Source organism: Komagataeibacter rhaeticus (assembly GCF_003207855.1).
Taxonomy (GTDB): domain Bacteria; phylum Pseudomonadota; class Alphaproteobacteria; order Acetobacterales; family Acetobacteraceae; genus Komagataeibacter; species Komagataeibacter rhaeticus.
Map to the genome: position 1 here is coordinate 1 of NZ_NKTZ01000009.1, position 57,671 is coordinate 57,671.

48 protein-coding genes and 3 tRNA genes (1 of these 51 running past the window's edge) are annotated in these 57,671 nt (G+C 65.3%); 19 read left to right on the forward strand and 32 right to left on the reverse strand.

The window, feature by feature from the left end; all coding sequences use genetic code 11:
- From CFR78_RS09965 to hpnK, 5 genes are all read left to right on the forward strand, one after another.
- On the forward strand, positions 1-190 hold a 190-nt coding region (locus tag CFR78_RS09965; protein ID WP_146221274.1), incomplete at its 5' end, for a hypothetical protein.
- Positions 187-849 carry an ABC transporter substrate-binding protein gene (locus tag CFR78_RS09970; RefSeq protein ID WP_034929614.1) on the forward strand — a complete coding sequence of 221 codons (663 nt, stop codon included), beginning with the start codon at positions 187-189 and terminating at the stop codon, positions 847-849. The genes CFR78_RS09965 and CFR78_RS09970, both read left to right, overlap by 4 nt.
- Before the next feature lie 63 nt (positions 850-912).
- Complete coding sequence (gene hpnI / locus CFR78_RS09975) at positions 913-2,091, forward strand: bacteriohopanetetrol glucosamine biosynthesis glycosyltransferase HpnI (RefSeq protein ID WP_007397672.1); 1,179 nt, start codon at positions 913-915, stop codon at positions 2,089-2,091.
- 107 nt (positions 2,092-2,198) lie between these two features.
- Positions 2,199-3,623: a hopanoid biosynthesis associated radical SAM protein HpnJ gene (gene hpnJ, locus CFR78_RS09980; protein WP_034929611.1), complete on the forward strand. Its 1,425-nt coding sequence runs from the start codon at positions 2,199-2,201 to the stop codon at positions 3,621-3,623.
- Between the two features lie 78 nt (positions 3,624-3,701).
- A complete protein-coding gene (gene hpnK / locus CFR78_RS09985; protein ID WP_110581111.1) occupies positions 3,702-4,556 on the forward strand; it encodes a hopanoid biosynthesis-associated protein HpnK in 855 nt (284 codons plus the stop codon).
- A gap of 25 nt (positions 4,557-4,581) precedes the next feature.
- Here hpnK and trxA read toward each other — a convergent pair whose 3' ends face one another.
- The 5 genes from trxA to tsaE all read right to left on the reverse strand — a co-directional run bounded on the left by trxA (position 4,582) and on the right by tsaE (position 12,877).
- A complete protein-coding gene (trxA, locus tag CFR78_RS09990; protein WP_034929608.1) occupies positions 4,582-4,911 on the reverse strand; it encodes a thioredoxin in 330 nt (109 codons plus the stop codon).
- 73 nt (positions 4,912-4,984) lie between these two features.
- Positions 4,985-8,569, reverse strand: coding sequence for a double-strand break repair helicase AddA (gene addA, locus CFR78_RS09995; RefSeq protein WP_034929605.1), 3,585 nt, complete (start codon positions 8,567-8,569; stop codon positions 4,985-4,987).
- A complete protein-coding gene (gene addB, locus CFR78_RS10000; protein ID WP_051672046.1) occupies positions 8,566-11,616 on the reverse strand; it encodes a double-strand break repair protein AddB in 3,051 nt (1,016 codons plus the stop codon). The genes addA and addB overlap by 4 nt, the downstream gene beginning before the upstream one ends.
- The gene (locus CFR78_RS10005; RefSeq protein ID WP_039998658.1) at positions 11,613-12,374 is read right to left on the reverse strand and encodes a nucleotidyltransferase family protein; all 762 of its coding nucleotides are present in this window, start codon (positions 12,372-12,374) and stop codon (positions 11,613-11,615) included. The genes addB and CFR78_RS10005 overlap by 4 nt, the downstream gene beginning before the upstream one ends.
- Complete coding sequence (gene tsaE, locus CFR78_RS10010; protein WP_007397665.1) at positions 12,371-12,877, reverse strand: tRNA (adenosine(37)-N6)-threonylcarbamoyltransferase complex ATPase subunit type 1 TsaE; 507 nt, start codon at positions 12,875-12,877, stop codon at positions 12,371-12,373. The genes CFR78_RS10005 and tsaE overlap by 4 nt, the downstream gene beginning before the upstream one ends.
- A 158-nt stretch (positions 12,878-13,035) precedes the next feature.
- Here tsaE and CFR78_RS10015 point away from each other — a divergent pair, with 158 nt between their 5' ends.
- Together CFR78_RS10015 and CFR78_RS10020 are read left to right on the forward strand one after the other, a co-directional pair.
- Entirely contained in the window at positions 13,036-14,061 is a 1,026-nt protein-coding gene (locus CFR78_RS10015) for an NAD(P)/FAD-dependent oxidoreductase (RefSeq protein WP_034929599.1), read from the forward strand.
- Positions 14,062-14,157: 96 nt separating this feature from the next.
- Positions 14,158-15,423, forward strand: coding sequence for a D-amino acid dehydrogenase (locus CFR78_RS10020; protein WP_034929651.1), 1,266 nt, complete (start codon positions 14,158-14,160; stop codon positions 15,421-15,423).
- Positions 15,424-15,537: 114 nt separating this feature from the next.
- Here the strand turns inward: CFR78_RS10020 and CFR78_RS10025 are convergent, their stop codons facing one another.
- The 3 genes from CFR78_RS10025 to CFR78_RS10035 all read right to left on the reverse strand — a co-directional run bounded on the left by CFR78_RS10025 (position 15,538) and on the right by CFR78_RS10035 (position 19,053).
- Positions 15,538-15,807 carry a hypothetical protein gene (locus tag CFR78_RS10025; protein ID WP_034929648.1) on the reverse strand — a complete coding sequence of 90 codons (270 nt, stop codon included), beginning with the start codon at positions 15,805-15,807 and terminating at the stop codon, positions 15,538-15,540.
- Between the two features lie 223 nt (positions 15,808-16,030).
- Positions 16,031-17,854, reverse strand: a complete 1,824-nt coding sequence (typA, locus tag CFR78_RS10030) for a translational GTPase TypA (protein ID WP_007397659.1) — start codon at positions 17,852-17,854, stop codon at positions 16,031-16,033.
- A 188-nt stretch (positions 17,855-18,042) separates the two neighbouring features.
- The gene (locus CFR78_RS10035; protein ID WP_034929645.1) at positions 18,043-19,053 is read right to left on the reverse strand and encodes an adenosine kinase; all 1,011 of its coding nucleotides are present in this window, start codon (positions 19,051-19,053) and stop codon (positions 18,043-18,045) included.
- A gap of 415 nt (positions 19,054-19,468) precedes the next feature.
- On the opposite strand from CFR78_RS10035, the gene CFR78_RS10040 reads away from it, so the two are divergent.
- On the forward strand, positions 19,469-19,966 hold the full coding sequence (locus CFR78_RS10040; RefSeq protein WP_007397656.1) for a bactofilin family protein: 498 nt from the start codon (positions 19,469-19,471) through the stop codon (positions 19,964-19,966).
- Between the two features lie 104 nt (positions 19,967-20,070).
- Here the strand turns inward: CFR78_RS10040 and CFR78_RS10045 are convergent, their stop codons facing one another.
- Positions 20,071-20,691 carry a GcrA family cell cycle regulator gene (locus CFR78_RS10045; RefSeq protein ID WP_034929593.1) on the reverse strand — a complete coding sequence of 207 codons (621 nt, stop codon included), beginning with the start codon at positions 20,689-20,691 and terminating at the stop codon, positions 20,071-20,073.
- Between the two features lie 141 nt (positions 20,692-20,832).
- A complete protein-coding gene (gene rnd / locus CFR78_RS10050; protein WP_007397655.1) occupies positions 20,833-22,020 on the reverse strand; it encodes a ribonuclease D in 1,188 nt (395 codons plus the stop codon).
- Positions 22,021-22,158: 138 nt separating this feature from the next.
- Here rnd and queF point away from each other — a divergent pair, with 138 nt between their 5' ends.
- Complete coding sequence (gene queF, locus CFR78_RS10055) at positions 22,159-22,638, forward strand: preQ(1) synthase (RefSeq protein WP_034929642.1); 480 nt, start codon at positions 22,159-22,161, stop codon at positions 22,636-22,638.
- A 206-nt stretch (positions 22,639-22,844) separates the two neighbouring features.
- Here queF and atpC read toward each other — a convergent pair whose 3' ends face one another.
- From atpC to CFR78_RS10090, 7 genes are all read right to left on the reverse strand, one after another.
- Positions 22,845-23,270: an ATP synthase F1 subunit epsilon gene (gene atpC / locus CFR78_RS10060; protein ID WP_007397651.1), complete on the reverse strand. Its 426-nt coding sequence runs from the start codon at positions 23,268-23,270 to the stop codon at positions 22,845-22,847.
- Positions 23,271-23,302: 32 nt separating this feature from the next.
- Entirely contained in the window at positions 23,303-24,778 is a 1,476-nt protein-coding gene (atpD, locus tag CFR78_RS10065; protein WP_034929589.1) for a F0F1 ATP synthase subunit beta, read from the reverse strand.
- 32 nt (positions 24,779-24,810) lie between these two features.
- Entirely contained in the window at positions 24,811-25,692 is an 882-nt protein-coding gene (locus CFR78_RS10070; RefSeq protein WP_007397649.1) for a F0F1 ATP synthase subunit gamma, read from the reverse strand.
- A 16-nt stretch (positions 25,693-25,708) separates the two neighbouring features.
- The gene (atpA, locus tag CFR78_RS10075) at positions 25,709-27,247 is read right to left on the reverse strand and encodes a F0F1 ATP synthase subunit alpha (RefSeq protein ID WP_034929587.1); all 1,539 of its coding nucleotides are present in this window, start codon (positions 27,245-27,247) and stop codon (positions 25,709-25,711) included.
- Positions 27,247-27,843, reverse strand: coding sequence for a F0F1 ATP synthase subunit delta (locus tag CFR78_RS10080; protein ID WP_034929585.1), 597 nt, complete (start codon positions 27,841-27,843; stop codon positions 27,247-27,249). Before CFR78_RS10080 ends, atpA begins: the two co-directional genes overlap by 1 nt.
- 305 nt (positions 27,844-28,148) lie before the next feature.
- Positions 28,149-29,573, reverse strand: coding sequence for an MFS transporter (locus tag CFR78_RS10085; protein WP_034929583.1), 1,425 nt, complete (start codon positions 29,571-29,573; stop codon positions 28,149-28,151).
- A gap of 99 nt (positions 29,574-29,672) precedes the next feature.
- A tRNA-Gly gene (locus tag CFR78_RS10090) sits at positions 29,673-29,746 on the reverse strand.
- 225 nt (positions 29,747-29,971) lie between these two features.
- On the opposite strand from CFR78_RS10090, the gene CFR78_RS10095 reads away from it, so the two are divergent.
- From CFR78_RS10095 to nusG, 3 genes are all read left to right on the forward strand, one after another.
- Positions 29,972-30,048: transfer RNA gene (locus CFR78_RS10095), tRNA-Trp, on the forward strand.
- 134 nt (positions 30,049-30,182) lie between these two features.
- A complete protein-coding gene (gene secE / locus CFR78_RS10100; protein WP_007397644.1) occupies positions 30,183-30,377 on the forward strand; it encodes a preprotein translocase subunit SecE in 195 nt (64 codons plus the stop codon).
- A gap of 8 nt (positions 30,378-30,385) precedes the next feature.
- Positions 30,386-30,916 carry a transcription termination/antitermination protein NusG gene (gene nusG / locus CFR78_RS10105; protein WP_007397643.1) on the forward strand — a complete coding sequence of 177 codons (531 nt, stop codon included), beginning with the start codon at positions 30,386-30,388 and terminating at the stop codon, positions 30,914-30,916.
- A gap of 176 nt (positions 30,917-31,092) precedes the next feature.
- Here the strand turns inward: nusG and CFR78_RS10110 are convergent, their stop codons facing one another.
- The 3 genes from CFR78_RS10110 to CFR78_RS10120 are packed head-to-tail and all read right to left on the reverse strand — an operon-like array spanning position 31,093 to position 34,892.
- Complete coding sequence (locus tag CFR78_RS10110) at positions 31,093-31,740, reverse strand: PqiC family protein (RefSeq protein WP_034929581.1); 648 nt, start codon at positions 31,738-31,740, stop codon at positions 31,093-31,095.
- A 3-nt stretch (positions 31,741-31,743) separates the two neighbouring features.
- Positions 31,744-33,408, reverse strand: coding sequence for a PqiB family protein (locus tag CFR78_RS10115; RefSeq protein WP_110581108.1), 1,665 nt, complete (start codon positions 33,406-33,408; stop codon positions 31,744-31,746).
- The gene (locus CFR78_RS10120; protein WP_034929579.1) at positions 33,405-34,892 is read right to left on the reverse strand and encodes a paraquat-inducible protein A; all 1,488 of its coding nucleotides are present in this window, start codon (positions 34,890-34,892) and stop codon (positions 33,405-33,407) included. The genes CFR78_RS10115 and CFR78_RS10120 overlap by 4 nt, the downstream gene beginning before the upstream one ends.
- Positions 34,893-34,987: 95 nt before the next feature.
- Between CFR78_RS10120 and CFR78_RS10125 the strand changes: the two genes are divergently transcribed.
- Positions 34,988-35,062 (forward strand) — tRNA-Thr (locus CFR78_RS10125).
- A gap of 107 nt (positions 35,063-35,169) precedes the next feature.
- Here the strand turns inward: CFR78_RS10125 and CFR78_RS10130 are convergent.
- The 6 genes from CFR78_RS10130 to CFR78_RS10155 all read right to left on the reverse strand — a co-directional run bounded on the left by CFR78_RS10130 (position 35,170) and on the right by CFR78_RS10155 (position 43,528).
- The gene (locus CFR78_RS10130) at positions 35,170-36,519 is read right to left on the reverse strand and encodes a GntT/GntP/DsdX family permease (RefSeq protein WP_007397639.1); all 1,350 of its coding nucleotides are present in this window, start codon (positions 36,517-36,519) and stop codon (positions 35,170-35,172) included.
- A gap of 18 nt (positions 36,520-36,537) precedes the next feature.
- Complete coding sequence (locus tag CFR78_RS10135) at positions 36,538-37,980, reverse strand: TolC family protein (RefSeq protein ID WP_034929576.1); 1,443 nt, start codon at positions 37,978-37,980, stop codon at positions 36,538-36,540.
- Positions 37,980-39,107, reverse strand: coding sequence for an ABC transporter permease (locus tag CFR78_RS10140; protein ID WP_034929570.1), 1,128 nt, complete (start codon positions 39,105-39,107; stop codon positions 37,980-37,982). Before CFR78_RS10140 ends, CFR78_RS10135 begins: the two co-directional genes overlap by 1 nt.
- A gap of 4 nt (positions 39,108-39,111) precedes the next feature.
- Positions 39,112-41,889: a ribosome-associated ATPase/putative transporter RbbA gene (gene rbbA, locus CFR78_RS10145; protein ID WP_034929567.1), complete on the reverse strand. Its 2,778-nt coding sequence runs from the start codon at positions 41,887-41,889 to the stop codon at positions 39,112-39,114.
- Positions 41,886-42,872: an HlyD family secretion protein gene (locus tag CFR78_RS10150; RefSeq protein WP_007397634.1), complete on the reverse strand. Its 987-nt coding sequence runs from the start codon at positions 42,870-42,872 to the stop codon at positions 41,886-41,888. The genes rbbA and CFR78_RS10150 overlap by 4 nt, the downstream gene beginning before the upstream one ends.
- A gap of 140 nt (positions 42,873-43,012) precedes the next feature.
- On the reverse strand, positions 43,013-43,528 hold the full coding sequence (locus CFR78_RS10155; protein WP_181417521.1) for a MarR family winged helix-turn-helix transcriptional regulator: 516 nt from the start codon (positions 43,526-43,528) through the stop codon (positions 43,013-43,015).
- Between the two features lie 202 nt (positions 43,529-43,730).
- Here CFR78_RS10155 and CFR78_RS10160 point away from each other — a divergent pair, with 202 nt between their 5' ends.
- Positions 43,731-45,935, forward strand: coding sequence for an FUSC family protein (locus CFR78_RS10160; RefSeq protein WP_034929564.1), 2,205 nt, complete (start codon positions 43,731-43,733; stop codon positions 45,933-45,935).
- On the opposite strand, the gene CFR78_RS10165 is transcribed toward CFR78_RS10160, so the two are convergent.
- The 3 genes from CFR78_RS10165 to CFR78_RS10175 all read right to left on the reverse strand — a co-directional run bounded on the left by CFR78_RS10165 (position 45,916) and on the right by CFR78_RS10175 (position 47,921).
- Positions 45,916-46,518, reverse strand: coding sequence for a preprotein translocase subunit YajC (locus CFR78_RS10165; protein ID WP_034929562.1), 603 nt, complete (start codon positions 46,516-46,518; stop codon positions 45,916-45,918). The two genes, CFR78_RS10160 and CFR78_RS10165, sit on opposite strands and share 20 nt — an antisense overlap.
- Positions 46,519-46,653: 135 nt before the next feature.
- A complete protein-coding gene (locus tag CFR78_RS10170) occupies positions 46,654-47,271 on the reverse strand; it encodes a glutathione S-transferase family protein (RefSeq protein ID WP_034929559.1) in 618 nt (205 codons plus the stop codon).
- Positions 47,268-47,921: a Rieske 2Fe-2S domain-containing protein gene (locus CFR78_RS10175; RefSeq protein ID WP_034929558.1), complete on the reverse strand. Its 654-nt coding sequence runs from the start codon at positions 47,919-47,921 to the stop codon at positions 47,268-47,270. The genes CFR78_RS10170 and CFR78_RS10175 overlap by 4 nt, the downstream gene beginning before the upstream one ends.
- A gap of 129 nt (positions 47,922-48,050) precedes the next feature.
- On the opposite strand from CFR78_RS10175, the gene CFR78_RS10180 reads away from it, so the two are divergent.
- Together CFR78_RS10180 and CFR78_RS16260 are read left to right on the forward strand one after the other, a co-directional pair.
- On the forward strand, positions 48,051-48,905 hold the full coding sequence (locus CFR78_RS10180) for a vanillate O-demethylase oxygenase (RefSeq protein ID WP_034929556.1): 855 nt from the start codon (positions 48,051-48,053) through the stop codon (positions 48,903-48,905).
- A 108-nt stretch (positions 48,906-49,013) separates the two neighbouring features.
- On the forward strand, positions 49,014-49,190 hold the full coding sequence (locus tag CFR78_RS16260) for a hypothetical protein (RefSeq protein WP_007397626.1): 177 nt from the start codon (positions 49,014-49,016) through the stop codon (positions 49,188-49,190).
- A gap of 172 nt (positions 49,191-49,362) precedes the next feature.
- On the opposite strand, the gene CFR78_RS10185 is transcribed toward CFR78_RS16260, so the two are convergent.
- Positions 49,363-50,694 carry a chloride channel protein gene (locus tag CFR78_RS10185; RefSeq protein WP_240471361.1) on the reverse strand — a complete coding sequence of 444 codons (1,332 nt, stop codon included), beginning with the start codon at positions 50,692-50,694 and terminating at the stop codon, positions 49,363-49,365.
- A gap of 367 nt (positions 50,695-51,061) precedes the next feature.
- On the opposite strand from CFR78_RS10185, the gene CFR78_RS10190 reads away from it, so the two are divergent.
- Positions 51,062-51,400 carry a P-II family nitrogen regulator gene (locus CFR78_RS10190; RefSeq protein WP_034929552.1) on the forward strand — a complete coding sequence of 113 codons (339 nt, stop codon included), beginning with the start codon at positions 51,062-51,064 and terminating at the stop codon, positions 51,398-51,400.
- Entirely contained in the window at positions 51,397-52,776 is a 1,380-nt protein-coding gene (locus tag CFR78_RS10195; RefSeq protein ID WP_034929551.1) for an ammonium transporter, read from the forward strand. Before CFR78_RS10190 ends, CFR78_RS10195 begins: the two co-directional genes overlap by 4 nt.
- Positions 52,777-53,016: 240 nt before the next feature.
- Here the strand turns inward: CFR78_RS10195 and CFR78_RS10200 are convergent, their stop codons facing one another.
- Positions 53,017-55,215 carry a TonB-dependent receptor gene (locus tag CFR78_RS10200; RefSeq protein ID WP_034929550.1) on the reverse strand — a complete coding sequence of 733 codons (2,199 nt, stop codon included), beginning with the start codon at positions 55,213-55,215 and terminating at the stop codon, positions 53,017-53,019.
- A 428-nt stretch (positions 55,216-55,643) separates the two neighbouring features.
- Positions 55,644-56,342, reverse strand: a complete 699-nt coding sequence (locus tag CFR78_RS10205; RefSeq protein ID WP_007397619.1) for a TetR/AcrR family transcriptional regulator — start codon at positions 56,340-56,342, stop codon at positions 55,644-55,646.
- A 221-nt stretch (positions 56,343-56,563) separates the two neighbouring features.
- On the opposite strand from CFR78_RS10205, the gene CFR78_RS10210 reads away from it, so the two are divergent.
- On the forward strand, positions 56,564-57,671 hold the 5' portion of the coding sequence (locus CFR78_RS10210) for an efflux transporter outer membrane subunit (RefSeq protein ID WP_083824401.1). It continues 491 nt past the right edge of the window; the window shows 1,108 of its 1,599 coding nt (coding positions 1-1,108); the start codon lies at positions 56,564-56,566; its stop codon lies off the right edge, out of view.

Genomic DNA, 57,671 nt, shown 5'->3' on the forward strand with positions numbered 1-57,671 from the left:
GCTCGACCGCGTGCGCTTCCGCCCCATGACCCTGCCCGACCGCTTCATCGATCATAACACCCAGGATGCCCAGTATATCGAGGCAGGGCTGGATGCGGCGGCCATTACCAATACCGCCCTTGAGGCGCTGGGTGTCGGAATCAGCATGACGCAGCCCTTGCTAAAGACAGCAAACGGACCGAAATCATGAACATTATGAAACATGTCCTGAAAACCACGTCGCTGGTGCTGTGCGCCAGCCTGATGGCGGCACCGGTCGTCCCTGCCGTCTTCCCCATCCATGCAGCCCATGCCGCCAGCGCATCCGATGCGCAGGTGCAGGAACCGATCAAGGCGCTTTATGCAGCGCTTGACCGCATCCAGGCCAAGGGTGCCGGCTCGTTCGAGCAGCGTTCGCAGATCCTGGCCCCGGCCATCGACCATGCCTATGACATGGAAGCCGTGCTCGCCTCCTCCATCGGCCCGCGTTACGCGACCCTGCCCGATGACCAGAAGCAGGCCCTGCTGGCCACATTCCGCCAGTTCACGATCGCCCGCTATGTTTCCAGCTTCAAGCCGGGCAGTGACGCGCGCTTCACCATCGATCCCGCCGTGACCGCATCCCCCGTTGGCAATGACCGTATTGTTGTAACACGCATTGGCTCGTCCGATGACGCCAATGGCACCGAAATCAATTACGTGATGCGTTCGGGCGCCCGGGGCTGGCAGATCGTGGATGTGCTGCTCAATGCCCATATCAGCCAGGTCGCGGCCCAGCGGGCCGATTTCAGTTCGGCCCTGTCTGGCGGCAATGTGCAAAAACTGACAAATCTGCTACAGAAAAAAATCAAGACGTTCTCGGAAGAGTGATCGCACCCCTCCCTTACGCCTTTTTCTGATTCGCTCCATACGCGGGACCTTGCCGGAAAGATAATGTCTGTTTTCAACGCTCTTGTTTCACCCGCCGGACTGGCCGCGACCGTTGCGGCCGCCGGGTGCATGCAGGCAGCGCTTGGCACCGTTCTGGTCTCGCGTTTCCGCTGGCAGGAAAAGCGGGTGGACCGGCAGGTGCCCATGCCACCCGTGTCCGTGCTCAAGCCGCTGCATGGGGATGAACCCCTGCTGGAAGAGGCGCTCGAAAGCTTCTGCACGCAGGACTATCCCCAGATGCAGATCGTCTTTGGCGTCCAGTCGGAAGATGATGCGGCCATTCCCATCGTGCGCCGCCTGATGGAGCGGCATCCGGCGGTGGACATGGAACTGGTGGTCGACTCCACCTTTCACGGGGTCAACCGCAAGATCGGCAACCTGATCAACATCATGCGCAGCGTGAAGCATGATGTGCTGGTCATCTCCGATTCGGACATCCATGTGGCGCCCGACTACCTGCGCCATGTGGTGGGCGCGCTGGTCCCCGCCGATGTGGGGCTGGTCACCACGCTCTATGCGGGGCTGCCCGCTTCCCCCACGGTGCCGCGCCTGCTGGCGGCATGCCAGATCAACCACAACTTCCTGCCCGGTGTCATGCTGTCGCGCTATCTGGGGCGGCAGGACTGCCTGGGGGCGACCATGGCGCTGCGCCGCTCCATGCTTGAGGCGATAGGCGGACTGGAAGCCCTGGTGCCCCATGTTGCCGATGATGCGATGCTGGGTCGCTATGTGCGCGAGCGTGGCAAGGACATTGCCATTGCCGCGTGCATGACATGGACCACGGTGGGTGAGACCTCGATGCGCGAGGTACTGGCGCATGAACTGCGCTGGGGCCGGACGGTCAAGACGCTGGAACCGGCGGGCTATGCCGCCTCCGCCATCCAGCTGCCACTGTTCTGGGCCAGTGTCGCGGTGCTCCTGGCCCCGCATGCCGCGTGGACGTGGTTCTTCTTTGCCGGGACATGGGCATGGCGGGGCGTATGCTCCTTCATACTGGACCGGACGCTGGCGCAACGCAGCCTGCTGCCGCTGCTGCTGCTGCCACTGCGCGACTGGATATCGGCCGCGATCATGGTGGGCAGCGTGACCGGCACCCGGGTTGCTTGGCGCGGGCAGACCATGCATGTCACGCCCCATTCGGTCATGACATCACGCTCACAGCCGGCATCACCCCGTGACTGACCCCCCATGGGCAGGCTGGGCCTGCTTTGAAAAACCAACCCTGTAGTCAATAAGAACGGGTATAAGGGAACCCCGTTTCCCCGCCAGAACCCGAGGATATGCGTAGCATGATGAAAACCCTGTTTCTCCAGCCGCCTTCGTTTGACGGATTCGACGGTGGGGCCGGCTCCCGCTATCAGGCCAAGCGGGAAATCAAGTCGTTCTGGTACCCCACATGGCTGGCGCAGCCCGCCGCCATGGTGGAAGGCAGCCGCCTGATTGATGCGCCGCCCGCGCGCATGGGCATGGAACCGATCCTGGAAGACGTGCGCAACCGCGACCTCGTCATCATGCATACCTCCACCCCGTCCTTCGCCTCGGACGTGCGGGTGGCGCAGATGATCAAGGACGCCAATCCCAAGGTCAAGATCGGCATGGTGGGCGCCAAGGTTGCCGTCCAGCCCGAGGAAAGCCTGCTCAACGCCCCGCCGGTGGACTTCGTGGCGCGCAACGAGTTCGACTTCACCATCAAGGAAATGGCCGAAGGCCGCGACTGGAAGGATGTCGATGGCATCTCCTGGCGCGACGGGGACGGCAAGATCGTCCATAACCGCGACCGCGCCATGATCGAGGACATGGACAGCCTGCCGTTCGTGACCGAGGTGTACAAGCGTGACCTGAAGATCGAGGATTACTTCATCGGTTACCTGATGCACCCCTACATCTCGATCTATACCGGCCGTGGCTGCAAGTCGCGCTGCACCTTCTGCCTGTGGCCGCAGACGGTGGGTGGCCACCACTACCGCACCCGCAGCCCCGAGCATGTGGCGGCCGAGATCCGTCTGGCGAAGCAGTATTTCCCGCAGGTGAAGGAATTCTTCTTCGACGACGATACCTTCACCGATGACCTGCCGCGTGCCGAAGCGATTGCCAGGGAACTGGGCAAGCTGGGTGTGACGTGGTCGTGCAACGCCAAGGCCAATGTGCCGCGCAAGACGCTGGAAGTGCTCAAGGCCAACGGCCTGCGCCTGCTGCTGGTGGGCTACGAGAGCGGCAACCAGCAGATCCTGCACAACATCAAGAAGGGCATGCGTGTCGAGACGGCGCGCGAGTTCACCAAGAACTGCCACGAGCTGGGCATCAAGATCCACGGCACCTTCATCCTCGGCCTGCCGGGCGAGACGAAGGAAACCATTCAGGAAACCATCCGCTTCGCCACCGAGATCAACCCGCACACCCTGCAGGTCTCGCTGGCGGCACCCTATCCCGGCACGTTCCTGCACAAGCAGGCGACCGAGAATGGCTGGCTGGATGAGAAGAACGCCGAACTGATCGATGATAACGGCGTGCAGATTGCGCCCCTGCACTACCCGCATCTGTCGCACACCGAAATCTTCCAGAGCGTGGAAGAGTTCTACCGGAAGTTCTACTTCCGCGCGCCCAAGATCGCCTCGATCCTGAACGAGATGGTCCGCAGCCCGCAGATGATGAAGCGCCGCCTGCGCGAAGGGGTGGAATTCTTCCAGTTCCTGCGCGAACGTCGCGCCGCCTGATCAGGCTGCCTGCGATTGCCCCATGCCGGGACCTTCGGGTTCCGGCATTTCTTTTTTCATGCCACCCGGTTTTCCATCATGAAGCGTGTCATCATATCCGCCGATGATTTCGGCCTGTCCGAAGAAGTGAACGAGGCGATCGAGATCGCGCATCGGGACGGATTGCTGTCAACCGCGAGCCTGATGGTCTCCGGCCCCGCCGCCACCGATGCCGTGCGCCGGGCAAAAAAACTGCCGGACCTGCGGGTGGGGCTGCATCTGGTTGCGATCGAAGGGCCGGCCACCCTGCCGCCAGCCGATATTCCGCTTCTGGTGCCGCAGGACGGGCAGTTCCCCTCCGACCAGCTGAAGCTGGGCGTGGAGTATTTCTTCCGCCCCGCCGTGCGCCGGGAACTGGCCGCCGAGATCGAGGCCCAGTTCCGGGCCTTCACCGCAACCGGGCTGGCGCTGGACCACGCCAACGCGCACAAGCACATGCACCTGCACCCCACCGTGGGACGGTACATGATTGAAAGCGGGCTGCGCCACGGCCTGCGCGCGATCCGTGTGCCGCTGGAACCGCCCCAGCCGCTCTATGCGGCGGGCACCTATGCCGATATGCTGGGTGATGCCGCGCTGCGGCGCTGGACCGGCCTGCTGCGCCACCAGGCGCACAAGGCGGGGCTTGTCACCAATGACTGGTGCTTCGGGCTGGCATGGAGCGGGCATATGACGACCGAGCGCGTCTCCGCACTGGCCGCCCACCTGCCCGATGGCCTGTCGGAAATCTACTTCCACCCGGCCACGGCCAAGAACAAACTCCTGCAGCGGCTCATGCCCACATACGAGCACGAAGCCGAGCTGCGCACGCTATGCGCCCCCGGTTTCCGTTCGGGGCTTGCCCATGCGGGGGCAACCCCCACAACATGGACGGATGTGGCCCGCGCGCGCTGACGGGCCACCACCGCGCCGTAACTTATCAGCCCAGGTTGGCCTGAACCCATGCCTTGAGCTGGCTCTTGGGCACGGCACCCGACTGCTTGGCCACCGGCTTGCCATCGCGGAAGAGGATCAGCGTGGGAATGCTCTGCACGGCGTATTCGTTAGGGGCGCGCAGGTTATCGTCAATATTGACCTTGGCCACGGTCATCCTGCCCTTGAACTCCGCGCCAATTTCATCCAGCGCCGGGGCGATCATCTTGCACGGGCCGCACCATTCCGCCCAGAAATCAACCAGTACCGGCTCCTTGGAGTCCAGCACCAGGGACTTGAACTGGTCATCGCTGACAGCAATCGTATTTTCGCTCATCACTTGAAAACTCCTCTCTGGCGGTGGGGTGACCGCCCGTGTCGTGCTGACATGGCCATGCCGGGGCGTGGGGTCAAGCCTGCATGGCATCCTTCATGTCGGGTGCATACCTGTCCAGCAGCGTAGCGGGCAGGATGTCAACCCGCACGCCCTCCGTCCAGACCAGCGCGCACACGACCTGCCTGCCCGGATAGACCCCGCGCAGCAGCGCCCGGTAGGCCGCCATCTGCCGCAGGTACAGCACCGGCGTCCTGTCAATGCTTTGGGGGGGGTGGCGGTTCGTCTTGAAATCACACACGGTAACCGTACCGGCATCCACCGCCATGCGGTCCACCTGCCCCACGATCACCTGCTGGCCGACAACACCCGCAAGCGGCTGTTCCGCGCGGCTGCCGGGGGCAAACAGGGCGGCAAGCGCCGGCTGGTCCATCACCGCCAGCACCTGCGCCACCAGTTCACCCCGCTGCGCGGGCGCAAGTCCTGCCGCCGGGCGGGCCAGCCACGCATCGGCCAGTTCCGCCCGCCGGGATACGGGACAGTCGGGCAGGTACTGCAGCAGGGCATGGACCAGCTGCCCACGCTGCAACGCGCGCGCACGACTGGCCTCCCTGTCCGCCCGGGCGCGTACGGTGCTGGCGGCTGCAAGCGGCGAGCGCACGGCGGGCTGCGGGCCAAGGGCCACGTCATCGGGCCGGCTGGGGGCCAGCGGGCGGGCCAGCGGGCCTTCCGCAACCGGCATGACAGGCCGCCAGAGCGGGGCATGGCCCATCCAGTCCGGCAGGGGGACAGACCTGTCAGGCGCATGGTCGGCACAGGGGGATGGGGCAGCGGGGAGGGAAGACGCGCGCGCTTCCTCCAGAACCAGGGTTTCCCCCTCCCAGCCCAGATCAAAGGGCTGCGCGGTTGCCCCCGCACTCTCGAAACCCTGCCGGCACAGGTCGTACCAGCAGCCATCGGGCACGCCCCTTCCGGGTTCCCATCCGCATATCACCAGCCGGTCGCTGGCCCGGGTCAGGGCGACATAGAGCAGGCGGTTATATTCCTCCGCCGCATTCAGGCGGATCTGTTCCTGCAGGCCCGCCGTCACATCCGTGGCCAGTTCGCGCCGGGGTACCCAGACCGGTATGTGCAGACCCGTCACGTCGTCGGCTGCCCACAGGATATTGGTGTCGGAACGCGGGGTGGCAATGGTGTCGGGCAGGATGACAAGCCGCGCCTGCAACCCCTTGGCCCCATGCGCGGTCATGACACGCACCATGTTGGCGGAGGCATCAGGCTCGTGGCGCACGGTCTCATCCGATGCGTTGAGCCAGTGCAGGAACCCCTGCAGGGAAATGGCATGCGCTTCCTCAAAGCGCAGGGCGGCGGAGAGCAGTTCGTCAACCGGTTCCACCGCCTCCGGCCCCAGGCGTGCCAGCAGGCGCGCACGCCCCCCCAGCGGGCCAAGCGCTTCGGCCAGCAGCTGGTAGGGGGTGGCGTAATCCACCTGCCGGAACAGGGTATTGAGGATATGCCACGCGGCGGCCCAGTCAGGCCGTTCGGCATGCCGCGCGCGCAGCACCGCCCACAGTGGCTGGCCATTGCGCCCGGTGGCGAGCGGCATGAGCGAATCGTCATCCAGGCCGCCAATGGGGGATGTCAGGACACAGGCCAGCGTCAGGTCATCCTGCGGCAGCAGCAGGGCCGCGCACAGCGCCATGAGGTCACGCACCGCAAGCTGGTCGGTCAGCACAGTGCGCACCAGGGTGGCCACCGGCACGTCGTGGGTTTTCAGCGCGCGGATCAGCGCGCGGGCAAAGGCGGACCGGCGGGGGACAAGGATCAGCACGTCACCGGGCGCAAGTGCCGCCTCCCCCGGCGCGGGTGCCTTGCGCAGCTGTGTCGCGATCCAGCCCGCCAGCGTGTCGGCCAGGCGCTGCTGGGCGGTGGACTGGCCCGCATTATGGCGCGGCGCCATCCATGGGCTGACATCCATCCCGCTGGCTTCCACCGGCACGGGGGGCCATATCTCCACACGTCCGCCCTGCCCCGGCCGGGCGGTGACATGGGCGGGAATTCCGCCTTCCGGCTCCACCACGCCACGGGCGGCGGCGGGATTGGCGAATACGCTGTCCACCAGCTTCAGCACGGGTGCTGTGGAACGGAAGGAAACGGTCAGCGCCGGTTCACGCCACAGCGCCTGCGCGGCCCCCGCGCGCCTGCGGAAGCGCTGCCGCCAGGCGCGAAAAGCCTCCGGATCGGCCCCCTGGAAGGAATAGATCGACTGCTTGTAATCCCCCACCGCGAAGATGGTGCGCGGGCAGCCTTCATCATCATGCGTGCCTTCGCCCGCGAAGAATTCGGCGGTCAGGCCACCGGCAATGGCCCACTGGTCGGGCGAGGTATCCTGCACCTCGTCCAGCAGCAGGTGGTCAATGCCGCCATCAAGCTTGTACAGCACCCATGCCGCACCCGGATCATCAAGAAGCTGGAGCGTGCGGTCGATCAGGTCGTCATAATCGACCATGCCCTGCGCGCTCTTGCGCGTGGCATAGCGTTCCAGCACCGGCTGGGCCACGGACAGCAGGGCGCAGGTCAGTTCGAACACCGTGATGGCACGCAACTGCCGGTCGATGCCGATCACCCGCGCGGCTTCCGCCCCAAGCTGGCCAACAAGGCCAGAACACTCGGCTGCCAGCTTGATGTTCAGGCCACCCCGCTGGCGGGGTTCGCCCTTCTGCGTCAGCAGGCTGCTCCGCCATGTGGGCCAGTCCGCCGCACGGGCTGCCGTATCCTGCCCCAGCCATGCCAGCATGGTTTCGGCCAGCGCCCGCGCCGTGGGGGCGCCTTTGTGCACGACAAGCCGCAGGCCGTCCCGCAGGGCGTCCTCATCGGGAATCGTGGCGCAGGCCCTGCACAGCACATCCTCCGCGCTGCGGCCACTGATGCCCAGCAGGCGCATGAGTGCCGCTTCCACCGTGGCGGGATCGGCCTGCCAGCGCCGCGCCACGGGCAGGATGCGGCGCGACTGGGCCTGCAGGCGGCCGATCAGGGTGGTGAACTCCCCCACCCCGATCTGGGCCGCCAGCGTGGACACGGCCGGGCCACCCTGCCCCACCACATCCTCCACCGCCGCGCGCTGGGCCAGACGGGCATCGGTTTCCTCGATCAGGGTGAAATGCGGGCTGATCGCGGCCTCGATGGGGAAACGCCGCAGCAGCGACTGACAGAAGGCATGGATGGTACCGATGCGCATGCCGCCGGGCAGGTCCAGCACGCGGGCAAACAGTTCACGCGCCACGCGGCGGGTCTCCACCCCGGTGGGTACGGACAGGCGCGCAAGCTCCCGGTCCAGATCCGCATCGGGCAGCATGACCCACTGGCCCAGCCGGTTCTGCAGGCGGATCGACATTTCCGCCGCCGCCGCCTTGGTAAAGGTCAGGCACAGGATGCGCGCGGGGTCGCTGCCGGGCACGCGGGTCATCACCCCGTCCCGGTCCGGCACGTCGCGCGGCAGCATGAGGCGCAGCAGCCGGTCGACCAGAAGCTTGGTCTTGCCACTGCCCGCCGAGGCCGAGACGAAAACCGACGCCTGCGGGTCCGACGCCTGCGCCTGGCTGCGATTGGCAAGGCCGATGGCGTCCGCCCTGCCTTCCCCCTTCGTGACGGGGCGGTTCATCCTGCCGTCTCCTCACGCGCGGCACTCCATTCCGCCACCCGGGCCAGATGGGCATAATCGGCGAAACGCGGTTCCTCACCGGGCCAGGGATGGGACAGATAGGGCTGTTCCGGGCTGTCATAGGCCGCGACCAGATCATGCAGCCCCTGCCGGCAGTGCGCGATCAGGTCACTCAGTTCCGTGCCGCGCGCGACATCCAGCACCTGTGCCGGAACATGGCCGCCGGTCAGCCGCCAGTACACCAGTTCCGCTACCCTGCCCGCCACGGGGGGCGGGAAGCCGCCGCTCTCGATCATCGCCGCCTCCAGCACCAGCTGGGACTGCCAGCCCTCGATCACGCTGCGCCGGGCGGGCAGGGTGCCGGTCTTGTAATCGAACAGGCTCAGCGCGCCATCCCCGTGCAGGTCGATCCGGTCGGCCCGCCCGCGCAAGGTGAACGCGCCACCGGGCAGGTCGTCCAGCCGCATGGTCCCACCCTGCTCCGTCAGCACCGTGCAGGGGGCGCCGGTGGCGCGGCGGGCCTGTTCGGTCCGGGCGCACCATGTGGCAATACGCTCCAGCCGGGGTGCCCACCACGCCGCCAGCGCGGGGCGCAGGCCCGCCTCACGCAGTACATCGGCAAAGACAGCCTGCATCCGTACCGCGCCATCGGCCGGCCAGTCGGCGGGATGGGCGCGGAACCACCTGTCCAGAGCCGCATGCACGATCTGGCCGTAATCGGCGGCATCGGCCAGTTCCTCCAGATCCGCCAGCCGGTTCAGCTTCAGTATGCGGCGGGCATAGATGGCATAGGGGTCGCGCATCCATGTCTCGATCTCGGTCACCGACAGGCTGCGCGGGCGCAGGCCCACCGCCGGGCGCGGCCGCGGGGGGGCAACCGGCATGGGCACGCCCGCGGGCCGGTCCAGCCCCTCCAGCCAGCGCAGGGCGGGGTGCGCGGGCAGGCCGTGGCCATGCCCCGCCAGATAGGCATCCAGCCGCACCAGCCAGCGCGCGGGCACCGTGGGCGCGCCCTGCCGCCGGCCGGCTACCGACAGCACGACCCGTGGGGCGGCGCAGGCGCAGGAGACGAAATCATGCGCGGCCTGACCGATCACCCATTCCGGCGCGGGCAGGCCCACACGGGTGCGCATGGGGCGGCTCATCCATGGCCCCGGATCGGTGGCGGGTGGCCACACGGTTTCCACCAGTCCCCCCAGCACGATGGTATCCGCCGTCTGCAGCCGTGCTTCCAGCAGGCCCCATATGAACACACGCGGGTGCACCGCCCCCGCCCGCCCGCGCACGGCGCGCCGCCCCTGCACGGTCATACCCGCGAGCGAGGACGCCAGCAGCCCGTCCAGCGTGCCCAGACGGGCATCGGGCAGCACATCGCACCAGGCCAGCATCGCGCTCATGTGCTGGCCCAGCGCGTTGCCTTCCTCGCCTGCCCACAGGCGTTCGGCGCCATCGGCGCTGCCGGTCGTGGCCAGGTCCTGCGCAACCTCGATCAGGGCGGCCAGCAGGGTGGGAACCGGCACCGGCGTGCTGACCGGCAGGGCCAGCAGCGGGCCGAAGGCCGCTTCCAGCCGGTTCAGGAAGGCGTTGATTTCCTCCGGTGCGTCGGGGGCATCGGCCAGCGCGCCATGGGGATCATCCGCCGCCCGCGCCAGCGCGCGCCGCAGCCCCGCAATGCCGGGGGGCGGTGCCGGGCCACGCAGGACCAGCCGTTCAAGCTGGCGGGCGCTGGCGCGGCAGTTACCCGGTGAAAGACCACACGCCGCCAGCGGGTGCTTGATGACGGAAAGCAGCGCCACGGGCGAAAGCCCGCCATCCACCGCCTGCACGATCAGGCGCAGGAACGCGGTCTGCGGTATGGTGAGCAGGCTTTCCCCCGCGCTGTCATCGGCAATGACGCCCCAGCGCACCAGTTCCGTCGCCACCCGCCCGGCCAGCGCCCGGTCGGGCGTGACGAGGGCCGCGCGCCTGCCGGGCTGCTCCAGCACCTGACGCAGGACCATGGCGATGGCGGCGGCTTCCTCCTGCTGGTCGGCGCTGCGCAGCACCGACAGGCCATCGGCCGCCACCGGCGCATCGGGCGCGCGCCACTGTTCCAGCGCATGGGCAGGCAGCAGCGCGCGCGCCAGCAGCCCCGCCCGCGCGGCCGGGCTGGTGGCGGTACTGCCCGGTGGCAGGCTGTCCCACTGTTCCATGCCATCACGCGCAATCCCCAGTTCGGCCAGCATGCGGGCCGTACCGGCCTGGGGATGGTCGGGAGGCAGGTGTTCCCACACCGCCTGCGCGCATGTCGTGTCCACACCGGGCAGCACCAGCAGCCCGTCGGGCACGGACAGCACGGCGCGCAGCATGGCGATGGTCGAAGGCACGGCATCGGCAAAGCCTACGGCCCATATGGGGGTACCGGGCGCGGGCGGCTCGCGTTCCCAGCGCGCGGCCTGCGCGTGCAGCAGGGCGGTCTGCCGGGCAACAGGGTTCATCACCCCCTGTTCTTCCAGCCATGAGGGCCACACGCTGGTCACGATGGACAGGAAGCGCAGTGTCTGGTGCCAGTGCTGGGCAAAATCCCCTTCCGCCGCATGCGGCAGGCGCGTGCGCAGGTCACATTCCGCCCATTCCGCCTCATCCATCAGGTCCGCCAGCGCGCGCGCCAGCGGCCATGCCTGGTCCACGCCCTGCACATCGCCAAACGCCTTTCCCGCCTGCATGACCAGCAGGCTCAGCGTTGCCAGCCGCCGCACCGGGTCCACCGCGGGCGGCAGGTCAAGCGCGTTCTGGCCTGACAGCGCAAGCGATGCCTCATCCAGCGCGGCAATGGGGGCGATACGGGGCAGCAGCAGCGGGCGGCCATCGACCTGGCGCATGAACGCCTCGGTCAGGGCGCGGGCGGCGCGGCGGCTGGGCAGCAGGATCAAGCCGGTGCCACACTCCCGCGGGTCATGCCCCGCCTGATCCAGCCAGCGCGCGGCAATCTGGTCCACAAAGGGTACATGCGGCGGCACGACGGCAACGCGGCCACGCAGGCAGGGTGCCCCCCGGCTTTCAGTCATATATCATTGTCCCGGTCCGGGTTGAGGGCGGAATGCAGCACCTGCTCGGCGGCCGTGATGTCGGCCGGGCGCGACAGGTGGAACCACAGCGAATCATGCACGATCACCCCCAGCCGGCCTGCCGCCATGGCCCGGTCCCACAGCAGGTTCATGCTGAACGCGCCCTGCGGCGCGCCATCGAACAGGGCGGGCGAGACGATCTGCACCCCGGTAAAGACATAGGGCGTGACCTCCCCCGCGCGCGGGCGGCGCGGCCTGCCATGCGCGTCAATGGCAAAGTCCCCACGCCCCACTTCCCCCACGGCCCGGGTCATGGCGCCCAGCAGCAGCATGGCGTCCATGCGGGCGGGATCAAAGGCGGCCGCCAGCCGCCGCAGGGCCGCTACCGGACCGTTGAGCCACATGCCATCGCCATTGAGCAGGAAGAACGGCCCCGACCCCAGCCTTCCCGCCCGCAGGGCGGCGGCGGCACTGCCCCCCGTTTCCAGCAGGCTGTCCTCAACCTGTTCGGTGGTATGTGGCCCGCGCCCGGCCGCAGCGCGCGTGGCAAGGGCTGCGTGAATGGCCCCGGGCTGCCAGTGGGCGTTGACCACCACTTCGGGCACGCCCGCCGCCTCCAGCCGGTCCAGCACATGATCCAGGATCGGCTGCCCCGCCACCTCCAGCAGCGGCTTGGGCATCCGTTCGCTCAGTGGCCGCATGCGCCGCCCCAGCCCCGCCGCGAAAACCATGGCAACACGCGGCATGTCCACGCTCATGACCGTTCTCCCATCCCCATATCACCTGCCTGCGCCAGCCGCGCGCCCCAGCCCTCCAGCCGGGCCACCCGCCCGCCATCCGCCGTATGCAGCAGGCGGACATGCAACGCATCCGGGGGGGCAAGCGTGCCAAGGCGGTCTGGCCATTCCACCAGGACAATGCCCTCGCACGCATCATCCCAGCCCAGTTCATGCAGGGCATCCGGCCCGTCAAGCCGCCACAGGTCGAAATGCGCGACCGCGGCCAGCGGCGCGTCATAGACCTGCACCAGTGTATAGGACGGGCTTGGCACTTCCATGTCCGGACTGCCGCACAGCGCACGCAGCAGGGCACGCGCCAGGGTGGTCTTGCCCGCGCCAAGGTCGCCTTCCAGCAGTACGGCATCCCCCGCGCGCAGCAGGGGGGCAAGCGCGTGGCCCAGCGCCTGGGTCGCCTGTGTATCGGGCAGGGGAATGTCCCGTATGGTCCTGCCGCCACCGGCCGTTGGGGAACTGTCTTGCATGGGCTGATTGTGCCCCTGCCCCACAGCCCCGCACAAGGGGGCATGCGGCAGGACATGCCGAAGGATGCGCCGGGGGTTGCGCCATTGGCGACAAAAACGCAAAACCGCAGCTGACAGGTGCCTTTGACCCGATGGATCGCAGGATGACAGAGCCGGACATGACCACCCTTCCCCCCACCCACAGCGTGGACGTTGCCATTATCGGCGCAGGCCCCGCCGGGCTGTTTGCCGCGTTTGAATGCGGCATGCTCAAGCTGCGCTGCGTCCTGATCGACGCACTCGATGCCATTGGCGGCCAGTGCACGGCGCTGTACCCCGAAAAGCCGATCTATGACATTCCCGCCCACCCCGCCATTGAAGGCGGCGCCCTGATCGACGCACTCGACCGCCAGATCGCTCCCTTTGACGTGCCCCGCCTGCTGGGCCGCCGGGTGCAGACACTGGAGGGCACGCGCGGCCATTTCCGCCTGGGCACCAGCGCGGGGGACATCATCCACGCACATGCGGTCATCATCGCGGCGGGCGCGGGCGCATTCGGCCCCAACCGCCCCCCGCTGGAGGGGCTGGAAGCGTTCGAGCGCAGCGGGGGCGTGCAGTATTTCGTCCGCCGCCGCGCCGACTTCGCGGATCGTGACGTGCTGATCGCCGGTGGCGGCGACTCGGCGGTGGACTGGGCGCTGTCCCTGCGTACGGTCGCACGCAGCGTCAGGCTGGTGCACCGGCGCGACCGCTTCCGCGCCGCCCCCGAAAGCCTGCGCCAGCTTGACGAGGCCGTGGCGGCGGGCGAGATCGAGAAGATCATCGGCTACCAGCTGCATGGGCTGCAGGGTACGGACGGGCAGCTTGCCGGCGTGGATCTGGCTACACTGGATGGCACGGTGCGCCATGTCGCCTGTGACCACCTGCTGCCCTTTTTCGGGCTGGCGACCGATCTTGGCCCCATCGCGCAATGGGGGCTGGACACGGTGCGCGGCACCATTCCCGTCACGCCCTCAAGCTGCGAAAGCAGCCTGCCCGGCATCTTCGCCGTGGGTGATGTCGCGGCCTATCCAGGCAAGCTCAAGCTGATCCTGCAGGGCTTTACCGAGGGGGCGATGGCCGCGCACGCCATCCACCCCATCGTGCACCCCGATACCGCGCTGCATTTTGAATATTCAACCAGCAAGGGCATGCCAGGCGCCTGAGGACCGGCCCCGCTTCTGTCATAACACGGATGGTTGACCATTGCGGCCACATGGCGCATCCCCCGGAGTGTTGATGACGGAAGTAAGGATGAAACTGTGAAGGTTATCGTTCTGGGCGCGGGCGTGGTGGGGGTGACCGCCGCATGGTACCTGGCAAAGGAAGGCCACGAGGTCACGGTCGTGGACCGCCAGCCCGCCGCGGCGTTTGAAACGTCCTTTGCCAATGCGGGCCAGATCTCGCCGGGGTTTTCCGCGCCATGGGCCGAGCCCGCGCTGCCGTTCAAGGTGCTGCGGTGGATGACCGGCCGCCACGCGCCCATCACCATCCGCCCGCGCCTCGACTTCGCCATGCTGCGCTGGATCGGGCAGCTGCTGGCCAACTGCAACGCGCATGATTACGGGATCAACAAGTCCCGCATGCTGCGCATCGCGCAGTACAGCCGCGACTGCCTTGATACGCTGCGCCGGGAGACGGGCATCACCTATGATGATGAACAGCGCGGCCTGATCCAGCTGTTCCGCACGCAGGCGCAGCTTGATGCCGCCAGCCGTGACATGGCGCTGCTGGATCAGGCAGGCATTGCCCATGAACTGCTGGACCGCAATGACATTGCCCGGCACGAACCCGGCCTTGCGGCAAAGCGGCATCTGTTCAGCGGCGGCCTGCGCCTGCCCGGTGACGAGTCGGGGGACTGTCACATGTTCACCCAGCGCCTGGCCCAGAAGGCGGAAGAGGAACTGGGCGTCACCTTCCATTACGAGACAACAGTCGAAGCCCTTGATGCCGCCGCCACCGAAATCCTGGGTGTGCGCACATCGCGGGGGCGGCTGACGGCCGATGCCTATGTCGTGTCCATGGGCAGCTACTCGCCGCTGCTGCTGCGGCCGCTGGGGCTTGCGCTGCCGGTCTATCCCACCAAGGGCTATTCCCTGACGCTGCCGGTCACCGATGCCGCGTGTGCCCCGCTTTCCACCGTCAATGACGCGACATACAAGGTGTCCGTCACCCGGCTGGGGGATCGTATCCGCATTGGCGGCACGGCGGAACTGACCGGCTACAACCTGCGCCTGAGCCGCGACCGGCGGGAACTGCTGGAAATGTCATTTTCCGAACTGTTTGGCGGCAGCGGCGACCTGTCTCAGGCCGCGTACTGGACCGGGCTGCGCCCGAGCACGCCCGACGGCACGCCGGTCATCGGGCCGACGGGGCGGTTTTCCAACCTGTGGCTCAATACCGGGCATGGCACGCTGGGCTGGACCATGGCCTGCGGGTCAGGCCGCGTCCTGGCGGACCGGATAAGCAACAGGCGCACCGAAATTCCCTGCCTGGACCTGTCACTGGACCGCTATGCCGGGCGCTGACGCCCCAGCCCCCGAAGGGGGCGGCCCATAATAAAAAAGCCCGGCACGAACCGGGCTTTTTTACTGGCGGCCATAACCGGCCCCCGCAGGGGGCCGGTCACGACACGGCAATGATTACTGCGCGGCCGGAGCGGCAGGCGCTTCAGTCGTTGCGGCATCCTTCTTCGCACCGTGATGGCGGCCACCGTGGTGGTGGCTGCCGCTGTGGTGCTTCTTCGCACCGGCTTCGGCGGCATCGGCGCCAGCAGCGGCGTCAGGCGCATGTTCCGGAGCGGAAACGGCCGGGGTGGTGGGTTCAGCCGTCTGCGCCATGACGGGGGCGGCAACGCCCATGACGGCAACAGCGGACATGGCTGCGAGAAAACGACGGGGGGAAACGATCATATAAAAATACTCCACAGACCGGGACTTCTCATCCCAATATGTCTATCAGGGGGCGAATCGCCAGACCCGAACCGACCCCCATGCTGTAACATGCCGCAGGAGGGTCGTCTCGAATTAAAATTTCTAAATTTATGGAAAGCATCATCTACTTGCCGCAAGGGGACCACAATCTCAAGAACTGAAACATTACTAAAGATTGCAGCCCTTCCCTCAGGGCAGGGAATCAGTCAACCGTGCCCGAACGTTCGCGCTTCTTGCGCTCGTGCGGGTCAAGGTAGCGCTTGCGGATGCGCACGGCAGAGGGCGTGACCTCAACCAGTTCATCATCCTCGATATAGGCGATGGCCTGTTCCAGGTTCATCTTGCGCGGCGGGATCAGCAGCAGGGCCTCGTCCTTGCCGGCGGCACGGATGTTGGTCAGCTTCTTTTCACGGATCGGGTTTACTTCCAGATCATTCTCACGCGAATGCTCGCCAATGATCATGCCCACGTAAACCTTCTCGCCCGCATCGACGAACAGCGTGCCACGGTCCTGCAGCGAGAACAGCGAATACTGCGTGGTCGCGCCATCTTCCGACGAGATCAGCGAGCCATTGCGACGCCCCGCGATCGGACCGACATAGGGCTGGTAGCCCGAGAACAGGCGGTTCATGATGCCCGAGCCACGCGTATCGGTCAGGAATTCACCATGATAGCCGATCAGCCCGCGTGAGGGGATCTGGAACGTCAGGCGTACCTTGCCGCCACCCGAAGGCTGCATGTCCTGCATGATGCCCTTGCGCAGCGCCATCTTTTCAACCACGACGCCCGAATACGGCTCGTCCACGTCAATCAGGACTTCCTCGAACGGCTCCTCGCGCTCGCCGGTTTCCTCATTCGTGCGGAACAGCACGCGCGGGCGGCCGATGGTCAGCTCGAAGCCTTCGCGGCGCATCTGCTCGATCAGCACGCCAAGCTGGAGTTCACCACGGCCCGCCACCTCGAACGCCTCGCTCTCGGGGCTTTCGGACACGCGGATGGCGATGTTGCCTTCGGTTTCCTTGAACAGACGGTCACGGATCTGGCGCGAGGTGACCTTCTTGCCCTCACGGCCACCCAGCGGACCGTCATTGAGGCGGAAGGTCATGGACAGCGTCGGCGGGTCAACCGGGGTGGAGGGCAGCGGTTCCCTGACTTCAAGGGCTGCGATCGTCTCGGGGATCGTCGCTTCCGACAGACCGGCCACGGCCACGATGTCACCGGCCTCGACTTCCTCGACCGGCACGCGGTCCAGCCCACGGAAGGACAGCAGCTTGGTCAGGCGCCCGGTTTCCACAACCGAGCCATCGGGGCGCAGCACATGCACCGGCATGTTCATTTTCGCCGTGCCCTGCTCAACGCGCCCGGTCAGCACGCGGCCAAGGAAGTTGTCGTTCTCCAGGATGGTGGCGACCATCGCGAACGGCGCGTCCTTGTTGACCTTCGGCGGCGGCACATGGCGCAGGATCAGGTCGAACAGCGGGGAGAGGTCCTTGCGCGGCCCGTCAATCTCCAGGTCCGCCCAGCCCTGGCGGCCCGAGGCGTACAGCATCGGGAAGTCAAGCTGCTCGTCATTCGCGCCAAGGGCCGCGAACAGGTCGAAGATCTCGTTATGCACCTCATCGGGGCGGGCATCGCCACGGTCGATCTTGTTCACGACCACGATCGGCTTCAGGCCGCGCGCCAGCGCCTTGCCCACCACGAACTTGGTCTGCGGCAGGGCGCCTTCGGCGGAATCGACCAGCACAACCGCGCCATCGACCATGCTCAGGATACGCTCGACCTCACCACCGAAATCGGCATGGCCCGGGGTGTCGATGATGTTGATGCGGGTATCCTTCCACACAACCGACGTACACTTGGCAAGGATGGTGATGCCACGCTCGCGCTCCAGGTCATTGCTGTCCATGGCGCGTTCGGCAACGTGCTGGTTGTCACGGAAGGAACCGGACTGTTTGAGAAGCTGGTCGACCAATGTGGTCTTGCCATGATCGACGTGTGCGATAATGGCGATATTGCGGATATCCATAACTGCTCTTGACCTGACTTTCCTTGGCGGATGCCATAAGGGGCGCAGCGGCACATTACGGGCGATACCCGTGCGTGCAGCGGCGGAATGGGTGGCTGCTGGGTGCGTAGATAACGGGGAAAGGCCGGGATTGCACGCGAAACTTCGCATGCACGCCCCTCATACCCGCACGATGGATGCGCGCGGGATCAGAAATCCATGTCCTGGCGCATGTTCATGAGCGGGCGCGCGCCGTAATGCGAAATCACTTCCGATGCGGCAACACTGCCCAGCCGCCCGCATTCGGCCAGCGTGCGGTCCGATGTCCACCCCGCCAGGAAACCGGCCGCATAGGCATCCCCCGCCCCGGTGGTATCCACCACCTGGGTGCGCACGCTGTCGATCACGATGCGCCTGCTGTCCTGTATGATCACGCTGCCCCGTTCGGACCGGGTCAGGACGGCGAAATGTGTCTCGGTAGAGACGCGGCGGGCCGCTTCCTCGAAATCATCGGTCTCGTACAGCGCGCAGATCTCGTCCTCGTTGGCGAACAGGATATCGACATGCCCGCGCACAAGGTCATGGAACGCCTTGCGGTGACGGTCCACGCAGAACCGGTCGGACAGGGAAAGGGCGACCTTGCGTCCCCCCTCATGCGCGATGCGTGCGGCGGTACGGAAGGCTTCCTGCGCTTCCGGCGGGTCGAACAGGTAGCCTTCCATGTACAGCACCTTGGACGCGCGCACGACATCAGCCAGCACGTCGGCCGGGCTGAAGGTGACGCAGGCCCCCAGATAGGTGTTCATGGTACGCTGCCCGTCGGGGGTTACCAGAATGATGCAGCGCGCGGTGGGGCTGTGTTCACTGGCATCCCCCTGCAGCGGGGAGGAGGGAAAATACACGCCCGCCGCCTGCATGTCGGCGGCAAAGGCACGGCCCGGCGCGTCATCGGCCACCTTGCCCAGATAGGCCACCCGCGCGCCCATGTTGGATGCCACGACACAGGTATTGGCGGCCGAACCCCCGCCCATTTCCTTTTCCCGCGTCACCTGGTGATACAGCGCCTGGGCACGCGCGGCGTCAATCAGTGTCATGCTGCCTGGCACCATGCCATTATCCTGCGGGAAGCCGGCCGCCACCGGCGCAAGGACATCAACAATCGCATTGCCCATGCCCAGCAGGTCAAAACGGCATTCCGCTGTCTGCCCCGAATTTTCCATATCCTGGCTCCTTGCCCAATCTTTCACGCAGGGATGGCGCCCGGACGCCATGAAATAACCCATTTGTTCCTACATGATGCGCCGCATCGCTATCATTGGCCGGTACGCGGCGCAACGCATGATATTTTTATGCACCGCCGTTCCCCTCAACGCCCTTGTCCGCCGGATCGGGGCAAGTATAACCGATGGAAGGGGGCTGCGGCCTGCAACCAGCCCGAAAGCGTATCTTCCAGTCCGGGGCATTCTGTGTTCCGATGCAGCATAACCAAGCGGGGTAATATTGTTTAAACGACGCAAGCCAGCAGCAACCCAGCCACCTGCTCCCACTCCGCCTCCCGCGCAGCAGCCGGGCCGTCCGGCTGCCGCCGGTGGCGCCTCCCCCTCCCCCATTCCTGCCAGCAAGGAAAACGCATCCATGGCCCGTCCCCCTTTCCCGCCCACGCCTTCCCCCGTTCCGGGTGGTGCCCCGCGCCCCGGCGCGCCCGCCGCCCCGGCAGCAGCGGCCAAGAAAGAAAATGACCGCCGCACACTGGTTGTGGGCCGGGGCATCAGCGTGCAGGGCACCATTCAGGATGCCGAGCGCCTGGTGGTGGAAGGAACGGTTGAATCCTCGCTGATCAACGCATCCGAACTGCAGATCGCGCAGGGCGGCGTGTTCAAGGGCGAAGTCGAGGTTGAGGACGCGGAACTGGCCGGCACCATCGATGGCACGCTGACGGTGCGCGGCAGCCTGACCATCCGCTCCACCGGGCGCCTGCTGGGCAAGGCCAAGTGCCGTCGCCTGAAGGTGGAAGATGGCGGCCAGGTCACCGGCCAGCTGGAAATGATCACCACCCCGGCGGCCCCTGCGGCCCCCGCGCCTGCCGCCCCCGCAGCGGCACAGCCCGCCGCCCCCCGTCCGGCCGCCGGCTGAACATCCGGTCCGCCCGGCCTTGCCGGGCGGATGAAAAAAAACGCCAGTGGCCGCAAGGCCCTGGCGTTTTTTAATGACAATGGCGTGTTACGCGCGGCGGCGGGTCAGGCCACGTTATCGCGCCGGTCGCGCAGTTTGACATAGGCAAGCTGGGCATGTTCGGCACAATACGGCTTGCCCGGCAGCGGGGTCGCCCCACAGAAGTGGAAGCCCGGCGTACCGGGATCACCCAGCGGCCAGCAGCAGGACTGGCTGCTGCGGCGGCGCGGCTCGCTGACCGGGCGCAGGGCGGCGGCGGCGGCCCGCGTGGCACGGGCCGAAGGACGGGGGGCGCGCGGTTCGGGGGGCGTTTCTTCCTGCCGTGCGGCGGCCACGGGCGGCTCAGTTGCCGTCACATCGGGCCGTGGGGCCTCCGCTGCGGCAACGGGTGCTGCCGGTTCGGGCTGCGGCGGGGCAACCGCCGGGGCAGGCGCCACGTCCGCCTTTGGCGGGGCGGGCTGGACGGGGGGCGCCGTCACGGCGGCTTCGGCCCCGGGGGCTGGCGTTACGGTCCGCGCCGCCCGGCGGATGGGCGACGGACGCGGCTTGAGGCCAAGGCGATGTGCCTTGCCCACGACCGCGTTCTTGGTAACAGACAGTTGGCGGCCGATCTCGGCAGTCGACAGACCCTGCTGCCACAGATCACGCAGGCGCGCGATCGTCTCCTCGGTCCATTCCATCGCCATCGTTCAGCACTCCTTACGCGGAATGGGGGGAAATTAGGCGCATCGCCTGTCCGGCTCAACTCCCAATGTACAGAATCTTGTGGACAGTTCTGCGCATAACCTGTTTGCAACCCCGGTAAAACGCACCGGCATGGCGCGGGATCACGCGTGGATCAGCCTGACCTTGCCCCCTTCGACCCCCATGACCAGCCGCCCGGCCTTGAGTTCGCGCGCCAGCTTGCCGAACACTTCGTTGCGCCAGCCCTGGAATGCGGGAATATCCGCCGCGTCATCCAGCGCGAAACGGTCCAGATCTTCCGATGAGGCCACCAGTTTGGGCGCCACACGATGTGTCTCGCAGCAGGCGGCCAGCAGCACCTTGAGCAGGGCAACCAGCGCGGGCGAGGGACGCTGCGCGTCCTTGGCCCGCCCCTTGGGCAGGCGCGGCAGGTCGGCGTCGGGTATGGTCAGGGCCTGGGCCACGGTTTCCAGCAGGGACTGACCACTGCGCCCCTCGGCAAAACCGCGCGAGACGCCACGGACACGGGCCAGTGCCTCGATGGAAGCGGGCATGGTCGCCGCGATTTCCATCAGGCTCTCATCCTTGAGCAGGCGCTGGCGGGGCACATTGATGCGCTGGGCCTCGCCTTCCCGCCAGGCCACGATGGCGCGCAGCACGCCCAGCATGCGGCGGTTGCTGGTGCGCGGGCGCATCTTTTCCCACAATGTCAGCGGATCGGGACGGAAGGTGGCGGGGTTGTTGAGCACATCCAGCTCGGCCGCAACCCAGTCCAGCCGGCCTTCCTTCTCCAGCTGGGCCAGCAGCTGGCCATAGACCTGGCGCAGATACGTGACATCCGCCGCCGCATACCCGATCTGGGCTGCGGAAAGCGGACGCACCGACCAGTCGGAAAAACGGTGCGACTTGTCAATCTGCACGCCCAGCAGCGACCAGACCAGATTGTCATAACCGACCTGATCACCATAGCCCGCCACCATGGCCGCGACCTGGGTATCGAACAGGGCCGCGGGCAGGCGGTCAAACAGGTGCAGGAAAATTTCCAGGTCCTGCCGCGCGGCATGGAAAACCTTGATCACGCCAGCGTCATCCAGCAGCCCCCCCAGGGAGGACAGGTCGATACCGGGCGCGGTCGTGTCGATCACCACCACATCATTTTCCCCCGCCAACTGCACCAGACAGAGTTCGGGCCAGTACGTACGTTCACGCACGAATTCGGTATCGATCGTGACAAACGGCTCACGGCGCAGTCGCGCGGTTACAGCCTCAAGCTCCGCTGTGGTGGTCACCAGCACAGGGGCGGGAAATTCGGGTCGGGATACACGTGCCATATCGTGCAGTTATCATGCCTGCCCCCTGTTGCGAAAGCTGGGAAAACCGCATGCCGCCCCCCTGTATTTCCGTTGACGCCAGCCCCGTCCATCCTGCATGAGCCATGCATCCCTATTCCCGTGCCGATGGATCGCTTCATGAACAACCCGTCCTCCCCCGATGATGGCAGCCGGCTGCTGACCCAGCTTGGCCAGAACACCGCCCAGCCCGCCAGCCCGGAAGAGGCTGAACTGGAACGCGTGCCCGCCCCCGAGCGCGGACGGCACTATGTCGTCCGCTTTACCGCGCCGGAATTCACATCGCTCTGCCCGGTTACCGGCCAGCCGGATTTCGCGCATATCGTGATTGACTACATTCCGGATGAATGGATCGTGGAAAGCAAGTCGCTGAAGCTGTTCCTGACCAGCTTCCGCAATCATGGCGCGTTTCACGAAAAATGCTCGATGCAGATCGCGCTGACACTGGTTGACCTGCTCAGGCCGGTCTGGCTGCGGATCGGGGCCTATTGGTACCCCCGTGGCGGTATGCCGATCGACGTGTTCTGGCAGACCGGCACCCCGCCCGATGGCGTATGGATCCCATCACAGGACGTGCCCGGCTATCGGGGGCGCGGCTGAGAGTTTGATCAAAAACGGTAAAATTTTATGGGTGCCGCCCTTTTTCAATAAAGGCGGCATTTCCTGAAGCGTCTTGGAAAGGGCTTCACCAGGAACGCCCTTATGATTTCAAGACCGACAAAAAAGAAAAAGCGCCCCGGATAGGGCGCTTTTTGCTTATCGGCCATTTGTGACTCCATGCCTTTGCAGGCATGAAGCACAGGGCTTCAGATGGACGAGATCGGCACGGCAGACTGTGCGGCTTCAATCTCGGCACGGGCAGACTGGATCTTGCCCATGAGGATATCCAGCGCGGGCACGTTCATCTTGTCCGCCGCCTCATAAGATTTTTCCAGACCTTCCAGCCGTGCTTCCGCATCGTCAACCGACAGGTCCTCGACCCGCAGCGCCCGGTCGGCAAGGATGGTGCAGTGGGTGGGCGCCATGTCGGCAAACCCGCCCGCCACGAAGAAGCGGTTCGTTACCGCCGCCCCTTCATAAACATCGACCACACCACCACGCAGCGTCAGCATGAGCGGCGCGTGGTCCGGCATGGCCGCGATATCGCCTTCCGTACCCGGCATGACGACCATATCGGCGTCATGCGAGAACATGACCTTCTCCGGACTGACAATCTTGACCTTAATAGACATGGTCTATCTTCCTTGCGTCAGTGGGTCGGGACTCAGGCCGATTCCTTCATTTTCTCGGCCCTGGCCACCGCTTCCTCGATCGCACCGACCATGTAGAAGGCGCCTTCGGGCAGGTCGTCATATTCACCCGCGACGATCGCCTTGAACGAACGCACGGTGTCTTCCAGCGAGACCAGCTTGCCCGGCGCACCGGTGAACACTTCGGCCACATGGAACGGCTGCGACAGGAAGCGCTGGATACGACGCGCACGCGCCACGATCAGCTTGTCATCTTCCGACAGTTCATCCATGCCCAGAATGGCAATGATGTCCTGCAGGGACTTGTAGGTCTGCAGGATGCGCTGCACGTCGCGCGCCACCTGATAGTGCTCGTCACCCACGATCTTGGGGTCCAGCGAGCGGGACGTGGAATCCAGCGGGTCAACGGCGGGGTAGATGCCCATTTCCGCAATGGAACGGTTCAGCACCGTGGTCGCGTCAAGATGAGCGAAGGTTGCAGCCGGCGCAGGGTCGGTCAGGTCATCGGCCGGCACGTAAACGGCCTGCACCGAGGTGATCGAACCCTTTTTGGTGGAGGTGATGCGCTCCTGCAGGGCACCCATTTCCGTTGCCAGCGTGGGCTGGTAGCCCACGGCGGAGGGAATACGGCCCAGCAGCGCGGACACTTCGGCACCAGCCTGCGTGAAACGGAAGATGTTATCGACGAAGAACAGGACATCCTGGCCTTCGACATCACGGAAATATTCCGCAACCGTCACACCGGACAGGGCAACGCGGGCACGCGCACCCGGCGGCTCGTTCATCTGGCCATAGACCAGCGCCACCTTGGAGCCTTCGGTCGATTCCCCATTGATCTTGATAACGCCCGCATCCTGCATTTCGTAATACAGGTCGTTACCTTCACGCGTACGTTCACCCACACCGGCGAAAACCGACACGCCGCCATGCGCCTTGGCGATGTTGTTGATCAGTTCCTGGATGATGACGGTCTTGCCCACACCGGCACCACCGAACAGACCGACCTTGCCACCCTTGAGGTACGGGCAGAGCAGATCGACCACCTTGATGCCCGTGGGCAGGATTTCGGTCGCGGCGGCCTGCTCGTCAAAGGCCGGGGCGGCACGGTGGATGGAGGAACGGCCAACGGCCTGCACCGGACCACGGTCGTCGATCGGCTCGCCGATGACGTTAAGGATACGGCCCAGCGTGCCCGGGCCAACCGGCACGGTGATCTGGGTGCCGGTGGCGGTCACTTCCACGCCACGGCTCAGGCCATCGGTGGTATCCATGGCAATGCAGCGGACTTCATGTTCGCCGATTTCCTGCGCCACTTCCAGCACCAAGGTCTGGCCGTTGAGCTGGACATGCAGTGCTTCGAGGATATGCGGCAGCGTACCCTCGAACTGCACGTCAACAACGGCGCCGCGGACCTGCGTCACACGACCAACGACATTGCTTTTCTGCGCCTGCGTGGAGACAGGAGCCTCTTGAGTTGTGGTTTCCGACATGGGACAGCTCCTGTGAGCGTGAAGATCGATCCTCAGACAGCCTGGGCGCCCGAGATGATCTCGATCAGTTCATTGGTAATATTGGTCTGACGCGTACGGTTGTACTTCAGTGTCAGCCCGTCGATGGCCTTGCCGGCATTGCGGGTCGCGTTGTCCATGGCCGTCATCCGCGCGCCGTTTTCGCCCGCCGCCGTCTCCAGCATGGTCGCATAGATCTGCACCTGCAGGTTACGCGGCAGCAGGCTGGTCAGGAGCGTGCCCTCATCCGGCTCGAATTCGTAAGCCGCGACATCCCCCGCATCGGCGTTATCGTTTTCCGGCAGCGCCAGCGGCACAAGCTGCATTTCGGTGGGCGTCTGGGTCATGACGTTGCGGAACCGGTTGTAGACCAGCGTGCACACGTCGAATTCACCCTTTTCCAGCAGGGCCGTGATCTGCTCACCCAGCTCCGTCGCGGCGGAAAAGGGGATTTCCTTGCCTGCGGCCAGATGACGGTGGTCGATGATCAGGTCGGAAAAGTCACGCGACAGGAATTCGTACGTCTTGCGCCCGACCGGCAGGATCTTGACGGTCTTGCCTTCGGCCTGGAGCTTGAGCACCAGGTTACGGGTCGTACGGTTGATATTGGAGTTAAATGCACCGGCCAGACCACGGTCGCTGGACATGGGGATGAGCAGATGCACCCTGTCCTGACCCGTTCCGGTCAGGAGTGCGGGCTGCCCGCCCTGCCCCGCCACGCTACGACCCACTTCGGCCAGCATGCGGCGCATTGCATCGGCATATGGGCGGGCCGCCGCCGCGCGGGCTTCCGCCCGACGCAGCTTTGCCGCCGCGACCATTTTCATCGCGCTGGTGATCTTGCGCGTCGATTTGACGCTACCGATCCGTGCGCGCAGTTCCTTCAGGGAAGCCATGGTTGCCCGATCTTCCTCAGTTGGCGAACTGACGGCCGAATGTCGTCAGGAAATCGTTCAGGCGGCTTTCGATATCCTTGGTCAGCTGACGCTGCGTGCGGATCGATTCCAGGATATCCTTGCCCGATGTGCGCACGTCATCCAGCAGGCGCTTTTCATAGGTCGTGACCTTGTCCACCGGAATGGCGTCAATATAGCCACGCGTGCCGGCAAACAGCACCACCACCTGTTCCTCGACCGAAAGCGGCGAGGTTTCGGGCTGCTTGAGCAGCTCGACCAGACGTGCGCCACGGGCCAGCTGCTTCTGGGTCGCCGGGTCCAGATCGGATGCGAACTGCGAGAACGCGGCCATTTCACGATACTGGGCCAGTTCCAGCTTGATCTTGCCCGCAACCTGCTTCATCGCCTTGATCTGGGCTGCCGAGCCCACACGGGACACGGAACCACCCACGTTCACGGCGGGGCGGATGCCACGGTAGAACAGGTCGGTTTCAAGGAAGACCTGACCATCGGTGATGGAGATCACGTTGGTCGGGATATAGGCGGAAACGTCACCGGCCTGGGTCTCGATCACCGGCAGGGCGGTCAGGGAACCCGCGCCGAACTTGTCGGACATCTTGGCGGCGCGTTCCAGCAGACGGGAATGCAGGTAGAACACGTCACCCGGATAGGCCTCACGTCCCGGCGGGCGGCGCAGCAGCAGCGACATCTGACGGTAGGCGACGGCCTGCTTGGACAGGTCATCATACACGATCAGGGCATGCATGCCGTTGTCGCGGAAGTATTCACCCATGGAGCAGGCGGCATACGGCGCCAGGTACTGCATCGGCGCCGGATCGGACGCGGTGGCCGCCACGACGATGGAATATTCCATCGCGCCGGTTTCCTCCAGCGTGCGCACCAGCTGCGCCACGGTCGAGCGCTTCTGCCCGATCGCGACATAGATGCAGTACAGCGACTTGCTTTCATCACCCAGGGCATTGACGCTCTTCTGGTTGACGATGGTGTCGATCAGGATGGCGGTCTTGCCGGTCTGGCGGTCACCGATGATCAGTTCACGCTGGCCGCGCCCGATGGGCACGAGCGCGTCGATCGCCTTGATGCCGGTCTGCATCGGCTCGCTCACGGACTGGCGCGGCATGATGCCGGGCGCCTTGATTTCCGCGCGCTTGCTGATGACTTCACCCACCAGCGGGCCCTTGCCGTCGATCGGGTTGCCCAGACCGTCGACCACGCGGCCCAGCAGGGCCTTGCCGGTGGGCACTTCCACCACCTTGCCGGTGCGGGCGACGGTGTCGCCCTCGCGCATGGCGGTATCATCGCCGAAAATGACAACGCCAACGTTGTCATTCTCAAGGTTCAGCGCCATGCCTTTCTGGCCACTGGCGGGGAAGTCCAGCATTTCACCGGCTTCGACGTTCTGCAGGCCGTAGACACGCGCGATACCGTCACCAACGGACAGGATGGTGCCTGTCTCGGCAACGTCGGCCGCCTTGTCGAACGTAGCGATCTGCTGCTTGAGGATATCCGAAATCTCGGAGGGGCGGATTTCCATCACGCGGCTCCCTTCATGGCATGGTGCAGGCGGGTAAGGCGGGATCTGAGGCTGGCATCATACAGACGGGCGCCAATGCGCACGACCAGACCGCCCAGCAGGGCCGCGTCAACACGCTCCTGGATATTGACTTTGGAATAGCCGGCCTCGGTAAGGCGGCTGCGAAGCTGGACACGCTGCAGGTCGGTCAGGGGGTGGGCGGACACGACATCCGCCACGACTTCCCCCCGCCGCGCCGCAGCGATGGCCGCCAGCGCGGCAAGAATTTCACGCAGGCGCGGAAGGCGGCGGTTATCCGCCACCACGCCAACAAAATCACGCATAAGGGGGCTGAACCCTTCGGCAGCCAGCACCGCGGCAACGCCACGGCGGCTGTCACGGATGTCAAGCGTCCGGTCCGTCAGCACGGTGCGCAGATCGGCACTGCCGTCAATCATCGCGGCAAGGCGAGAAGCCTCATCCAGAACTGGGTCAAGCTGCTGGCGTTCAGCCGCAAGCTCATAGAGCGCCGTCGCATAACGACCGGGAAGGCCATTGGCAATGGAGGCGATCGGTATTGAGGTCGTTCCACCCGAATCCACTGTCCGCTTTTCCAATCCAGAATCTTGATTCAAACACACGCCGCCTGCCCGGAAACCTCAGGCTCCCGTGCGCTGCTGGCGCGGCTCTAGCACGCAGCGCAGGCACACGCAACAGACCTGACGGCACCACGGCACCATCCCGATGCCGCCGGGCCATCCGCTTTCCCGTGCATGCGCACGCCCCCGTTACAGGTTGGCGGGATCATACATGTCCGGTACCGTTTCGGAAACAGCAAAGCGGCAATTTTGTAGCGCCGCGACGCCATGGGATGACGGATTTGGCGGGAACTGGTATGCGGTTTTCGCATACCAGACGCGCATCACCTTGAATCCAGCAGGGCCGCCACGTCCTGCGCGGTTTTGCGGGCCCGGATTCCGGTTGAAACCACACCCAGGGCCGCGATACCCAGGGCGGCGCCAATCATGCACCACCACACCACATGCGTGGCCTGCGGAAAGTCCGCCCACCGCACCCCGCCCGTGCTGCCCGCGCTCAGTGCGCCCCCCAGTGCAATGCCCAGCAACGCCCCCACCTGCCTGCTGGTCGAGGCAATGGCCGCCGCAACACCCGCCTGCGCGCGCGGCATGCCGGCAATGGCGGAATTGGTAATGGGCGCGTTGCACATGCCAAACCCGCACCCGCACAGCCCGTAGGAAACCAGCAGCGCCCCCAGCGGCGTCGTGACATCCAGGCCGGTCAGCACGATGGCACTCACCACGAATCCGGTGGCCGAAAGCAAAAGCGGTAGCCGCGCGCCATACCGCCCCGTCAGCCGCCCCGAAAGCGGGGCGCACAGCATGCTGCCAAAAGCGAAAGGCAGCGTGCACAGCCCCGCCTGCAGGGCGGGAAGGCCCCGCACATCCTGAAGATAGAGCGTATTAAGGAACAGGAAGGCACTGAAAATGGCAAAGGCCAGCACCGCGATCACGATGGCACCCGAAAAGGGCCAGGCCCGGAAGAACCGCAGGTCGATCAGGGGGGCCGCCGCACGCTGCTCAACCAGGACGAAGGCCACGATGGACAGCAGCCCGAAGCCCAGGAAGCCCGAAATGGTGGGCGAGGCCCAGCCGTAATTATGCGCCTCGATCAGGCCCGACGTCACCATCGCCAGCGCCACGATGGCCAGAAGCTGGCCCGGCGCGTCGATCCCGCGCCCCGCCCCGCCACGGGATTCAGGCACGAAGCGCAGCGTCAGCATGATGGCCACCAGCCCGATGGGCACATTGACCCAGAACACCGCCTGCCAGCCCACCCAGTGCACCAGCACGCCCCCCACAACCGGCCCCAGCGCCAGCGCCACACCCGAAGTCGCCCCCCATATGCCAATGGCCTGCGCGCGGGCACGCGGCTCCACATACACATTGGTCAGGATGGACAGCGCCACGGGGTTGAGCATGGAGCCGCCGATACCCTGCACCGCACGCGCCAGGACCAGCATCTCCACGCTGCGCGCAAGGCCGCACAGGGCCGACCCGCCACAGAACAGGCCGATACCCAGCAGGAACATCCGCCGCCGCCCGAACCGGTCCGCCAGAGAGCCGACCAGCAGCATGAGGCTGGCCACCATGAGGGTATAGGCATCCACCACCCATTGCAGGGTGGAGAAACTGCCGTGCAGCTGCGCATGGATGGAGGGAAGCACGACATTGACCACCGTCACATCCATCATGACCAGCAGCAGGCTCAGGCAGCATGTGCCCAGCACGACGCGCGGATGGATGGTGGTGGAAGAATTTGCTGCCATGTAAGGATCACCCCTGCCGGTACGGCACGACCAGTGGCCGGAGCCTGCCGCAATTCCGGTCATGGATACCGGAACGGAAACCTGTTTCAAGGGGCTGTATGGAGCGGGCGAAGGGAATCGAACCCTCCTCAGAAGCTTGGAAGGCTACTGCATTACCACTATGCTACGCCCGCCCATAAGGTTGCCCGACCTATACCTTTTCCGCCCCGCCGGTGGCAAGTGCTAAACCCGCGCCAGCCCGCAATGGGATAAAACTTTTGATTTTTATGCCCTGCCCCCTTGACTTTCGACGCCAGTCATACTTTTTTCCGCTTCCTGTGCCGGGTTCGCATGGATGACCCGAAACGGCGCGGCTTTCCGCCACGTCACATGTTTCGGGCTTTCGCAGGCGGCTTTGCAGGGGTGTAGCTCAATTGGCTAGAGCGCCGGTCTCCAAAACCGGAGGTTGCGGGTTCGAGACCCTCCACCCCTGCCATTCTCCGGTCGGGCATTACCCTTCCGGCCTGGCACCCGATGGGTCGGGCCACAATGGTCCGCACCGGTTCTAAGGCCCCGCACTGGCTGGAGCAGTCCGGTTGGTGCGCCGCGGCGTTGCAGGAAGGGTATTTCGTGTCGGTCAGTCCCGCGAAATTTGTCGAAGACGTACGTGCCGAAGCCAGAAAAGTCACCTGGCCCACGCGACGCGCCACCCTGATGACAACGGGTGCGGTCCTGGCCATGGCCGGTCTTGCATCGGTATTCTTTTTCCTCGTCGACGAGGTGATCGGCCTTGCCGTACGGAAACTCTTCGGACTGGGAGGCTGAGTTCAGCCATGGCCAAGCGGTGGTATGTGATCCACGTCTATTCGGGCTTCGAAAAGAAGATAGCCCAGCACATCACGGAACAGGCCGCCCAGAAGGGTCTGGCCGACCATTTCGGTGAAATCCTTGTTCCATCGGAAGAGGTGACCGAAATGCGCCGTGGCCAGAAGGTCAATTCCGAGCGCAAGTTCTTCCCCGGTTACGTGCTGGTCAACATGGAACTGACCGATGAGGCGTGGCACCTGGTCAAGGACACGCCCAAGGTCACCGGCTTCCTGGGCAGCAAGACCCGCCCCTCGCCCATTCCCAAGGTCGAGGCCGAACGGATCATGAAGCAGGCGCAGGAAGGCGTGGAACGCGTGCGCCCCTCCGTCACCTTCGAGATTGGCGAGCAGATCCGCGTGGCCGATGGCCCCTTCACCTCGTTCAACGGCACGATCGAGGAAGTGGACGAGGAACGCGGCCGCCTGAAGGTCAGCGTTTCCATCTTCGGCCGCTCCACCCCGGTGGACCTGGAATACAATCAGGTGGAGAAGGTCTGAACTTTCCCCGTTCCTGAAAGAAGGCGCCTCCGGGCGCCTTTTTTATTGCCGGACTGTTCACCCCATCATTCAATGACAAAAGTTTCTGGGTGCCGCCTTTTGTCAAAAAGGCGGCGTTCTTCGAAGCTTTTTGAAAAAAGCTTCACCAAAAACTTCTTTATGGTTCCAGGTCTTTTTTACCGGTGGGCTGGGGCAGGCGCAGGCGGCAAGGCCTGCAGCCGGTCAGCCGCCATGTCCGCCACCTGTCCCGTCAACTGGCTCAGGGCCGCCACCATCGCGCGCGTGCCACTATCGGTAGGGGTGGCACTGAGCACAAGCGGCACGGACAGCGCATGTTCGGCATCCCCCACCCTGTGTACCGACAGGCTGCCACCCAGATGCACCACGCCGCTGGCATCACGGGCAAAGCGGGTAATCTCCACTTCCACAAATCCCTGGGGCGGCACGGTAGTCGCATCGTTCTGGGCAAACACGCCGTGGCCGGGCAGGCGCTGCTGCAGGTCGGTGGCCAGCACATGGCCCAGCATGGGGGCCAGCGGCTCACTCCATGCCGCCCCCGCCAGCGGGGTCAGGCTGTAGTCATCCTGCGTGCCGACAATGTTCTGCCGGTCCAGCGAGGGCGGCACGCCGGGGGTGCGGACCTCGATCACGGTGGGCACCTGCCCCCCCATCCCCACCTGCTGCGTGCCGGCTATGGGGGCCAGTGAGTACAATGTCGGGTCGGATGAACCGCAGCCTGCCAGTGCCAGCAGCCCCGCCACTGCGGCGCATGCTGCCACGCGCGGCGGCCGGGGGGAAGTGAAATGCCAGAAGGGGCGTTGCATGTCTTATCGTCCCGTAATCAGTGCGGAGGGGTGATGGGTCAGGAAATCCGACAGGAAGCGCAGCGAACGCGCGGCGTCATTCAGCTGCTGCATCATCTGCTGCAGGTTGCGCTGGAAGTCCGTATCCCCGCCATAGCTGGACAGCACCGAATTGGCGCTCTTGAGTGTCTTGTCCATGCCACTGAGCAGCTGCGGCATTTCGGAACGCGCATCATGCGATATGACCTGCAGGTTCTGCAGCGAACTGCGCAGCGCGGTCAGCGCCTGCTTGGTATCGGGGCTGTTGATGCGTGCATCGGCATGGGCCAGCAGGCTGTTCAGGTTCTCGCCCATCTGGGTCAGCGGCATCGCGGCAATCTTGTCGCTTACGACCGATAGCGAATCCATGATCCCGGCCATGCCGCCCGCCTGGCCCGGCAGGACCATGGCATCGCCTTCCATCTGGACCTGCGCGGGCTTCGCGTTCCTGACAAAGGTCAGCGCAATCTCGGATTCGCCAGTCAGCATGCTGGTGCTCTGCACCGAAGCGCGCAGCCCGTCCGCCACCTGCGTGCGTAGCAATTCGGCCAGGGCCGCGGGCGAGACCTGCTGGTTATCCAGCACGCGCTCGGGCTGGAGTTCCATCGCCACACGCACCCGTGCCCTGCCCGAAGCGGGGTCCACCTGCAGGCGGACATCATCGATCATGCCGACCTGGATGCCGAACATGGTCAGCCTGCCGCCCCTGGTCAGGCCGGATACGGAACTGGTGATGTAGGTGACAAGCGGAATACGCTCACGGTAGCCCGCGCTATTGGCTTCTTCCGCACTGTCGTAAAGCTGGAAAGTGGTGTCGGAACCGGCCGTGGCGGGCAGGGTGTTCTTCTCGTTGCGGGCATCGGGCGGGTCGAACGCAACCCCACCGGACAGCAGCGCCTGCAGCGACTGCAGCTTGATCTTCAGCCCACCCGGCCCAAGGCCCACCTGCACGCCCGATACGTTCCAGAAGCGTGTGTTGGTACGCAGGTAATGGTCATAGGGTGCCTGCACGAAAATCTGTACCCTGATCGGACCACGCCCTTCGGGCGGCATGGTGTAGCCCAGCACTTCACCCACCACCACGTCACGGAAGAAGATCGGCGCGCCCTGCCCCAGCGAACCGAGTGACTGGGTAATGAGCGTATAGGTATGCCCCGGCTGGTCGGAACGCACGCCCGGCGGGGCTTCCAGCCCCGTAAAACGGGTGGTGTAGCGGCCACCCGGCTCGCCCGCATCCATGGCGATGTAAGCCCCCGACATGACGGTTTCCAGCCCCGTAACACTGGCGCCGTTGATGCGCGGACGCACGACCCAGAAGCGGGCGTGGTCGGTCAGCATGCGGCCGGCCACCGAGGTCATGCGCACGCGCACTTCCACATGGTGGAAATCATCGCTCAGACGGATGGAATCGACCGTGCCGAGCGAGACCGCCTTGTTCTTGACCTCGGTCTGGCCACTGGTCAGGCCATCGGCGGTATCGAAAGTGATGACGATCAGCGGCCCGCGCCCGGTTATTCCTTTCCAGCCCAGGTAGCCCGCAATCAGCAGGGCCACGATCGGCACAAGCCAGACAACCGAGAAACGGTATTTCCGCGCACGGGCCTGTGGCACCACACCATGCGGGTCATTGGATGGAAAATCGTCATTCACGCCTGATCTGGCTCCATGCGGGCTGGCAGGACACCAGCCGGGGGTAGGGAAGAAGGGGAAGACGCAGCCGCGCGATCATGCTGCGCACGCAGCACGGCGGGCGGCAGGCCATCGGTTACCGGGCCATTGCGGCCGGCCGCGTCCCACATGATGCGCGGGTCAAAACTCCATGCCGCCAGCAGGGTCAGCACCACCACGGCGGCAAACGCCACCATGCCCGCATTGGCGGTGACACTGGCCATGGCGTTGAAGCGCACCACCGCCACCAGGATCGAGATCATGAACACATCGATCATCGACCACCGGCCCACCATGTCCACCAGCCGGAACAGACGGGTGCGCGCCACCAGGTGGCCACGCGCGCCCCGCCAGGTCTGGCTGATCATCCAGCCCAGGCTGAGAATCTTGAGCATGGGCACGGTAATCGAGGCAAAGAACACCAGCAGCGAGAGCGGAATCATGCCGTCCTGCCACAGTTCGATCGCACCTTCGATAATGGTGTGCCCCCCGCCCCCGCCCATGCGCAGGAAGGTCATGACCGGATAGAGGTTGGCGGGAATGTAGAACACGATGGCGGCAATCAGGAAGGCGGTGGTGCGCGTAAGCGACTGCGGCAGGCGGCGCCACACCCTGTGCTCACAGCGCGGGCAGATGCCCACGCAGTGCAGGCTGGAAACCGGATGCGCCAGTTCCCCCACCAGCCCGCAGGACGTGCAGGCCACCAGATGGTCCACCGGCGGCAGGCCGGTCTGGTCAACGTGGGCATAGTCCACCGCCACCGTCTGGCCATTTTCAGTGCGCGTGACCCTGTCAATCCGGCGGTGACGCCAGATCATCTCGGTATCCAGTGTCGAATCGGTGGCCGCCATGGTCAGCATCAGCGCGCCAATCAGGTACACGGCCGGCCCCACATCCACATGCGCCATGTCGGTCAGCTTGGTGTAGGCCACGAATATGCCAAGGATATAGACCTCGACCATCGACCATGGCCGCAGCTTGTCGTACCAGACCAGCACGCGCGGCGCCCAGTCCGGCAGGCGCGTGCACGAAGCGGCGTACAGGATGACGAACATGAACCCGATCGCGACCGCAGGCGCCAGCACCGTAACCGCCCCCACCAGGATGCCCGCTTCCCCCCACCCTTCATGCATGAGTTCCATCGGCCCGGTCAGCAGGTCCACCGTGCGCTGCCTGCCATAGACATCCAGTGTCATGAGCGAGGATGCAAGGGCGGCAAGATAGAACGCGGCGGAACTGATGCAGAAGGCCAGCGGCGTTGCCAGCGGTGCGGTGCGCCGCCTGCGCGCCAGCTTCTGCCCGCAGCGGGTGCATGTGGCCTGCTCCCCCGCCGCCAGATCGGGCACGCGCTGGTACAGCCCGCAGCCGGGGCATTCCGACAGGCCGCCAATGATGCGCACATGCGGGACGTGCCCCAGCCCCGCATCATCGCAGCGCAGCCGGGAGGAAGAAGATGACATGCTCATACGGGGTCCAGCATATAGACCAAATTAAAATGGGGAATGCCGCATTTGAGATATTGCATCATGCCAGCCCTTCGTTTATCAGACCCCACAGGTTTGCCGACATAGCTCAGGGGTAGAGCAACTGATTCGTAATCAGTAGGCCCTCGGTTCAATTCCGAGTGTCGGCACCATCCCTATATTCCTGACATCCCGTTGTTTTCTGTCATTCATGCTGCCCGTCAGGCATCATGGGTCCGCAGGCCTGACCGGGCATGAAGGCGGCTGCGTATCCCCGGCCCTACAGCCCGCACCACCCCAGAACAAGGCACATCCCCAGCCCCGCCACCCCGATCAGGGTCTCGATGACCGACCAGGTGCGCAGGGTCTGCGCCACACTCAGCCCCAGCGCGTCGCGCACCTGCCAGAATCCGGAATCGTTCATCGGGCCGAACATGACCGCCCCCGCCCCCGTGGCCAGCACCAGCAGTTCGGGCGAGGCGCCCTGCGCGTGCGCCATGATGGGGGCGACAATCCCCGCCGTGGTACTCATGGCCACGGTGGCCGATCCCACCGCCAGGCGCATGCCCGCCGCCAGCCCCCATGCCAGGATGAGCAGCGGCACATGCATGTCCACCGCCGTGCGCGCGATCGCATCCGAAATGCCGCTATCCATCAGTTCCGCGCCAAAGCCGCCCCCCGCCCCGATCATCAGCAGCAGTCCCGCCAGCGGGCCAAGGCACTGGCTGGAATAGCCAAGAACCTGTTCACGCGTCAGCCCGCGCCGCAGCCCCAGCGTCCAGAATGACAGCAGGGCCGCCAGCGCCAGCCCCACATTCGGGTCACCCGCAAAGCGCAGCACGACCGCCCACCCCGCCGCCTGCGGCCCCATGAAGCGCGTGGCCGATCCCGCCAGCATCAGTACCATGGGGGCAAGGATGGTAAACAGCGTAATGCCGAACCCCGGCAGGTCGCCACTGCCGCGCGGCGTGGCCGTAACATGCTGGCGCGCGGCCTGCGCCCCGGCATCGGCTGGCAGGCGGGGCACGATGAAACGGGTGTAGAGCGGGCCGGAAATGATGGCCACCGGCACGCTGACCAGCGCGCCAAGCCAGATCAGGCGGCCGATATCGGCATGATAGGCCGCAAGGGCGAACATGGTGCCGGGATGGGGCGGCATGTAGCCCTGCACCACCGACAGCGCGGCCGTAACCGGCAGCGCCACATGCAGCAGCGGCATTCTGGTCTGCTTTGCGATGGAAAAGGCCAGCGGCACCAGAATGACAAAGCCCACGGTAAAGAATACCGAAAGTCCGACCAGCAGCCCGATCACCATCATGGCCCAGTCCAGCCGCCTCGCCCCGGCCAGGGCGACCACGGTCATGGCAATGCGGTCCGCCCCGCCCGAAACCTCCAGCATCTTGCCCAGCATGGTACCCAGCGCGATGACGGAGGCGATCTGCCCCAGTACCTGCCCCGCCCCGCCTTCAAACGAGGCCACGACCTTCGTGGCCGGCATGCCGGCGGCAAAACCCAGCAGCATGGAGGCGATGAACAGCGCCAGGAACGGGTTGAGCTTGATGCGCTCGATCAGGAAAACAACAACACAGATGGCCATGACAGCCAGTAACAGGGCCATGCCGACCGACATCGCTGCTTTCCCTTCCCTTTAGCGCGAGAGCGGTGTCGCCAGCTCCCACCCGCCGCCCAGCGCACGGGCCAGCTGTATGGTGGCGGTAGTGCGGGTATCCTGGTTGGCCAGCACGCTACCCTGGGCATCCAGTGCCGCCATGCGGGCCCGCAGCACATCGCCCAGCGTGCGCTGGCCACCGGCATACAGCCCGGCCATATCGCGCGCAACCCGCTCCGCCTGCACCTGCGCGCGGGTCAGGTCTTTATCGCGGCTGTCCAGGCTCAGGCGGTTTTCATACCCGTCCTCCACTTCCGCCAGCGCGTGCAGCAGGCTCTGGTCATAGCCCGCCACCGCCGCATCCAGCCGCGCACTGGCGGCATGGATACGCGCCTGTACGCGGTTGGCGGTAAAAATGGGCAGGTAGGTGGTCAGTGCAATCAGCCCGCCAGTGCCCGACATGCCGGGAATCCCGTCAAAGCGCAGCCGCCCGTCACCGCCAAAGAATTCCAGCCCGAAGCGCGGCAGCAGGTCGGTCTTGGCACTTTTCAGCCGGTTGAGCGCCGCATCCACCTGGTCGCGCCGGGCACGGATGTCCGGCCTGCGTTCCAGCACGGTATCGGGCATCTGGCCCACCGGGGCGGGGGGCAGGTAATAGGCGGGCGGTGGCGGCAGGTCGGGCAGCCCTTCGGGCACCTGCCCCGACAGCACGGCCAGCCGCCTGCGCACAAGGTCCAGCCCGGCCACCTGCATGGGCCTGCGCGCCCGCAGGTCGGACAGTTTCTGGTCAATTTCCGTCACATCCGCCGCCGTGGCCTGCCCGGACGTAAAACGGGCCTGCCCATAGCCGCGCAACTGCTCCAGCAGGGCAATTGAGCGATCGGTCAGCGCAATCTGGCGTTGCAGTCCCTGGGCCTGCAGATAATTGCTGGCGGCATCGGCGGCGATGACCATCTGCACGCCGTGGAAATATTCCTCCTCCGCCTTCACACCCGCCTTCGCCGCCTTTACATCCGCATGGCGGCCGCCAAACAGGTCCGGCTCCCATGATGCGGTAATACCGGCCAGATGTCCGTCCGTGCCCGGATCATTGGCGGGCAGGCTGTATGGATTGCGCCAGTCCATGCCGCCACCCAGCATGTTGCCCGTAGCACCCACGGTGGGGTACAGCGCCGATTTTGCCACCGTGTGCAGCGCACGCGCCTCGCGCACCCGGTCACGCGCCATGCGGATGTCGGGACTGGCGGCAAGCGCCGTATCCACCGCGCGGGTCAGGGCAGGGTCATGCCACGCTTCCCACCAGCGTGTCAGGTCGGTCACGGGCACGGCCGTGGCCGGCCCTGCCTGCTGCTGCACGAACCGCCCCGGCACCTTTACGTGTGATGGCGGCACATGCGTATGAAAGGGCGAGCACCCCGCCACCAGCCCCACGGCCACCCCGAGACGGGCCATGCAGGCAACCTGCGTCAATCTGTTCCTCATCATTCCTGCCTTGCCAACATGGACCTGAAGCGCGAGAGCGCGAATGCCAGAAATACAATGCCCGTCACGGTCACGGTCAGCAGCGGCAGCATGATCGCACCCAGTCCCGCCCCCCGGTACAGGATGGCCTGTGACAGGTTGACGAACTGCGTGGTGGGCAGGAAGCGCACCACCACCTGCATGAGACGTGGCATGCTCTCCACAGGGGTTGCGGCACCCGAAAGCAGGTACGCCACCGCATAGACCGGCACCACCAGCAGCCCGAACTGCGGCATGGTGGGGGCAACCGTGGCCAGCATGATGCCCAGCGCCGTGGCCGAGAACAGGTACAGCAGCGCGCACGCGCCAAACAGCGTGACCGACCCCGCCAGCGGCACGCCCAGCCACACATGCACCACCAGCCACAGCGACAGCATGGCGCCAACGAATATGACCAGCCCGTTGGTCACGATCTTGGCCACCGCGATCTCGCTGGCGCTGACGGGCATGACCAGCAGGTGTTCCAGCGTGCCATGCTCGCGCTCACGGATCACCGCCGCCCCCACCAGCACGATGGAGAGGATGGTGATGTTGGTCACGATCTGCATGACCGAGGTGAACCAGCTGGATTCACTGTTGGGATTGAAGCGGATGCGGCTGGCGGCCTGAAAGGGGATCTGCTCCACCACCGCGGGCGCATGCAGCATGTCATCCACTTCCGCCAGCAGGATCTCGTTAAGGTATTCGGTGCCCAGCCCCGCCTGCGTCATGGCGGTGGCGTCCACGCGCAGCTGCACGGCGGGCGTGCGGCCGGCCAGTACATCCGCCTCGAAACGGGGCGGGATGTCGACCACGAAGATGTAATCGCCCCGGTCCATGCCCTGCAGGGCCTGTGCCCGGTCCACCAGCACGGCGGCCTTGAAATAGGGTGGCAGGACCGCATCGCGCATGCGGCGCGACAGGGCGGAATGATCCTCGTCGATGAAGGCGATGGTGGCGTTGGAGACTTCCACCTTCACCCCGTTGGCCACCAGCAGCACGCCCGCGGTAAAGGCGAACACGATCAGCCCCAGCAGCACACGGTCATGCACCAGGCTGCGCAGTTCCTTGCCACACAGCAGACCGACATTGACCAGCCAGCGCATCATGGCCTCATGCTTCCTGTTTTTTCAGCAGCAGGCGCGCCGCCAGCATGTAGCTGGCGGCAAACAGGCCCAGCATCAGGTACATCAGCCAGAAACTGCCGGTGCCCAGCCCCTTGGTAAAGCAGCCCAGGCTGATCAGCTGGTACCACGCCGCAGGAAAGCCCAGCCCCACAAGGCGGCTGGCCCCCGTAAGGGTGGAGGCCGGATAGAGCAGGCCGGAAAAGTTGACCGCCGGGATCAGGCACAGGATGGACGTGCCGAAGATGGCCGCCACCTGTGAACTGACAAAGGTCGAGATCAGCAGGCCCAGCCCCGTGGCCGAAAGTACGAACAGCACACCGCCGATTGTCAGCGCCAGCAGTGACCCCTTGAGCGGCACCCCCAGCACCACCACCGCCACAAGCACCAGCATGAAATAGCTCAGTGTCGCCAGCGCCACGTAAGGCGCCTGCTTGCCCATGAGGTACTGCCCGACCGAGGCGGGCGAGGCATAAAGGTTGACGATAGAGCCCACTTCCTTCTCCCGCACCACGCCCAGTGCCGTGAGCATGGTGGGGATCAGGATCAGCGCCAGCATGATCACGCCCGGCGTCATGGCGTAGATGCTGCGGAATTCCTGATTATAGGAAAAGCGCGGTTCCACCGTGATCGGCAGGGCCGCCTGCCGGGGCAGTTCACGGCCCAGTGTCGTGGCATAGCCCGCCAGCACCCCGGTGGCGTAGGCACGCACATTGGCCGCCAGGAACGGGACCGCGCCATCAATGATCACCCCGATTTCCGGCCTGCGCCCGGCTTCCATGTCGCGCGCGAAGCCTGCGGGAATATCCAGCGCCATCTGGGCATGGCCGTTGCGGATGGCCCGGTCCAGCGCATCCGCGTCCGCCACGGGGGCCAGTTCATGGAAATAGGCCGAACCCCGGAAACCGTCGATCAGGTCGCGGCTGATCGTGGTGCGGTCATGGTCGAGCACGGTAAAGCCCACGCCCTCCACATCGAACGAGATGCTGGAGGCCGCGACAACCAGCAGGATCAGCGGGCCGACCAGCGCGAAGGTCAGCCGCAGCCGGTCGCGCAGCAGTTCGACCGCCTCGCGCCGGGCAAAGGCCCAGGCACGCGGCAGCCATCCGCCCCCCACCCCGCCAAAACGGGCGGCAAGCCGGGTGACCAGCGCGTGCCAGCGCGTGGGGGCATGCGGTGGCGCGGGGTGGACCTGCGCATCCGTTGCCGCCTCGGCATCCTGAAGGTAGGCGATGAAGGCGGCCTCCAGCGTGGGGGCGCCGCGCTTCTTCACCAGTTCGGCCGGCGTGCCCACGGCCAGTACATGCCCACGATGCATGAGCGAGATCCGGTCGCACCGCGCGGCCTCGTTCATGAAATGGGTGGAGACGAAAATCGTCACATGCCCTTCGCGTGACAGGCGGATGAGATGGCACCAGAACATATCCCGCGCGGCGGGGTCCACGCCCGATGTCGGCTCATCAAGGATCAGGATCTCGGGGTTATTGATGCACGCCGCCGCCAGCTGCAGGCGCTGGCGTATGCCCAGCGGCAGGGCGACGGGGCTGACATCGGCGCAGTCACGCAGTTCGAACGAATCCAGCGACTGCTCGACCATCCGTGCCGCTTTTGCAGCCGGAATGCGATACAGCCGCGCCTGCAGCATGAGATTCTGCCGCACGGTCAGTTCCTCGTACAGCGAGAACGCCTGCGACATGTACCCGATCCGCATGCGGGTCTTCATGTCGCCCGCCGTGATCTGCTCGCCAAACAGTTCCGCCGTGCCGCTGGTCACATCCAGCAGGCCGGTCAGCATCTTCATGGTGGTGGACTTGCCGCAGCCGTTGGAGCCAAGGAAGCCGAAGATCTCGCCCCGGCTTATGGTAAAGCTGACGTCACTCACCGCCGTGAAGCTGCCGAAGCGGCGGGTCAGGTGCCGCGCCTCGATCGCGGGCGGGCCGCCGGGGTTGGTATAGGGGGGAATGGCAAGGCCACCCTCCTGCGGGCGGCGGCCTGCGGGCAGGAGCGCGATATACGCCTCTTCCAGCGATTTCGTATGCGTGCGCTCAAGTACATGCTGCGTGCGGTCACTGACCAGCACCCGGCCGCTGTCCATGGCCACCAGCCACGAAAAGCGTTCCGCCTCCTCCATATACGCGGTCGAGACGATGACCGTCATGGACGGGCGCTCGGCGCGCAGCTGGTCCACCAGCGTCCAGAACTGCTGGCGCGACAGCGGGTCAACGCCGGTTGTCGGTTCATCAAGGATCAGCAGGTCCGGATCATGCACCAGCGCACAGCACAGGCTGACCTTCTGCTTCATGCCACCAGACAGGTGGCCCGCCGCCCGGTCGGGAAAGGGGGCAAGGCCCGTGGCGTCCAGCAGGCGCTGGATGCGGGCGTCACGCGCGCGGGCATCCATGCCGAACAGGCGGGCAAAGAAGTCGATGTTCTCCCATACCGACAGGGTGGGGTACAGATTGCGCCCCAGCCCCTGCGGCATGAAGGCGGTGCGCGGCAGGAACCCCTCACGCGCGTGGCGGTCTCCCATATCCGCCCCCAGCACCCGCACCGTGCCCGACTGCAACCTGCGCACGCCCGCGATCAGCCCCAGCAGGGTGGACTTGCCCACCCCGTCCGGCCCGACAAGGCCGATGGTGGTTCCCGCCGGCAGGTCCAGCGTCACGTCATCCAGCGCCGTGACCGCGCCGTAGCGGTGCGTGACCCCCGTAATGGCAATGCCCGGCGGCGGGGCCGACCGGGCGTTATGCGGCGCCTGCCCGGTCATTGCGGGGCATCGGCCACATCAAGCGCCGCGGGCCAGCGGGCGGCGGGATCGGTGCGGACGTACCCATCACCCGTCATGCCCGCCTTGAGCACGCTGCCGTAACGCCGGGCGGTGGCGGGATCGATGCGCAGCTTGACGCGATAGACCAGCTTGTCACGCTCGGTCGTGGTCTCGACATATTTGGGGGTGAACTGGGCCTCGGGCGAGACGAAGGAAATCGTGGCCGGAATCACCTGCTGGTGCAGCGCGTCCAGCGTGATGCGCGCCTGGTCCCCCACATGCAGCTGGCCTGCCTGCAGCGAGGGATAGAAGATGGTCAGGTACATGTCGGTCGGGTCCAGCAGCGAGGCAACGCGCCCGCCGCCGGGCAGGACGGCCCCCTGTTCCACGATCCGGTATTCGATCCGGCCCGCGACGGGGGCGCGGATGGTCATGTCGTCCTCGGCGGACCGGGCCTGGGCCACCTGCGCGCGGGCCGCCTGTTCGGCGGCAACCGCCGCATCGACCGCGCGCGCAGCCGCCTCAGCCCCCGCCGTGGCGGTGTCCAGACCGGTCTGGTGCTGGGACAGTTCCATATCCGATACCAGATGCTGGCGGAACATGGTGCTGGCATGCTCAAGGTCAAGCCGGGCCAGATGCAGCGTTGCCTGCCGCGCATCCCGCTCCGCCCCCGCGCGGGCCACATTGGCCTGTGCCGCCAGAAGCTGGGCGCGGGCGGCGTCCAGGCTGGCCTGCGTGCTGGCATCATCCTCGCGCGCCAGGACCTGGCCTGCGGCAACCACGTCCCCTTCGTGAAATTCCAGTGCCGTGATCCGGCCGGGATACTTCACCGCCACATCAATGCGGGCCAGTTCCAGCCGCCCGTTGGCGCGCGCAAGCCCCGGCGGCAGTTCGTCGTGGTGCTGGACCACGTACCACCCTGCGCCACACCCCACCGCAACCACGGCCACACCGGCACCGACCGCCACATCACGCCACTTCATACCGCATGCTTCTCCCTGCCCGACGCACAGGCCGGCACGGGGCCGGAACAATACATCATGCACAGTTACGCCCGCCCCGCGGGCCTCTTCATGATCCCGTCCTATACCAGTGCGGGAGGATACGAACTGATGCAGGTCATTTACAGCGCCTGCCCGGCACACGGCGTTGCGTCGCCTTCCTCCATCACGGCTTCGGCCCGCCCCAGCACCCCGGCCAGCACCCGCATCATGGCCTGAACATGCTCGGGTGGCTGGCCGCGCAGCACGCGGGCCTCCATGGCCGCGCAGGTGGCGTGAAAGGTCTCGCACTTGCGCCGGCCACGCGCGGTCAGGACCAGGTTCTTGGCACGCCGGTCATCATGGTCGGGATGGCGCTCGACCAGTCCCTCGCCTTCCAGCAGGTCCAGCACGCGCACCAGGGCCGAACTGTCGGTATTCATGGACTGGGCCAGGGTGCGCTGGCTGATCCCGTCGGGCAGCATCATCAGGTAGGCGAGCGGACGCATCATGGCCATGCTCATCCCCTCCGCCCGCAGGGCACGGTCCAGCACGAGCCGCCACGTATTGGCCAGCCGCATGGTCAGGAAGGTCATCCTCATATCCTCGAAACCCGCGCCCTTGATATCGGGCAATGGTGAACGTCCGGTCATGCTCATCCCCTGCTGGTACCACCGGGCCGCGCCAGGACCCGCCCCTGCCCGATAGCATGAGAGCGGGCGGCGGATCATGACCCCTTTATGCGATGGCTGCCCGGCAGCCGCGCGCTGCCTGGCAATGCCTGTCCCGCCAATATAATTGACATGGCATTAATTGTCATACAATACATTGCAGGCCCAGCCCCCTTTATCTTCATGCGGCATGCGTTATCAGGAAGCGCCCATGCCGCAGCCGGGAGTCCACACCCAGATGTTGTCCAGCTTCATGCGCCGTTTCGCCAGCGATACCCAGTGGGCCGCCACGCGCACCACGGCGGCCTTCAGCGCGCGGGCGCTTCTTTCGGTCGGCATTGCGCTGTTCCTGGCCTTTGCCTTCCAGCTCCAGTCCCCCATGAGTTCGGTCACCACGGTCATGATCGTGGCCAACCCCACCGTGGGCGCACTGGTTTCCAAAAGCGTGTGGCGTGTAATCGGCACCATTATCGGTGCTACCATCAGCGTGGGGCTGATGGCGGTGTTCGTGCAGTCGCCGGTGCTGTATTTCATGGGGCTGTCGTTCGTGGTGGGGCTGGCCTGCATGGCTGCCACCTTCCTGCGGCTGTTCCGTGCCTATGCCGCCGTGCTGACGGGGTATACCATCGTCATCATCTCGGCCCCCGCCTTCGGGGACCCGGACGGCATCTTCCTCAGCGCCATGTCACGGCTTTCCGCCGTGGTGGTGGGCATCGTGACCACGGCCACGGTCTTCATGGTGACCTCACCACGCCGGTCGGATACGCTGTTCACCCAGATCCATGCCCTGTTCCGTGACACGGTCAGCTATATCCTGGCCTTCCACCAGGGGTATGCGGATGTCGCGGCCCCCGGCGCGGAGGGACCACCCGCCACCACGTTCCGCGCTCTGCCGTCCGACTTCCATGACAGCCGTGCCGCCATGCTGGCGCGGATCGGCCGCCTGTCGGATGCGGTGGAATATGCCGCGACCGACAATTACGACATAAGCGTGCGCCAGCGCGAGATCCGCGCGGGGCTGGCGCGGCTTTCGGGCATCGTGGCGTCCTATCACCCGCATACCATCACGGCGCCGGACACCGCGCAGGACCGCGCGGTGCATGGCGAGATCGTGGCCATGCTGCGCCACCTCATGGACCTGACCGAAGGCCGCACGCTGGAATCCGCCTGGCCGGAAGGCTGCGCACGCATCCGCCTGACGCGTGACGCCATGATTGCCCGCGCGCGGCAGAGCATTTCCCCCCAGTCGCTGCTATTCCTTGATGACATACAGGACCTGGTGGGCCAGATCGAAACCGCGCTGCTTGACCTGTCACGCCGCGGCAGCGCGGGGCGCAGGCTGCGGCTGCAACCCTATCTGGAATGGCCCACGGCCCTGCGCAACGGCGCACGCGGCGCCACGATCACCCTGCTGACCGCCCTGATCTGGTATGTACTGCACTGGACGGCGGGACCGACCATGATGCTGTACGTGGTGGCGGCGGCCAGCCTGCTGTCCACCCTGCCCTCCGCCTCACGGGCGGCGGGGCTCATGGCCACGGGCACCGCGCTGGGTGTGCCGGCGGGGCTTCTGTGCCATATCTACCTGCTGCCGCAGATCGATGGCTATCCGCTGCTATGGCTGTCGCTGTGCATCATGCTGCTGCCGGGGGTATGGTTGCAGTTCCACCCCAAATTCGGCATTGGCGCGTTTGGCTACGGCGTGTTTGCCACCGTGATGCTGCAGGTGAACAACCCGATCCATTATTATAATGACATCGGCCTGTTCAACGGATGGATGGCACTGCTTATGGGCTGCATCATGCTGGTGCTGTCGTTCCGGGTCATCCTGCCGCCCAACCACCGGCTGGACGCGGCCCGGCTTGTCACCTCGCTCACGCGCAGCCTGCGCAGGCTGGCGCTGTCGGGCCGCAGGCAGGGCACGGAATGGCTGGTATGGGAGAACCTGCAGCTACAGAAGGTGATCCGGCTGGCCATGCGGCTGTCCTTCTTCGCCAGGCCTGCCGTCATACATCAGTATATCGATGCGGCGCTGGCCACCCTGTCACTGGGGCGGCTGGTCGAGCGCATCCGCAGCATCGCCACCAGCCCGGATATAGACAATGCCCAGCGCACGGCCATTTACGATGCGCTGGACACGTTTGCCGAACTGGCACACAACCCGCTGCTGACCGCAGCCGCCCTGATCCGCGCGGCCGGCATGCTGTGCCCGCCCGATGCGATCACGCAGCGCCCCCCGGCCCAGGTCGAGGCCATGGCCTGTCTGGAACAGGCCGGGCGGATCATCCGCGACATTCCCGGCTTCCTGGACCAGCGCGGGCCGCTGCAATGGGCGGAGGACTATCCCGCCGCCCACCGGCCGCCGCTGGCCGCCGTCAGGTCGGAAGCTGGCTGAGTACCGAGAACGACACCGCATCCATCACGGTGGTGTCCACCTCATCGCCCGGCTTGAGGGTCTTGAGGAATTCCTGCATTGCCTTCTGGCGGACCAGCACGACGCGGGTGATGTCATCGGGATCGACAAAGACCACCTGGTTGCGGGTGGTATCGACGCCCGTCACCTTCACACGCTCACGCTTGAAGGAAACCATCATGCCATGCGGGTGCGGGCCGGTGCGGGTGCCGGCGGCATTCTCGGTCGATTCGGGCAGGGGGGAACCCGGCGGCGCGATGGCGGCATCAATGGTGCGGACGATGCGCAGGCCAATCTTGTCACCGGGGTGCAGGACCGGCAGCTTGGCGCGCAGGTCGGGGTCGACGCGCACGGTATCCAGATTGCCCGCCTTGTCACGCAGCAGGATCATGCCCGCGTCGTGGTCCACGCTTTCCACAATGGCGGTGGCCGTCTGGTTGCCCACGATCACCGGGGCCTGCGCCAGGGCGGGCCGGGACGGCGCGGACAGTGCGGCAACACCTCCCGCCACGACGGCAGCCAGGGCCACCGCCGCGCGGCGGGGTGCAAACAGCTTTACGTTCATGTTTATTATTCTTCCCTATAATACTTAACAGATGCAAAACGCGGCTGGCGGGCCTGCGCCCGGTCCAGATTCCCTATCCCATAACGCATGCGAAGGGTCATGTATCCAAACATGTAAGCGTATGTGTCACGGCCGTCAGGCATAATCCGGCACACCGGGCATGACGACAAAACCCGGCAGGCGCCGCAGCCCGCGCGCCCAGCGCCGCAGGGCGGGACAGGTGTCACGCTCCACCCCCAGATCGGCCGAAAGCGCGAACACCACGAACAGCACCACATCGGCAATGCTGGGCGCGGGCGCTGCGAACCATGCCTCCCCCGCCAGGGCGCGGGCGGCCATGTGGTCTTCCATCCGGCGCAGGAGGGCTTCAAGCGGGACCGTACCGGGCAGGACCGGCAGCGTGGTGCCAAAGGCGGCCGTACGCAGCGTGGCCAGCGTATCAAGCGCGGTCGCGCCAAAATCCAGCCAGTCCATGACCACCCATCCCTGCACGGGATCAAGCCATGTGGGGGCCACGCCGGGCTGGCGGGCGGCAAACAGCAGGATCGTGCACGGGCGCGACAGCCGCGTCCTGCCCGCCTGCAGCACGGGCGGGCAGAGGCCGGATTCCAGCCCCGCGGGGCGCTGCCCGGGCGCCAGGTCCATGTCCACCGCGCGCGTGGCAAAGGGCAGCCCCATAAGCGACAGGCCAAGACGGACGGCATAACAGCGCACATCCGGCGTCCAGTCATGCAGGACCAGTGCGTCGCTCATGCCAGTTCCCCCATGATCCGGGTGGTGTCACCCCCGCCTTCCACCCCGTCGCGCAGCCGCTCCGCCCAGCGTGACAGCACCAGCGGGGACGGGGCCTGCGCATCCCGCGCCCGCACCACATGCAGCATGGCCTGCCCCGCCACCGGCGCATGCACCGCAAGCCCGACCGGGCCGCGCCATGTCATGGCCACATCCGCATGCATGCCCAGCGCATGGCGCAGCAGCCCGGCCCCGGCGGACACATGCACGCTGCGCACCGGCTGCACTACCGGCCATGGTACCGGCATGGTGGCGGGAAAAGCCCCCGCACCCTCCATGCCAACCCAGGCAAGGCCCGCATGTTCACGCACCATATGGGTACGCACCTGGATGGCGGCGGGCACGCGCACGTTGGGGTGGGCCGGGATCAGCCTGCACCGCGCCGTGCCGCCAAACTGCCAGCCATGATACAGGCAGCCCAGCGCGCCCTCGCGCACGAAGCCAAAACTCAGCCGCATGCCGCGATGGGGGCAGCGGTCCTCCCACGCATGCAGGGTGGCGCTGTCCGTGTCCTCACGCCACAGCACGACCTCGTGCCCGTCAATCCGCACACCCGCGACCTCCCCACGGTGCAGGTCGGACAGGACACTGACCGGATGCCATCTTTCCATCTGTTGCGCCTTTTCCCCTTCATCCGGCCCGGATCATTGCATACCGCCCCGTGGGTGGCGCACAATGGTCCGTATTCTTTCACGCAATACCATGACGCGCCATGGCATACCGCAGGCAGGAACCGGGCAATGACACAGATCACTCCCCCCGATGAAACCGTTATGGACCAATGGCATGTCATCAGTCCCCTTTCGCAACTGCGCAGCATGCCGACCGACACCATGCTGCTGGACCGGCCCATCACCTTCGGCCATGACGCGCAGGGCAGGCCATTCGCCTGTGACGTAACCCAAAAGCGCCTGCTGCCCGTGCGGGCGCGCCATGGCTGCCTGTGGACCTGTCCTGGCACCCCTGCGGGTGATATTCCCGCCATTGACGAAGCACTGGAACCGGACCGCAGGCTGGTGGATTGCGGGGTGTTCACAGTGCGCACCTCCGCGCCGCGTATCGTCGAGAATTTTCTCGACATGGCGCATTTCCCCTTCGTGCACACCAACATCCTGGGGGCCGAGCCGGACACGGAAGTCGCCCGCTACACCATAGAACTGCGTGAAGGCGGCAACGAGATCTGGGCCACGGACTGCCATTTCTACCAGCCACAGGCCGCCCTTTCCGCCACCGACGGGATCGATACCGAATACCTGTACCGCGTGGCAGGCCCGTTTGTGACGCTTCTGTACAAGACCTGTCCCGCCCGGCCCGGACGCTTTGACGTGATCGCCCTGTTCGTCCAGCCCATGACGCAGGAATGCGCGCGGGCGCATCCGGTGATGTTCCTGATAGACGAGGCATCCCCCCTGGCCGACCTGGTGGAGTTCCAGCAGACCATCTTCCTGCAGGACCGCATCATACTGGAAAACCAGCGCCCGCGACGGCTGCCGCTTTCCGCCGGGGCCGAAATCCCGACCATGGCGGACCGCATGTCGGTCGCCTACCGCCGCTGGCTGCGCGATCGCGGCATGACCTATGGCACCACGGCCTGAACACCTGCGTCCAGCGCATTACCCCCTTCCCCCCGGTGGGGCTGCGGGCCTGCGGCGCATGGTGTAAGCCTGCTGCACCAGCACAGGCAGACAGGACAGGAGCCACACATGACCGACCAGACCACGACCAGCGCCTTCGATCAGGGCAAGGCCGCCGCCACCAAGGGCGAGCCACTGATCGAAAACCCGTTCGACGAAACGCTGCCCGCCTATGAACAGTGGAACAGGGGCTGGTGGAGCGTGCGTGAAAACGATGGCGACTTCGACCCCTTTGCCGAGAAATAGGCCATCGGGGCACGATGGCGTGAAGTCATCCAAACGTGAGCACGCGCCCATTGCGCCGGGACACGCCCGCATGGAATGAAGGGGGCTGACGGTTCGTTATAGCAGATATGCGACTGTCCTCAGGATAAGGCGGCATCGGCAACGGTGCCGCCTTTTTCCGTCCCCCGCCGGGTCAGGAGCGTGCCGACATGCTGCCCGGTGCTGCCGGCCGCAGCGTGGGGGCCGGTGCGCCGTCCACACGCGCGCAGACCCGCAAGCCCAGCAGCGCACTGGCCGAAGCCAGCAGGACGGGAACCCACATGTCATGCCCCAGCTGCGTGAATTCGATGCCAAGGGCAATGGCCGTAAGCGGCATGGACATGAACGTGCCCAGAAAGGCAATGCCCCCCAGCAGCGCCACCGTACCCATGGCAACCGGCGGCAGGAACAGGTTCCACACCCCCGCCAGCACGGTGGAAAGCAGTGCCCCCATGGCCAGGCTGGGGGTCAGCAGGCCACCGGCCGCGCCGGCCCGCACCGCCCCCATGATCGCCACGAATTTAAGCACCAGCACCACCGCGGCCAGCTGCACCCCCATCTGGGCGGCCAGTGCCAGCTGCATCGGCCCGCGCCCGTTGCCTGGCAGCTGCGGATAGAAACAGGTCGCCACCCCCAGCAGCGGAAACACCACCAGGCACCAGCCGATACGCGACACCCCCGTCGCCGCCCGGTTCTGCACGACAGCCATCACGCGCCTGGCCATATGCGCCGCAATGCCGACAACCGGCCCCGCGCACAGTGCCCACAGTACCACGGGCACGGTCACCGCCATGGCCCCGGTTTCATACTGGTGCACATTACCCAGCACCGCCCATGGCACGCACGCCCCGATGGCCGAGGCCCCCATCGCGCACAGCACCGCGCGCTGGCCCGTGGTGCCCAGCAGCACTTCCAGTATGAACAGCGCACCACCCAGCGGCACATTGTACACCGCCGCAAGCCCGGCCCCCGCCCCACACGCGATGATGATGCGCCGGTCGGCCGCCACCAGCCCCAGCATGCGGCCCGTGCCGGTGGCCAGCACGGCACCCAGTTCACGCGGCGCCACCTCACGCCCCAGCGGGGAACCCAGGGCCACGGTCACGATCTGCAGCAGCAGGTGCACAAGGGTGGAGAGCGGCGGCATCGGCCGCCCCAGCTCCGTCTTGCCCACGGCCCCGCCAATGCTGACCAGCGGCCTGCCGAAACGCCCCAGCGCCCACCAGCCCACACCCGCCACCACGCCCGCCGCGCACAGTGCGGCCACCCGCCGCCACGCGGGGGCGGCACTGACCCCCTGCACAAACGTATGCGGGCCGCCCGGCTGGCCGTAGCCGTAAGCCAGGTGCTGGATCATGTGCAGCAGCAGCGACAGCACCGTTCCCCCCAGTCCCGACAGGATGCCCGTCACCACGACCGCGACGGCCATGACCGGCCACGGCGTATGGGACACGGAAGCGGAAGGGGAGGAAGCAGGTGCGGACATGACGTTATGAGGTAGGCCGGATCGGGGATCGGGCGCAAGCCGACTTTGCAGGGATGCATGGACACGGAACCGGACAGGTGACACACGCCCCCGGCCCATGCGGGCGGCGGGGCCGGCAGCATGCGAAAGACCGGAACGGGAAGTGCTGCATTGTTCATTACGATATGATATCGACAACGCACCTGCCCCCTGTCATGCCCTGCTCCGGGAGCGGGTGGCGGGGCATGCACAATGGCCACACCTGCCCCGGGGTATGAAACTGCGGCGTAAAGACAGTAGCCAGTTCATATTGTTTACAGATATGGTTGCCTTTACGGAACAGAGGCAGCTAAATGAATTTCCAGGGGCAGGGCAGGAAGGGAACGAAATGAAATTTGTCATTGCCATCATCAAGCCATTCAAGCTGGATGAGGTGCGCGAGGGATTGCACTCCATCGGGGTGGATGCCCTGACGGCCACCGAAGTGAAGGGATATGGCCGCCAGAAAGGCCAGACCGAAATCTATCGTGGCGCTGAATACAACATCCAGTTCCTGCCCAAGATCAAGCTCGAGATCGCGGTGCCCGCCACCCAGTGCGACAAGGTGGTGGAGGTGATCCAGAGCGCCGCGTGCACCGGCAAGATCGGAGATGGCAAGATTTTTGTTCTGGACCTGCAACAGGCAATACGTATCAGGACACAGGAAACCGGAGAAAACGCGCTGTGATCACAAAGATTGGCAAGATCGGACGCCATGCGGGGCTGGCCGCAGCCGTAACCGCCGTGTCCCTGCGCGGCCTGCCCGCCATGGCGGCTGATGCCGCCCCCCCCGCGATCGACACGGGCGATACCGCATGGATGCTGGTCAGCACGGCACTCGTGCTGCTGATGACCATTCCGGGCCTGGCCCTGTTCTATGGCGGCATGGTCCGCAAGAAGAACGTGCTGGCCACGCTCATGCAGTCCTTCAGCATATGCTGCATCATGACGGTTGTGTGGATGGTGCTGGGCTACAGCCTGACCTTCACATCGGGCAATTCCTTCATCGGTGGCCTGTCGCGTATTATGCTCAACGGCATGGGCGCGGGAATCAGCAAGGGTGCCGACGTGCCCTTCACCATGGCCGCGGGCACTGACGCCGCAACCGCCATGACCATTCCCGAAAGCGTGTGGATGACGTTCCAGATGACGTTCGCCATCATCACGCCCGCCCTGATCACCGGCGCCTTTGCCGAACGCATGAAGTTCAGCGCCATGTGCGTGTTCACCATCCTGTGGGGCCTGCTGGTCTATGTGCCGGTGGCCCACTGGGTATGGGGGCCGGGTGGCTGGGTTGCGGGCCAGATCGGCGCGATCGACTTTGCCGGTGGCACGGTCGTGCATATCAATGCCGGTATTGCCGGTCTGGTCGCCGCCCTGGTGCTGGGCCGCCGCAAGGGATATGGGGAGGAAGACCTCTCCCCCTACAACCTGACCTATGCCGTCATCGGTGCCTCGCTGCTGTGGGTGGGCTGGTTCGGCTTCAACGCGGGTTCGGCCGGGGGGGCGAACGGCCGTGCGGGCATGGCCATGGCCACCACCCAGATTGCCGCCGCCGCCGCTGGCGTATCGTGGATGTGCGCCGAATGGATGAAGACCGGCAAGCCGACCGTGCTGGGCATCATCTCCGGTGCCGTGGCGGGACTGGTGGCCATTACGCCTGCGGCTGGCTTCGTGCTGCCCGGTGGCGCGCTGGTGATCGGGCTGCTGGCCGGTGTGATCTGCTTCTGGGGGGCTACGGGGCTCAAGCACATGATGGGCTATGATGACAGCCTTGATGCCTTTGGCGTGCATGGCATTGGCGGTATTGTGGGCGCGCTGCTGACCGGCGTATTCGCCTATGGCCCGCTTTCCGCCACCGATGCCAGCCCCGAGGGCGTGGTCGGCTCCTTCCACCAGCTGGTGGCGCAGGCGGAATCCGTGGGCGTGACCATCATCTGGTGCGCGGTGATCAGCTTCATCCTGCTCAAGGCCATTGACCTGACCATCGGGCTGCGTGTCAGCCGGGATGAGGAAATGGAAGGTCTGGACATGAGCCTGCATGGTGAACGGATCAATTCCTGACCCCCTGCCCTGACGGGCGACATGACCAGGGGCGGCCCAGGAGGCCGCCCTTTTTTTATACCGGCGCCCTTGGCATGACGCTGCCGGTCCGGGAAAACAGCCTGCCCCACCCTGCCGTCAGGGCAATGCAAACCGGCATGGAAGCGGAAAGGAATGCCGCCTTCCCGGAAAAGACGGCATTCCCTGAAGCATCCTGGACCATGCTTTACCCGCAACGGCCCTGCTGGCCTGCACGGCCGGTCAGAAAGACTGCGAGATCCCGGTCAGGATCGTGCGGCGCAGCCCGTATTGCGGTGCGCCCACGCCAATGCCCGTGCCGCTGCGCAGCATGTAGGGGTGATCGAACAGGTTGGTCACATCCAGCCGCAACTGCGTGGTCCGCAGGAAACGGGAATGGAACAGGTCACGAAAGGACTGCACGACCGACATGTTGAAGGTGGCGTATTGCGGGATCACCCCGCCATTGGGCACATCCGAATCCTGCCGCAGCCCGCTGCCATACACCATGGTGGCCGAAAGGCGCGTCGGGTGCCCGGTGCGATGGAAGAATGTGTAGGCCCCCCCGGCCGAGGCGGTCCAGCGCTGGTCATGATCCAGATGGATCCAGTGCTGGCTGATATAGGCCAGGTCATCGGCGGCGAAATTGAACTGCGCGCTTGTAATGTCCTTGCCGATGGCGCGCGACCACGCGAAATTGCCATAGAGCGAAAGCGGCCCGCGATCATAGGAGGTCGAGAATTCGTAGCCATTGACCTGTCCCCGCCGGTAATTGAAGCCGGACAGGATGATCGGTGCCCCGAACTGCCCTTCATCAATCAGGTTATGCGCCAGCTTGTAATAGGCATCGAACGACACGCGCCAGCCGGGCAGGATGGTCTGCTCGATCCCGGCATCGAAATAATGATCACGCTCGGACTTGACCGTACTGCTGCCATTTGATGCCGCGGCACCGGACGTATTGGCAAACTGCTGCAGGTCGGTCCCCCCCACCACCTCGAACGGCGGCGGCGTGAAATAGCGTGAATATCCCGCATGCAGCACGCCGCCTTTCCATGCGCGCCATACCACATTGATGCGCGGGCTGAGCTGGTGCTCGTTGGTGTATTCACCCACGCCATCAAAGCGCAGGCCGTAATTGACCGTGACATTGCGCAGCGGCCGCCATTCATCCTGCACATACAGGCCATAGATATCGCCCGTGCGGCCATTGCCCGTATGGATGTTGATCATCTGGTCATTGGCATCGAACACCGTGGCGTCCGCCTTGGTGATGTTGCGTTCGGCAAAGACCTGGAAGCCGAAGCGGATGGTATGGTCGGGGCGCACCCGCCAGGTCACGTCGCTCTGCGTGCCGGTGGACATGACCGACCGTTCGGCATGCTGGCTTATGCCCATATAGGCCAGGTCCCCCAGATTGGGATCAGGGCTGTAGCCAAGGCTGCTGTAGCGCGAGAAGACCGAGGTCTGGAGCGAGAACGCCCCGATCTCCTTCTGGAGCGACAGGATGGCGAAATCCGTGATTTCCTTCTGGTGCTCGTTCAGGTCGCCACTGCCTGGCGCATTGGGCAGGAGTGCGGTGTAGTTCTGGTCAAACAGCGGCTGGCCGCCATTGTTGGGTAGCTGGTACTCGGCGTTCGATACCCCGGCAATCAGGCTGATCCGCGTGTTTTCATCCACCGTGTACCGCAGGTGCCCCAGGAAGTGGTACTGGTTGCTCAGGTCATGCGGCGCATTGAAGGAGGCGGTCGTATTCTCGATCCCTACCCGGTCATGCACGTAATCGGCGGTAAAGAAGTAATCCCACTTTCCATACTGCCCCCCATACTGGGCGGAAGGAAAGAAGTAGTCGCGCGCGCCACCATAGATCGACACGTTGCCGCCCTTGTTGGTCGTCCCGTTCTTGGTGGTGATGTCCACCACCGCCGCCTGCAGGAAGCCGTACTGCACCGGCAGCGCGCCGGTGGAAAGGGACAGGTTGTCGGCAAAGCGGGTCATGAGGGTCTGACCGAACACGTTCATGCCTTCGGGCAGCTGCACGCCATCCAGGCGGAACTGTACCTCGTTATGGTCACCGCGCACATGGATCTGGCCGTAACTGTCCTGTGCCACACCGGGGGCCTGCAGCAGCACGCTGTTCAGTCCCGCGTTGTCACCGCCCGGAATGGTTTCCAGCGCCCTGCGGCTGAAGGCATGCACCGTGGCCCCCGTGGAGGGCTGGAGCTGCATCCGCGCGCGGTCAAGCCGTGCGGTGACGGTCATGGTCTCGGGCGCGGAAGACGGACGGGTTACATCCTTTTCCCCCGTCGTGGCGGTGCTGCTGGCGGCAGCGGCGGACAGCACCGGCTCCTGGCCCATCGCACTGGCAAGGGGGGTCAGGATGGTCATGGCCAGAAGCATGGCCGGTGAATGGGGACGGGCGGAAAACCATAGGCGCATCATGGCGGGGCGGGCTCACATCCAGAAAAATGATTTCGGGAAGCGCAGCATTATTTGGTACAATATAACATAACAATCTAAAAAAGCAGCCTGTCGCTCAGCCCTCGCGTTATGTTGCATTTACGCAACACACCCCAAGGCTGACCGGCATAGTCTGGTCACATCTACCAGGAATCCGGAATGTCTTTACGTATGGCAACCGGACATGACCGGGCGACATGACCATGCAGGATGCGGATAACCAGAACCGGACAGGCAACACGCTCGCCCCGTCCAATGACGGGATGTAAACGCTGTTCTAAAACAGGTTGCGTATACGTAACAATAAAAATTCTGGATATGGCATTTTTCAAAACTCCCTGAAAAACGCTTCCCCAACACTTTCCTGTTATTTTCAGGCCATTTCACGGATGGCTTCTGAAAACGGCCTTTCAGTCGGCCGCCGTGTCCATGACAAGCGGCGGCAGGCGCGGGGCTTCGCGCATATAGGCGTTCAGGAATGTCCTGACAGCGGACCGGGCGATGAAGATGATATGTGCCTCGTCCGTGTTGACCGGCAACTGCATGCGCGCGCGTGCCGCGATGCGCGTCTGGCACAGCGCGTAGAACTGCTCCGCCGCGAAAACGGGGTCGGGAATGTTCAGCACGCCCGCGTCATTATGCTGCATGAGCCATGCGGACAGGATGTTGATGGCCTTCTGCGGGCCGTGCTTCCAGAAGGTCTCCGCCAGGGCGGGGAAATTGCCGGCCTCCGAGATGATGATGCGGTTGAGCATGAGCGACAGCGGCGAGGTAAGCAGGCGGATCATGGCCACCGCCAGATGGTCGAGCGATTCCGTAAGGTTCGCCCCCTCGTCTATCCGGCTGAACAGAAGGGGCATCTTCTCGCACGCGCACTGTTCCACAAAGGCGGAGAACAGCGTGGCCTTGCTGTCGAAATAATTGTACAGCGTACCCTTGGATACCCCGGCATCGCGCGCAATGCCCGACATGCTGGCCCCTTCGTACCCATGTTCGGCAAAAACCCGCGCGGCACCAGCCAGTATCTGCGCGCGTTTGGCGGCGGAAGCCCCCGAAGGCACGCAATCTTCCGCCTGTGCCTGGCGTGGCCGGTCTGCCGTGGTACCCATTGAAATCATCCTGCTCCCAGTAATCGGTGCGTACTTTCGATTGACCCCGTGCGGAAAGCCGATAGGCTAGGGGACTGACCGAACTGATCGGTCATTTCAGCCATGGTAGCGAAACCATGCACTGGAATACAGATTTATATTAACCGTTTCAGGCACGACAGGGGGCCGCGTTGGCAGGTAGGGGAATTTCATGGCGTACGGCGGTGGTTGGGTTGTCGGTCATGACCGCCGGGTGCGCGGTTGGCCCGAATTTCCACAAGCCCACGCCGTGGGCGCCCAAGCAGTACGGCGGCCCGGCCCGTATCGCCCCCGATGGCACGAACAGCCCGGCGCAGGTTGCAAGCCAGACCACACAGGATGACCCCGATACCGCATGGTGGACCCTGTTCCATGATGCCGAACTGACCAGACTTGAACAGCGCGTGGCCACCGACAACCTGGATGTGCGCGCCTATGCCTACCGCATGGCCCAGAGCCGCGCGGAACTGCGCATTGCCGGCGCCGAGCGCTATCCCGGCCTGTCGGCCAGCGGTTCCTATGCCCGCCAGCAGTACAGCACCAAGATGCTGCAGCGTATCGTGACCGACGTGGAAAGCGACCCGCAGCTGGCCAACACCCCCGGCTTCTCCCAGTTCGCGCCCACACCGGGGGAAGCCAAGATCCCCCTGTTCAACCAGTGGCGCGACAGCGTGGATGCCACATGGGAGCTGGACCTGTGGGGCCGCGTGCGCCGTGAATACGAAGCCGCCGCCGCCAACACCCAGGCCGTGAACGAAGCCCGGCGCGGCATGCTGATCTCCCGCCAGTCGGAAGTGGCGCGGGATTACATGGACCTGCGCAACACGCAGGAACAGCTGCGCATTGTCATGGAAAACCGCGACGTGGCGAAATCCATGCTGGACCTGAACCAGCAGCGCTACACCAAGGGGCTGGCCAGCAACCTGGAAGTGGAACAGGCCCGCGCCCAGTATGAAAGCACGCTGGCGCAGATCCCCCAGCTTGAGCAGCAGCTTGTCCTGCAGGTCAATGCGCTGAGCCTGCTGATGGGTGAACCGCCCCGCGCGCTGTCCGATGAACTGCTCACGGCAGCGGCCATTCCGCCCGTGCCACCGCGCGTGCCGGTGGGCGTGCCCTCCGAACTGGCGCGCCGCCGCCCCGATATCCGCCGTGCGGAAGCCAGCCTGCACGCCGCCATTGCCCAGGTGGGCGAGGCCGTGGCCGAATTTTACCCGCGCGTGACCATCAATGCGGGATTCGGCTTTGAATCCCTCTCCTTCCGCGACCTCGGGTTCTGGAATGCCAAGGCGTGGAATGTCGGCCCGTCCATCA

Excerpts from the sequence above, each read along its gene's own strand:
- CFR78_RS09970 (WP_034929614.1), top strand. The coding sequence starts at position 187 with ATGAACATTATGAAACATGTCCTGAAAACCACGTCGCTGGTGCTGTGC.
- hpnI (WP_007397672.1), top strand. The coding sequence starts at position 913 with ATGTCTGTTTTCAACGCTCTTGTTTCACCCGCCGGACTGGCCGCGACC.
- hpnJ (WP_034929611.1), top strand. The coding sequence starts at position 2,199 with ATGATGAAAACCCTGTTTCTCCAGCCGCCTTCGTTTGACGGATTCGAC.
- hpnK (WP_110581111.1), top strand. The coding sequence starts at position 3,702 with ATGAAGCGTGTCATCATATCCGCCGATGATTTCGGCCTGTCCGAAGAA.
- trxA (WP_034929608.1), bottom strand. The coding sequence starts at position 4,911 with ATGAGCGAAAATACGATTGCTGTCAGCGATGACCAGTTCAAGTCCCTG.
- addA (WP_034929605.1), bottom strand. The coding sequence starts at position 8,569 with ATGAACCGCCCCGTCACGAAGGGGGAAGGCAGGGCGGACGCCATCGGC.
- addB (WP_051672046.1), bottom strand. The coding sequence starts at position 11,616 with ATGACTGAAAGCCGGGGGGCACCCTGCCTGCGTGGCCGCGTTGCCGTC.
- CFR78_RS10005 (WP_039998658.1), bottom strand. The coding sequence starts at position 12,374 with ATGAGCGTGGACATGCCGCGTGTTGCCATGGTTTTCGCGGCGGGGCTG.
- tsaE (WP_007397665.1), bottom strand. The coding sequence starts at position 12,877 with ATGCAAGACAGTTCCCCAACGGCCGGTGGCGGCAGGACCATACGGGAC.
- CFR78_RS10015 (WP_034929599.1), top strand. The coding sequence starts at position 13,036 with ATGACCACCCTTCCCCCCACCCACAGCGTGGACGTTGCCATTATCGGC.
- CFR78_RS10025 (WP_034929648.1), bottom strand. The coding sequence starts at position 15,807 with ATGATCGTTTCCCCCCGTCGTTTTCTCGCAGCCATGTCCGCTGTTGCC.
- typA (WP_007397659.1), bottom strand. The coding sequence starts at position 17,854 with ATGGATATCCGCAATATCGCCATTATCGCACACGTCGATCATGGCAAG.
- CFR78_RS10035 (WP_034929645.1), bottom strand. The coding sequence starts at position 19,053 with ATGGAAAATTCGGGGCAGACAGCGGAATGCCGTTTTGACCTGCTGGGC.
- CFR78_RS10040 (WP_007397656.1), top strand. The coding sequence starts at position 19,469 with ATGGCCCGTCCCCCTTTCCCGCCCACGCCTTCCCCCGTTCCGGGTGGT.
- CFR78_RS10045 (WP_034929593.1), bottom strand. The coding sequence starts at position 20,691 with ATGGCGATGGAATGGACCGAGGAGACGATCGCGCGCCTGCGTGATCTG.
- rnd (WP_007397655.1), bottom strand. The coding sequence starts at position 22,020 with ATGGCACGTGTATCCCGACCCGAATTTCCCGCCCCTGTGCTGGTGACC.
- queF (WP_034929642.1), top strand. The coding sequence starts at position 22,159 with ATGAACAACCCGTCCTCCCCCGATGATGGCAGCCGGCTGCTGACCCAG.
- atpC (WP_007397651.1), bottom strand. The coding sequence starts at position 23,270 with ATGTCTATTAAGGTCAAGATTGTCAGTCCGGAGAAGGTCATGTTCTCG.
- atpD (WP_034929589.1), bottom strand. The coding sequence starts at position 24,778 with ATGTCGGAAACCACAACTCAAGAGGCTCCTGTCTCCACGCAGGCGCAG.
- CFR78_RS10070 (WP_007397649.1), bottom strand. The coding sequence starts at position 25,692 with ATGGCTTCCCTGAAGGAACTGCGCGCACGGATCGGTAGCGTCAAATCG.
- atpA (WP_034929587.1), bottom strand. The coding sequence starts at position 27,247 with ATGGAAATCCGCCCCTCCGAGATTTCGGATATCCTCAAGCAGCAGATC.
- CFR78_RS10085 (WP_034929583.1), bottom strand. The coding sequence starts at position 29,573 with ATGGCAGCAAATTCTTCCACCACCATCCATCCGCGCGTCGTGCTGGGC.
- nusG (WP_007397643.1), top strand. The coding sequence starts at position 30,386 with ATGGCCAAGCGGTGGTATGTGATCCACGTCTATTCGGGCTTCGAAAAG.
- CFR78_RS10110 (WP_034929581.1), bottom strand. The coding sequence starts at position 31,740 with ATGCAACGCCCCTTCTGGCATTTCACTTCCCCCCGGCCGCCGCGCGTG.
- CFR78_RS10120 (WP_034929579.1), bottom strand. The coding sequence starts at position 34,892 with ATGAGCATGTCATCTTCTTCCTCCCGGCTGCGCTGCGATGATGCGGGG.
- CFR78_RS10130 (WP_007397639.1), bottom strand. The coding sequence starts at position 36,519 with ATGTCGGTCGGCATGGCCCTGTTACTGGCTGTCATGGCCATCTGTGTT.
- CFR78_RS10135 (WP_034929576.1), bottom strand. The coding sequence starts at position 37,980 with ATGAGGAACAGATTGACGCAGGTTGCCTGCATGGCCCGTCTCGGGGTG.
- CFR78_RS10140 (WP_034929570.1), bottom strand. The coding sequence starts at position 39,107 with ATGATGCGCTGGCTGGTCAATGTCGGTCTGCTGTGTGGCAAGGAACTG.
- rbbA (WP_034929567.1), bottom strand. The coding sequence starts at position 41,889 with ATGACCGGGCAGGCGCCGCATAACGCCCGGTCGGCCCCGCCGCCGGGC.
- CFR78_RS10150 (WP_007397634.1), bottom strand. The coding sequence starts at position 42,872 with ATGAAGTGGCGTGATGTGGCGGTCGGTGCCGGTGTGGCCGTGGTTGCG.
- CFR78_RS10155 (WP_181417521.1), bottom strand. The coding sequence starts at position 43,528 with ATGAGCATGACCGGACGTTCACCATTGCCCGATATCAAGGGCGCGGGT.
- CFR78_RS10160 (WP_034929564.1), top strand. The coding sequence starts at position 43,731 with ATGCGTTATCAGGAAGCGCCCATGCCGCAGCCGGGAGTCCACACCCAG.
- CFR78_RS10165 (WP_034929562.1), bottom strand. The coding sequence starts at position 46,518 with ATGAACGTAAAGCTGTTTGCACCCCGCCGCGCGGCGGTGGCCCTGGCT.
- CFR78_RS10170 (WP_034929559.1), bottom strand. The coding sequence starts at position 47,271 with ATGAGCGACGCACTGGTCCTGCATGACTGGACGCCGGATGTGCGCTGT.
- CFR78_RS10175 (WP_034929558.1), bottom strand. The coding sequence starts at position 47,921 with ATGGAAAGATGGCATCCGGTCAGTGTCCTGTCCGACCTGCACCGTGGG.
- CFR78_RS10180 (WP_034929556.1), top strand. The coding sequence starts at position 48,051 with ATGACACAGATCACTCCCCCCGATGAAACCGTTATGGACCAATGGCAT.
- CFR78_RS16260 (WP_007397626.1), top strand. The coding sequence starts at position 49,014 with ATGACCGACCAGACCACGACCAGCGCCTTCGATCAGGGCAAGGCCGCC.
- CFR78_RS10185 (WP_240471361.1), bottom strand. The coding sequence starts at position 50,694 with ATGTCCGCACCTGCTTCCTCCCCTTCCGCTTCCGTGTCCCATACGCCG.
- CFR78_RS10190 (WP_034929552.1), top strand. The coding sequence starts at position 51,062 with ATGAAATTTGTCATTGCCATCATCAAGCCATTCAAGCTGGATGAGGTG.
- CFR78_RS10200 (WP_034929550.1), bottom strand. The coding sequence starts at position 55,215 with ATGATGCGCCTATGGTTTTCCGCCCGTCCCCATTCACCGGCCATGCTT.
- CFR78_RS10205 (WP_007397619.1), bottom strand. The coding sequence starts at position 56,342 with ATGGGTACCACGGCAGACCGGCCACGCCAGGCACAGGCGGAAGATTGC.